We start from the raw sequence: 56,427 nt of genomic DNA, 5'->3' as shown, positions 1-56,427 counted from the left end.
CTTCACCGAGCTCAACGCCGCCTACTTCCGTGACGCCGACGGGGCCGCGTCATGACCTCGCAGCCCGCGGTGCAGGACGAGCTCAGCATCGTCCGGTGGGCCGACGCCGCGATCGGCACCGACGCCACCTCCCTGCACGTCCCGCACGGCGAGCGGCCCGTGGCCATGCACGGCGCCGACGCGACCGGCGTGGGACTGGTCGGCAACGGGACCATCGGAGCCGATGTGATCCGGCTGCCCGCCGGCAAGGGCTTCCCGCCGCACACCCATCCCGGCCACCACGTTCTGGTGGTCCTGGCCGGGAGGGGCACCATCACCTACAACGGCCGCGTCCATCCCACCGAGGCGGGGGAGATCTACATCGTCGAAGGGGCCGTCTCGCACGCGGTCGGGGCGATCACCGATCACGTGATCCTGGCCATCGGCGCTCCGCACATGCCGGTCGACTCCGAGGGCCGGATGGACGTCGTGGTCTACGAGGAGGTGCTCAGCCCGATCGGGAATCTGCACTGCCTGATCTGCGACGGCAAGTCCCGGCTGCCCTCCTATCTGCATGACGTCGGCTGTGCCCACTGCCCGTGCCACGCCTGCGCCGGAGCCGAGGGCACGCGCAGCGGCACCCCGCCGAAGGAGCGATGATGGCGACCTCGCGGTACCACACCGCCGTCTCACACCCGGGGCTGACCGACCTCAGGAACCGGATCGCACCCGCCCGCACGAGCGTCATCGGCCACGACATGTACCGCTCCGTCACGACCGAGGCGGCCGCGCGGGTCTTCATGGAGCACCACGTCTTCGCCGTGTGGGACTTCATGTCCCTGCTGACGTCGCTGCAACGCGAGCTGACGTGCGTCGAGGTGCCCTGGTTGCCCCAGGGGCCGGTGGCCAGCCGACGGCTGATCAACGAGATCACGCTGGTGGAGGAGAGCGACGAGCTGGGGGACGGCTACCTCAGCCACTTCGAGCTGTACCGCATGGCGATGGGTGACCTCGGTGCCGACACCGCCCCCGTCGACGCCTTCCTCGACGCCCTGCGCGACGGGCTGCCGGTGGTGAAGGCCCTGGAGACGGCGCGCGTGCCGCAGGCGTCGGCCGACTTCGTCACCAGCACCTGGACCGTGCTGGAGACCGCCCCGTTGCACTGCCGGGCCGCGGTCTTCGCCTTCGGCCGCGAGGACCTGATCCCGGAGATGTTCGAGCAGGTCGTCCGGATCGAGGACCCGCACGGCAGGCTGGCGCGCTTCAAGGACTACCTGGATCGCCACATCGAGGTCGACGCGGACGAGCACACGCCCATGGCGATGCACATGCTCGTCGACCTGTGCGGTGACGACGCCGGGAAGTGGGCCGACTGCGCCCGGTCCGTGCAGGTCACCCTGCACGCCCGGCACCGGCTGTGGACGGCCGTCCACAGCGCGATCACCTCCGATGCCGGGCGTACCTGATCCCCGATGTCCGGCGGGGCGTGCTCCGAGCACATGAAGGGGCACGCCCTCCGATCGGCTGAACCGGCACAGCGGCATCACTGACATCCCCACAGAGAGGGCATAGAGGCACCATGACAGACGCGGCGGTGCTGGTCTTGGGCATCACGGGCATGCCGAGCTGGGGCAGGACATGGTCCGGCGGATCAGCGAACAGGCCCGCCGGCGGACCCGGGTGATCGGCGCCGACAGACCGGCGCTGCTCGACGGAGCGCCGGAGGAGCATCTCGCCCTGTTCGACGAGGTGGTGCCGCTCGACGTGCAGGACGCCACGGCGTGCCGGGAGTGGGCGCTTGCCACCCGGCCCGATGTCGGCGCCGTCCTCACGATCCGGGAGACCTCCGTCCTGGCCGCCGCCGAGGTGACTCAGGCGCTGGGTCTGCCGGGCAACGCCCCGGAGGTGGTGGCCCGTGTCCGTACCAAGGACCTGTGCCGGCAGCGGCTGGGCGAGGCCGGGTTCCCGCAGCCGCACAGTGCCGTGTGCCGCGGCCTCGCCGACGCCGAACGGTTCCTGGAGGCCACCGGGCCGGGGCCCTGGATCGTCAAGCCGCGCGCGGGCCTGGGCAGCATCGGCGTCTCACGCATCGATCACCGCGGGGAGCTGGCCGCGGCCGTCGACGGGCTGTGGGGCGGGCTGTCCCCCAAGGCATCGCTGCCCCCCGCGAGCTCCTTCCTGATCGAGACCTACGTCACCGGCGAGGAGTACTCCGCCGAAGGCGTCGTGGTGGGCGGCGTCCCCCACGTCCTGGCCCTGACCCACAAGCAGATCACCGACGGCTTCCTCTCGACGAGCCAGCGGGTGCCCTCAGGGCTCGCGCCGGACGTGGCGGCGGACGCCGAGGACACCGTGGCGCGGGCGCTGAAAGCGCTCGGAGTCACCCACGGCATCTTCCACGTCGAGCTGTGGCTGACGCCGTCGGGGGTGGTGCTCGGCGAGTTCCACGTCCGGACGGCCGGCGACTACATCCACGCCCTGGTGGAACACACCCGGCCCGGCCTGGAGTTGTTCGGCGCCTGCGTCGACGACGCGCTCGGCCGTGCCCCCACACCGTTCCCCGACCCCGTCGGCTCGGCACGCGTCGAATTCCTCTTCGCTCCCGCGGGCACGCTGCGCGCCGTCCACGGCTGGGACGAACTGGCGGGCCACCCCGCCGTGCGGATCGCCGATCTGAACGTGGCCCCCGGTGACGTCGTCCCGGCGGTCAAGGACGCCTTCACCCGCTCGGCCGTCTTCGTCGTCGGCGCCGACAGCCCCGGCGACGCCGACGCGCTGGCCACCGGCCTCGCCTCCCGCGTCGTCTTCGACGCCCGCCCCGCCGAGCCCGGAGGGCCGATGGCCCGTGACCGGGAGGGAACATGGATCCGTCGCTGAGCAATCTGCTGTACGAGAGTCCGGAGCTGTACGAGGAGGTCTATCCGGACACCGAAACCGCCATTCCCGCCATGTGCGTGCGGTTGATCGGCGAACACGGCACCGTACCGGAACGCTCCCTGCTCGACATCGGCTGCGGTACGGGCCGCCATGCGGAGTACTTCACCCGGGCGGGCTTCGACTGCGTCGGCGTCGACTACCAGGACGCCATGGTCGCCTACGCCCGCAAGCGCCGTCCCGGACTCGACTTCCACACCGGCGACATGCGCGCACTCCGGCTCGGCCGGACGTTCGCCGCGATCACCTGCCTGGGCTGGGCGCTGTCCAACATCCACACCAACGATGACCTCGACCGGACCGTGGAGACCTTCGCCGCGCACTCCGTGCCGGGCACGCTGTTGATCCTGCACGTGCCCAATGCGATCGCCACACCGGACGGCCACGCCCTGCAGCAGCGTTTCACCATCGACACGCCGGGGCTCACCGCCACCGCGGACGCGCGGTACCGCCTCGACCGCCGCAACCAGCTCCTGGTCCGCACCCGTGAATGGCGCATCGGCGATCGACCGCCGCAGCGCGACCACGTCAGGTTCCGGCTGACGTTCCCCAAGGAGATCGAGCACTATCTCGGCGGTCACGGCTTCCGGGTCCTCGGCATGTACGACAACACCCGGGCCGCCGACAGCGACCTGACCGGCCCCGCGCTGTACGTGCTGGCACGCTTCGCGCCGGAGGCACCCGGGAGCGGGACCGGCCGGGCGGCGACCGCTACTCCACGTTGACGGTGACGGTCTTGGGCCGCTGATACTCGGTCAGGGCCAGCACGCTCAGGTCCGTTCCGTGCCCGGACTCCTTGCGGCCGCCGTGCGGCAGCTCGCCGGTCTGCTCCAGATGGCAGTTGACCCACACCTCGCCGGCGTCGAGCCGGGTGGCCAGCCGCAGTACGGCGGCGGTGTCACGGCCCCACACGCTGGCGGCCAGGGCGTGCGGCACACCGTTGGCCGCCCTGAGCAGCGCGTCGGTGTCGTCCAGGGCCTGCACCGTCAGCACCGGCCCGAAGACCTCCTCACGTACGGCCGGATCGTCGTCCGGCACGTCGGCCAGCACCATGCCCGGCCGCCAATAGCCGTCCTCCTCGCCCTCCCCGAGGCTCAACGGCGACACCTTCCGGACGCCGGCGTCGCTGGCCTCCAGGATGGCGTCGAGGCGCTTGACCTGGTCGGGGTTGTTGAGCGGGCCGAAGTCCGCGCCCGCCCGGCGGCCGGCCATGGCGGCCGCCAGCCCCGCCACGACCTCCTCGTACGACTCGCGCAGCGTCAGCACCCGGGCCGGGGCGGCGCAGCTCTGGCCCGCGTTGTACGTCGAGGCCCCGACCAGTCGCTCGTACGTGTACGCGGGCGCGTCCGGCAGCACCACCGCCGCCGCGTTGCCGCCGAGCTCCAGACTCACCCGGCGCAGCCCCGCGCGGGCGACGACGTCCAGGCCCGCGGCCCGGCTGCCGGTGAAGGCGATGCCGTCCACGCCGCGGCTCATGACGAGCGACCGGCCGGTGGCCCGGCCGCCGGGCAGCGCGGCGAGGACGTCCGGTCCCAGCGCCTCGCGGGCGTGCGCCGCCACGAGCAGGGCGCTGTCCGGGGTCGTCTCCGCCGGTTTCAGAATGACGGTGTTGCCCGCCGCGAGAGCGGGGGCGAACCGCCACACCGCCATCATCAGCGGGTAGTTCCACGGCACGATCGCGGCGACGACTCCCAGGGGCTCCCAGCGCACCCAGCTCTCCCGGCCGGGCAGCCGGTGCCCGCTCGCGGGTGTGAGATCCGCCCGTACGGCGCCCGCGTAGAACCGGACGAGATCGATGCACTGCTCGATCTCGCCGGTGAGCTCGGCGGCCGGCTTTCCGGTGCCGGCCTGCTCCGCGCGGAGGTAGTCCTGTGCGTGGTCCTCCATGAGAGAGGCGAGCCTGAGCAGTCGGCGCGACCGTTCGGCGGTCGTCAGCCCGGCCCAGCCGGGCAGCGCCGCGCGGGCGGCCGCGACCGCGGCGGCGACGCGGCCCGTCCCACTGACGGGGGCGGGGTCCCTGGGGCGGCCGGTCCTGGGGTCGGTGAGAGGTAAGCAGGCGTCCGATGCGGTGTCCGCTGAAGTCTCCGGCATGCGGCTGCCCTACCCCCGCGGGACCGGCCGCACGCCCGCGGCGGCCCGGTGCTCAGCCGGTTTCGGACGTGACCCGGAAGGTCACGCGGGCGGCCAGGTCGGCGGTGAGTTCGTCGACGCGGTCGGGGCCGTCGTCGGCGCGCGTGACGAAGACGGCGGAGCGTGTGTAGGAGTCCTTGGCCTGCCCGATGACGTCGCCGGGGGCCACCTGGAGGTGGGCCGCCTGGACGGCGGGGTGCGCGGCCAGTTCGTCCCACCCGTCGACGGCGCGCAGCGTGCCCGGCGGGGCGAGCAGGAACTCGGCGCGCGCGGAGCCCGCCGGTGCGGGGACCGGAGCCGGGGGACGTCCGAGCAGGTCGTCGATCAGCGTGCCGTACAGCTCCAGTCCGGGGCGGGTGTGCTCGACCAGCGCGTGGATGAAGTCCCCGCCACCGCGGTCGTGGAGCTCGCCCAGGACGATGCCGTCCCGCGTCACCCAGAATTCGGCGTGAAAGATGCCATGGGTGAGGCCGACCGCGGTCAGTGCCCGGCTGACGGCGTCGGCGGCCTCGCCCGACGTCTTCTCGTCCAGCCCGGAGGGCACCCGCTGTCCCAGTTCGACGAAGTCGTCGGTGACGGTCTTGCGCGTCAGTGCCAGCACCTGGGGCACGCCGCCGACCACGACGCCTTCGGCGGAGTACTCGTCACCGCTGACGTAGGTCTCCACCAGGAAGTACGGGGAGAGCGGCAGGTCGCCCATTGCGGGTGGCGGAGCGCCGAACCTCGCCAGCGCGTCCGGCAGCCGGCCGGGCTCGTCGATGCGGGACACGCCGATGCTGGCGAGTCCGTCACGGGGCTTGACGACCCAGGGCCCCGGCGGGGTGCGGCGGATGAAGTCCTCGGCCTCGGCGGCGCTGCGGCACAGGGCGGTGGCGGGTTGCGGAAGGCCCGCCTCGCGCAGACGCCGGCGGCACTCGTCCTTGTTCCGGATGCGGACCACCGCCTCGGGGGCGTTGCCCGCCAGCCCCAGTTCCCGGGCGATGACCGCGGTGGGCAGCACGGACAGCTCCCGGATGGTCAGCACCGCGTCGACGGAGGGCCGGACCGTGCGGGCCCAGGCACGGCATGCCTCGGGGTCGTGGACGTCCAGGGCCAGGGTCTCGTCCATCAGGGCGATCTCCTCGGGCGGCGCGCCCCGTACGTTCCGTTCCGTGTCGGCCCCCAGCAGCCGCAGCCCCCGGCGCCGGGCCTGGGCGCAGACCCTGCGGATCTGGTCCCGGCCCCACGGTGTCATCGCGGTACTCCCCATCACCAGCAGCGTCGGCTTCGCCATCTCCCCACTCCTCTGCGTAGGAACCTCTCGCGCGCGGCTCCACGAGTATGGAGGTCCTCCGCGGCGGGCGGGAGAACGTCTTCCCGCCGCTACGACGGCGGCGCAGGCTCGTCCGGCGGGCTCTCGGCCCGGGCCAGCGGGCGCACAGCCGGGCCCTGGAGCACGGCCCCGTCCAGGCCGAACCGCGAGCCGTGGCAGGGGCACTCCCAGGTGCGTTCGGCGTCGTTGAAGTGCACCACGCAGCCGAGGTGGGTGCACCGGGCGGAGAGGCTGTGCACGGCCCCGGACGGGTCGCGGTGGACCGCGCGGAGCCGCCCGCCCACGCGCACCACGGCGCCGGAGTCGGGGCGATCTCGCGGACCGAGCCGACGCGCGGCGCGGTCACTCGGTCCCCGACCAGGTGCCGTACGGCCCGGGCCTGGAGTGCCAGGGCGGGACCGGCCTCCACGGAGGGCTTCAGCCGCCGCGGGTCGTACAGCCGGGCCCAGCGCGTCCCCTCCCCCGTGATCAGGGACGTGATGAGCCGTCCGGCGAGCGCGCCGGTGGCCATGCCCCAGCCGCCGAAGCCGGTCGCGACGTAGACGTGGGCGGCGCCGGGGTGGAGCGGTCCGATCAGCGGCAGCCGGTCGGTGGAGGCGATGTCCTGGGCGGCCCAGCGGTGGGTGATCTCCGCGTCGGGGAAGTACTGCCGCAGCCACGCGGCGAGGCGCTGGTACCGGGCCTGCACCCCGCCCGCGCCGGGGGTGAACTTCTCCCCGGTGACGATGAGCAGCCGCCGTCCGTCGTCCAGCGGGGCGGTGCGTACGGAGCGCGTGCCCTGCTCGGGGGTGATGTACATGCCGTGCGGCGCGGCCGACGCGGGGACGGCCGCGGCGACGACCAGTTCACGGAACGGTTCCAGTCGCAGGAACATCAGGGCCCGGTCGAACACCGGGTAGTGGGTGGCCACGACGACGTCCGCGGCGGTGACGGTCGCCCCGTCCTCGGTGGTGAGGACGGGCGGGCGGCCCGGTCGCAGGCCGGTGACCCGCGCGTGCTCGAAGATCTGCCCGCCCCTGCCCCGCAGGTCGTCCGCGAGCGCGAGCAGGAAGCGGCGCGGATGGAACTGGGCCTGGTCGGCGACGCGCACGGCGGCGGCCACCGGGAAGGGCAGCTCGGTGTCGGTGACCAGCGAGGCGGGCAGCCCCGCCGCCAGCGCGGCCTCGGTCTCCTGCCGCACCGACTCCCGCCGGTCGTCCGAGGTGACGAAGGTGTAGGCCGGGGCGGGCTCCAGATCGCAGTCGATGCGCAGCTCGTCGGCGACCCGGCCGATGTGGTCCAGGGCGTCCTGCTGCGAGGCCGCGTACAGACCCGCCGCCCGGGGCCCGTGGGTCGCGCGCAGCCGCGCATAGCTCAGGGTGTGCAGCGCGGAGATCTTCGCCGTCGTGCAGCCGGTCGTCCCGGCGCCGATCCGGTCCGCTTCCAGCAGGGCGACAGACCGCCCGGCGCGGGCCAGCTCCCAGGCGGTGCACACTCCGGCGATGCCGCCTCCGACGACCGCCGCGTCGACGCGCAGGGCGGCCGGCGGCCGCGGGTAGGCGGGCCCGGGGGCCGTCTCCATCCAGTACGAGCGCGGGGCTCCGGGCATCGTCACCGCGGCTCGCCCCGCTCCTGCCCGGCGCTCACGGGTACCCGTACCGGGGCCCGCACGGGTCAGCCCTCACCGACGCCGAGGGCGGCCGGCAGGACCAGTACCAGGGTGGTGGCGGCGAAGAGGCCGTGCCCGGCGACGGCCGCCAGGGGGCGGCGATGTCCATGGGAACCTCCTGGGGCCCGGCCGCGGGCCGCCCGCAAGGTCACCGGCGGCCCGAGGACCGGATGGGCCGACACCTCCATGGTCCGCCGACAAGCGCTCGACCGCCCTCCGAGCGCCCGGCCGACCACCGCCCCCGCGACCGGCTAGCTCGCGTCGGCGAGCGCCAGGGTGTGCAGGCGCTCCGGCGGCCCGGGGCGGGCGTAGTACCAGCCCTGGGCCGTGTCGCAGCCCAGCATCCGCAGGTGCTCGGCCTGCACCCCGGTCTCGACGCCCTCCACCGTCACGGCCAGGTCCAGGGTGTGGGCGAGCGAGACGATGCCTTCGACGATCTTGACGTCGACGGGGTCGGCGGGTGCGCGCTGCATGCCCCGGGTGAAGGAGCGGTCCAGCTTGAGCGTGCTGACCGGCAGCCGGCGCAGGTAGGCCAGGTTGGAGTAGCCGGTGCCGAAGTCGTCCAGGGCGATGTCGACGCCCAGTTCGGACAGCTGGCGCAGCGGCCGCAGCGCGTCCTCGTCCGCGCCGATCAGGTCGGACTCGGTGACCTCCAGGCACAGCGCGGTGGGGCACAGCCCGGCGTCCTTCAAGACCGCCACGGTGTCGGCGACCAGGGACTTGTGGGCCAGCTGCAACGGAGAGAGGTTGACGTTGACCCGCAGCTGGTCGCCGCCGCAGAGGCGGCCGGTGTTCTCCCGCCAGGCGCGGGCCTGCCGGGCGGCCTCTTCCAGGACCCAGCGGCCCAGCGGCACGATCAGTCCGGTGTTCTCGGCGAGCGGGATGAACTGGTCGGGCCCCAGGACACCGTGGACGGGGTGGAGCCAGCGCACCAGCGCCTCGGCGCCGCGTACGCTGCCGTCGGCGAGCCGGACCAGGGGCTGGTACTCGATGAAGAACTCGCCGTTCTCCAGCGCGGACGGCAGCCGGTTGGTGAGGCTGTGCCGGGCGATGACGCGGGCGTTGGAGTCGGCGTCGGCGAGCACGGAGCGGTTGCCGCCCGCCGCCTTGGCCCGGTACATGGTGATGTCGGCGCTGCGCATGACCTCCGCGGTGCCGATCTCGCCCGCGCGTCCTTCGACGACGCCGATGCTGGCCCGTACCAGCAGTTCGCGGCCGGCGACGGTGACGGGCTCGGCGAGCGCGGTGAGCATCCGGTGGGCGAGGGCGGCGGCCTCGGTGGCCGCGCCGGGTCCCGCGATGAGGGCCGCGAACTCGTCGCCGCCGGCCCGCGCCACCATCTCGGCGGGGGAGGTCGCGCACGCCGCCAGCCGTTCGGCGACGGCGATCAGGAGCTGGTCGCCGACGGCGTGGCCGAGGCTGTCGTTGACGGTCTTGAAGTCGTCCAGGTCCAGGTAGCAGACTCCGAACCGCTCGGTCTCGGCGCCCTCGGCCAGCGCCTGGTCGAGGCGTTCGAGGAACAGGGTGCGGTTGGGCAGCCCGGTGAGCTCGTCGTGGGTGGCCTCGTACCGCAGCCGCTCCTCCAGCAGCCGCTGCTCGGTGATGTCCTCCATCAGCGCGAGCTGGTACTGCGGCTGCCCCGTGGAGTCGCGCAGCAGCGAGACCGTCAGGTTGGTCCACAGCACGCTGCCGTCGGGGTGCGGGTGCGGCTTGACGATGCGGAAGAAGTCGCGCTTGCCGGAGACGAGCTCGTGGTAGAGGTCCAGGACGCCGGGCGCGTCCTCGGGGTGCACCCAGTCCAGGACGTTGCGGCTGGTCCGGAAGTACTCCCGGCCGCCGAACATCTGGGCCACCGCGTCGTTGACGACCAGCACCCGGCCGTCGAGGTCGGCGATCCCGACGCCGATGGCCGCCCCTTCGAACACCGCCTGGAACCTGGCCTCGCTGGCGTGCAGCGCCACCTCCGCCTCGCTGGCGGCGGCGAGCGCGGCCTGGGAGATGGCCTCCTGCTCGCTGCGGGTGCGCTCACGCAGTTCGCGGACGAATCCGGCGGCCAGGGCGTGCTGGAGCCGGGTGCAGCGGGCGCGGGCCTCCTCCGGCGGCAGCGGCAGGTCCGGGGCGCAGTACGGCACGAGGCAGGTGTCGATCGTGCCGAGGATCTGCGGCAGCGCGTCCGGGTCGGTGACGTGCGCGTCCACCAGTGCGGCGCCGACCTCGTAGGCGGCCTGGGTGTCGAAGGACGGGGCGCGCAGCGCCGCCTGGAGCCGACGGGCGAGTGGGAGCAGGAACTCCTCGAACTCCTCCCGCGTCGTCGAGGTCGCGGTGGCGGGGAAGACGGCGCGGTTCCAGACGGCCGCGAACCGCCGCAGCGGTCCGTCGTCGGCAGTCTGTCTTCCGTCTCTGCCGGCTGTGCCCGAGGTCATATCTTCCGTCCTACGCCTGCGAATCCGCTGGAGACCACCGGATCCCTGCCCGAGCCGTCACCGCCCGCGTCCCCGGGGAAGTGGAGCACGGCGGCGTCCGCGAGGGCAACCGGCTGGTCCGGATCAATCGGCCGCGCCGCCTTGTTCTCCATCAGTCAGCATCTCCCACTCGTCGAGCACTCGGTCCGGCTCCTGTCTCGCCGGTGCTCAGCCGAGGTTACTGATCGTCCGTTCGATGGGAAGAAGCAAACGGAAATCAACGGTCCGCATTCGGCCAGGAGTTACGAAACGACACCCCGTGATGACGTTACGTACCGCGTTTCCGCCGCTCGATCAGCAGACTCCGACGGAGGCCAGCGCCCGCTTCTGCGGCCGGTTCAGCCACGCCGGAAAATACAGATAGCAAACTCCTCCGGTACCGGAGACGACCTTGCCGGTGTCGTTGTAGCGCTTGGTGCGCAGCCAGATGTTTTCGAACTGGCGGCGTTGGTAAACGCGCCGCACCGCCGCGTCGGAGGGGCTTGCGGGGTCGTTGGCGATCACGTCGCCGTCCGCGGTGAAGCCGATCACCGTCATCAGATGGCCCGCGGTGCCGTAACCCGCCCCGTCGAGCTCCGACTTGACGAAGGACTGCGAGGTGATCAGCGGGATGCCCGCGGCGATCAGCCGCTCGGCGGCGCTCAGGCTCTCCAGCCGGGTGACCACGCCGCGCAGTTCGCGGTACGTGGCCGCGTAGGCAGCGTTGAAGGGCCAGTTCCCGCAGCCCTCGTACTGGTAGTCGTAGGTGAAGCGGGCGGCGTGGCAGACCTGCGGGTCGGCGTAATCGGGATTGACCCAGGCCAGGTCCTCGGCGGTGGGCCCGCGGCCCCAGTACTCGATGATCATCTGGGAGCTGGTGGGACTGCACCACGCCTCGCCCCCGTTGTCGTACTCCGGGTACTGCCCGATGTGGACGTTCTGCGAGTAGCACGGCACCACCAGCTCCCGGCCGCCGGGGAGCCCGGGGACGGAAGGCGGCACCTCGAAGCGGTCGGGGACGTCGGAGGCCATGACGCCCAGCCGCCACACCACCGGGGTGAGGCCGCTGCCCGGCCTGCGGTAGAGGGTGAGCCGCACCTGGTAGCAGGCGATCCGCAGGCCCTGGGCGGGGTCGTCGACGGAGAGGGTGTCGGTCCACACCGAACTCCTGCCGTCCGTCTGGCCGTCGACGGAGGTGCGGCGGATGTCGCCGTCGCCCGACGCCCAGCGGCCCAGGACGTACCAGGGGGACGCCGCGCCGTCGGTGTAGGTGGCCTGGAGTTCGATCTGCAGCCAGGTGCCCGCGGGGGTGCGGGCGTTCCAGGAGACGACGGCCTCGGTGGCGGGCACGGCGGGCCGCACGACCGGGGAGGTCCAGGTCGCGTAGTGCCAGGCGGCGGCGGTCCCGGTGTGCGGGTCGGTGTACTCGGCGGTGCCCGCCGGGTGGGACAGCGCCACGCCGGGGCACGCGCCGGCGATCACCCGCACGCCCTGGGCGGTGCCGCCGCACCAGTCGCCGTAGCCGCTCCAGGCGTGGTGGTCGACGCAACCGGTGGTCGTCGTGCGGCCGGCCTGCAGCGCGGCGGCCGTGCCGGCCGCGGTCAGGCCCGTCGCCGTGCCGAGGGCGGCGGCGATGACGGTGCGCCGTGGGGTGGGCCTGCTTCCGGTTCCGGTCATGACGGGGTCCCCCAGTCTCGGGCCAGTGGGCGGGTGCGCGGCAGTGCACAACTATCGCCGTTGTGAGCGGTCACAGGCCAGTGATTCCCCTCGCGGCGCGTCTCCAATATTGGTAGGGACCACTGGCGGCTCCGGCCCGCTGACCTAGGGTGGAGCCGATGGAAACGCTCTCCTCGCTCGCCCGGCACCTGAGGGCCGCACCCCCGTCCTGCGGGCCGGTCCGGCTGGTGGCCGTCGACGGGCACGCGGGGTCGGGCAAGTCCACCTTCGCCGCCCACCTGGCCGCCGAGCTCGGCGGCGCGCCGGTGGTGCACACGGACGACCTGGCCACCCACGACGAGCTGTTCGCCTGGACGGACCGGCTGCGCGTGCAGATCCTCCAGCCGCTGGCGCGCGGCACGACCGCCCGGTACGCGCCCTACGACTGGGTGGCCGGGCGCTTCGCCGACCGGCGGCGCGCACTGCCGCCCGCGCCCGTGGTGCTGATCGAGGGCGTGGGCAGCGGCCGCCGCGCGGTGCGCCCGTACCTGGCCCGGCTGCTGTGGATGGACGTCCCCGACCGGGCCGCCTGGTCCCAGGGGCAGCTGCGCGACGGTCCCGGGCTGTCCGTGTTCTGGGACGACTGGCGGCCGGCGGAGCGCGCCCACTTCGCCTCCGACCCCTCGCGTCCGTTCGCCGACACGCTGGTACGGCGGGGGCCGGAGGGGTACGCGCTGCTGCCGGGGCCCGCGGCGGCCACCGGTCTGCCCCCGGCGTGACTGTCCGTAGTGGTCGACCGTCCGCTGCGCCGGAGACTTGCCCAAGGTGCTACGAGTGCCCCAACTCGGCTTGACCTGGGGGCCATACAGGTCTTACGTTCTCAATGTGCGGCTCGTACGAGTCGCCCAGCAACGCGAAGCCCCCGGTTGTTCCCCCGTGACCGGGGGCTTCGTCCTGTCCGCCATATGCGATTCGTGCATTTCTGCCCTCCTTTCTCCCTTCACCCTGGGTCACCATCAGCGCAGAGCCGCCCCCCGGCGCCCGCGGACCGCTCCCCGCCGCCACCCGGCATGAACGGCGTACCGCACCCTCGGCCCGTGCCGCCTGCGCAGGTACGATGCGAATCGGTGCAGCCGAACAGGTCCTTTTCCGGCGGAGGCACTGGCACACTGGCCAACCCCCGGCCACGGCACGGCGGTTGGGCAGGAAGGCAGCCAGGCACTCGCCCGGCGGCTCACCACGGGGCACGGTTTGTGGGGGACGGGATGGACTTCGGCACGCAGAGCTCACCCGCCCCGGCCGACCTCGCCTGGCTGCGCGGCGTCGACGCCTACACCATGGGCGCGTACGCCCAGGCCGAGGACGAGTTCCGGACCGCGGTGCGGCACGACCCGGGGATGGCCGACGCGTGGCTGGGGCTGCACGCGCTGCGCGCCGACACCGCCACCGCGCTGCTGCGCATGTACCGCCACCGGGACCGGTTCGGCGAGCAGCGCACCCGCCACCGGCGCCCGCTCAACTCCTGGTACTGGCTGGGCTGGTGGGTGCAGCCGGTGCTGGAGAGCGGCCGCGACCTGCTGCTCGCGCACGCCTCGCACTGGCTCGACGGCCGCCACGTACCGGAACTGGACCGGGCCCTGGCGGGCTGCCCGCCGGTGGAGGCCGATCCGCAGGCCCGCTTCCTGCACGCCTGCCGCGCCTATCTGGTCAAGGACTGGGAACAGCTGGTCCGGCACACCGAGCCGCTGCTGGACGATCCGCTGCTGGGCATCGAGGCGGGGCTCTTCGGCGGCATGGCGCGGGTCCGGCTGGAGATGTTCAGCCAGGCGGAACCGCTGCTGGCCGCGGCGCTGATGCGCTGCCGCAGCGAGCAGCCGCAGCGCAAGGAGCTGCGCTATTGGCTGGCGCGGGCCCACGAGGGCACCGGGCGCACGGCCGCCGCCCTCCCCCTGTACCGCGCGGTGCACCGGATCGACGCGGCGTTCATGGACACCGCGGCCCGGCTGGCGGCCATCGCGGAAGGCGACGGCCTGGACGAGACGGCGGATCTGGCGGCCGTCCCGTCCGCCACCGGCGTCGGCCAGGACGCCTCCGACGCCCGGGAGAGCACCGGCCCCCCGCTCACCGACCCCGACCCGCCGCCGATGCCGCCGGACACCGGCGACGGGCGCGAGTCGCGGCCCTTCGACGGCCCGGCCCTGCTCGGCCCCACCGGCGCCGGCGGCGGCACCGGCGGCCGGCGCAAGAAGGCCGCCGACCCCGCCGAGCCCGGCCCCTCCGACCCCGAACTGCTGCGCGCGGCGCTCCAGCAGCTGGAGCGCATGGTCGGCCTGGAGCCGGTGAAACGGCAGGTGCGGGCGCTGTCCGCGCAGTTGAACATGGCGCGGCTGCGCGCCGGGCAGGGCCTGCCGGTCCAGCCCCCCAAGCGCCACTTCGTCTTCTCCGGCCCCTCCGGCACCGGCAAGACCACGGTCGCCCGCATCCTCGGCCGCGTGTTCTACGCCCTCGGGCTGCTCGGCGGCGACCATCTGGTGGAGGCGGGCCGGGCCGATCTGGTCGGCGAGTACCTGGGCCAGACGGCGGTCAAGGCGAACGAGCTGATCGACTCCGCGCTGGGCGGGGTGCTCTTCGTGGACGAGGCGTACAGCCTGTCCAACTCCGGCTACAGCAAGGGCGACGCGTACGGGGACGAGGCCCTTCAGGTCCTCCTCAAGCGGGCCGAGGACAACCGCGACCGCCTGGTGGTCATCCTCGCCGGCTACCCGGAGGGCATGGACCGCCTCCTGGCCGCCAACCCCGGGCTCGGCTCCCGGTTCACCACCCGGGTGGACTTCCCCAGCTACCGCCCGCTGGAGCTGACCTCCATCGGCGAGGTGCTCGCCGCCGAGAACGGCGACCGGTGGGACGAGGAGGCCGTGGAGGAGCTGCGCAGCATCAGCGGGCACGTGGTCGACCAGGGCTGGATAGACGAGCTCGGCAACGGCCGCTTCCTGCGCACGCTGTACGAGAAGAGCTGCGCCTACCGCGATCTGCGGCTGTCGGGCTGGAACGGCGTGCCCGGCCGCGACGACCTCGCGACGCTGCGACTGCCGGACCTGATGCAGGCCTACGGAGAGGTCCTCTCGGGCCGCGGCCCCATGGACCGCGGCCCACAGGACCCGCCGTTCGCGTGAGCCCCGCCGCCTGCGGCACCCGGTTTGGCCGTTCGTGTGACAACTCGGCACACGAGAACGCGCGTCGTCCCCTCAGGATTTCGAGAAAGTCCAGACATAGGGATCACTGTCGCTGGCGGCTGCCCAGTGGACTTCCAGTGTCTTCGCGTTCTCGGGGACCAAGTACGTCTCGCAGATGACGTGGCTCTGGCCCTGCTTCCAGTTCTCGATATCGTCATCGTCCTCACAACCGGGCGCGTCGTCCTTGCCCCGATCAGGTCCGATCCGCGGGTGCCGTCGGCGTGGATCTCGACCTCTTCACCGACGCTCGGGTAACCCTCGACAACAGCGCCGCCCTTGTGCGTGTACTTCACATGAGCCACCACCGGGACAAGGCCCTTCGCCTTCGCCGGGTCGCTGACCAGCTTCTTGGTGTCCGCCTCGGAGCCGACGTCGACCTTTTCCGCGAGGACGGAATACGTCACCTTCCCGTCGTCTTCCCTGACCACACTCGTGGCACTCTCACCGAGATCCATCCGCCCGCTACCGGCCGGGCTCGCGGCGGGGCTCTTGGACCCGCCTCCGTCCTGGGGCTCGCCGGCAGTGCTCGGGGCGCTGCTGCCGGCACTTCCCTTACTGTCCGAGTCCTTATCAGAGTCGTTACAGGCGGCCAATGCGACCGCCAGGACGACGGGCACTGCTGCGCGCAGCCACGGCATCTTCCGGTTCGCCACGTACTTCTCCTGGGCTTTCTTCGGAAAAGCCGCACGACGCATACGTCCCGGTGCGGCTTCTTTCTGTATGCGATCGTGACGGAGCGCGAATCGATGCGGAAGGGATTACTGATGCGTCTCGGCGCGTGATTGATGCCTTACCCGCATGGACTCCGGAGCCGTCCGCGAGGTGTGGGAGAGGAAGGACAAGCCGAAGGCCCGGACAACGGCACCGCCGTCATCCGGGCCCCTACGCAGGCGCCGCAGGCGTTACGCGACCGGCACCGCCTCGTGGCTGTCCTCGGTCGCGGCGGCGACACGCGGCCGCACCGGGACCCGGTGCGCCGGATCGCGGACCTCGCCCACCAGCATCTCCAGCACGTCCTCCAGCGCCACCAGCCCCAGCACCTTCCCCGACGCGTCCGTGACGGCCGCCAGGTGGGACGCGGCCCGGCGCATCACGGTCAGGGCGTCGTCCAGGGGCAGTTCGGCGCGCAGCGTCTCGATCGGGCGCCAGACGTGCTGCGGCACGGCGCGCTCCGGGTCCTCCAGGTCCAGGACGTCCTTCACGTGCAGATAGCCCATGAAGCCGCCGCCCGGCCCGCGTATCGGGAAGCGCGAGTAGCCGGTGCGCACCGTCAGCTCCTCGATCCGGCGGGGGGTCACGGACGGATCGACGGTGACCAGGCCCGACGGGTCCAGCAGGACCTCCGTGACCGGTCGGCTGCCCAGCTCCAGGGCGTCCGCGAGCCGCTCGTGCTCGCCCGGGTCGAGCAGCCCGGCCTGCCAGGAGTCGGCCACCAGGTGGGTGAGCTGCTCGCTGGTGAAGACCGCCTCCACCTCGTCCTTGGGCTCGACCCGGAACAGCCGCAGCACCCAGCGCGCGCAGGCGCCGAGCCCGACGGTCACCGGGCGGCAGAGCCGGGCGAAGGCGACCAGGCCGGGCGCGAGCCACAGGGCGGTCTTCTCCGGGGCCGCCATGGCCAGGTTCTTCGGCAGCATCTCGCCGATGACCAGGTGCAGGCAGACCACGGCGGCGAGCGCGATGGCGTAGCCGAGGGGGTGGATCAGCTGGTCGGGGAGGTGCATCGAGTGGAACAGCGGCTCCAGGAGACGGGCGACGGTGGGTTCGGCGACCGCGCCCAGGGTCAGCGAGCAGACGGTGATGCCGAACTGGGCCGCCGCCATCATCTGCGGGAGGCTCTCCAGGCCGGTCATGACCGTACGGGCCCTGGCCGAGCCCTCGGCGGCCAGCGGCTCGATCTGGCTGCGGCGTACGGAGACCAGGGCGAACTCGGCGCCGACGAAGAAGCCGTTGGCCAGCACCAGGGCCACGGCGAACAGCAGTTGCAGTGCGGTCATCGTCATCGGTCCGCTCCCGCCGGTACCGGTGCGGCGGCGGTACGGACGATCCGCACCCGCTCCGCGCGATGGTGGCCGACCTGGCGGACGGACAGCTTCCAGCCGGGCAGCTCGGCGGTGTCGCCGGGCACCGGGATCCGGGCCAGCAGGTCGGCGACCAGTCCGGCGACGGTCTCGTACGGGCCGTCGGGGACGTCGAGGCCGATGTCCCGCAGGGTGTCCACCCGGCAGCTGCCGTCGGCGTCCCAGGCGGCCCGGCCGTCCTCGAGGGGCAGCGCGGTGAGGTCGGGGCTGTGGGCGGCCTCGTCGTCGTGCTCGTCGCGGACCTCGCCGACGAGTTCCTCGACGATGTCCTCCAGGGTGACCACGCCCGCCGTGCCTCCGTACTCGTCGACGATGACGGCTATGGGCTGCTCGCTGCGCAGCTGCTCCAGCAGCGGCTGGACCGGCAGCGTCTCGGGGATCAGCAGCGGGGGCCGGGCGACGCGCCCGACCGGGGTGCGCAGCCGCTCGGCCGCGGGCACCGCGAGCGCGTCCTTCAGATGCACCATGCCGACCACCTCGTCCAGCCGCTCGCGGTAGACGGGGAACCGGGACAGGCCGGTGGCGCGGGTGAGGTTGAGCACGTCCTGGGCGGTCGCGGTGGACTGCAGGGCGCTGACCCGTACCCGCGGGGTCATCACGTGCTGGGCGGTCAGTTCGCCGAGCGACAGGGTGCGGACGAACAGGTCCGCGGTGTCCTGCTCGATGGCGCCGGCCTGGGCCGAGTGGCGGGCGAGGGAGACCAGTTCACCGGGGGTGCGGGCGGAGGCCAGCTCCTCGGTCGGCTCCACGCCCAGCGCCCGCACCAGCCGGTTGGCGACGGTGTTGAGCAGGGCGATCAGCGGCCGGAAGAAGCGGGAGAACGCGTGCTGCGGGCCGGCCACGAACCGGGCGACCTGCATCGGCCGGGAGACGGCCCAGTTCTTCGGCACGAGCTCGCCGATCACCATCTGGACGGCGGAGGCCACCAGCATGCCCACGACCACGGCGACGCCGGGGACCACGCCGTGCGGCAGTCCGGTGGCGGTCAGCGGAGCCGTCAGCAGATGGCCGAGCGCGGGCTCGGCGAGCATGCCGACGATCAAGGAGGTGATCGTGATGCCCAGTTGGGTGCCGGAGAGCTGGAAGGACAGCTCGCGCAGGGCGCGGGAGACGGTGCGGGCCCGGCGGTCGCCCTCGGCGGCGGCCCGCTCGGCGTCCGCACGCTCCACGGTGACCAGGCCGAACTCGGCGGCGACGAAGAAGCCGTTGGCCAGGATGAGCAGGAGTGCCGCCATGAGCAGCAGCAGGGAGTTCGTGGCGCTCATGCCGCCGCCTTGCGTCTGGGACGAGCGGCGGCGCAGGTACTACAGGACGATCCGTCCATCGCTGGAGGGAGTCACTCCTCGGGTGGCAGGGGCCCGGGTGAGGGGCGGGGCGCGTGGCGCGCCCTGGGGGACAGGGTAATCACGACGATCAGTCGCGCGAAGAGGTGCCGTACTCCTCGGCGAGCGCGCGCAGCGCCCTGGCGTCGCGGATCGCGCGCTCTTTGGCGATGCCGGGCTGGATGCCCATGGCGGGCAGGCTGGTGCCGTCGGCCAGGTCCAGATAGACCCAGGGGTCGCCGGAGCGCAGGTTGACGCGGAGCACCTCCGGCCAGGTCAGCCGGCGCCGGGTGGTCAGGTTGACGACCGTGACGCCGCCGTCGTCGGCGACCACCTTGGGCCTGCTGAACAGCGCCGTGACACCGAAGAACAGCGCTCCGGTGAGGACGAACGTGAGCTTCTCCCCCGTGCCGAGCCGGGTCAGCAGCAGGGCGATCGCGGTGAGGACGGCGAACAGCGCGGCGCCGACGGTCAGCAGGACGGCCCGGGTACGGGTCGGCCGGAAGGTGACCGGCAGGTCGGGCAGCGGCACGGGGGCGGACACGGCGCGTGGGCTCTCGATCGGTGGCAGTGAAGGGCGAGGTGGGTCGGTCAGAGGCGGCAGGCGTGGATGCCGGTGGTGAGGATCGCGCGGGCGCCGAGCTCGTACAGCTCGTCCATGATCCGCTGGGCCTCCTTGGCGGGCACCATGGAGCGGACCGCGACCCAGCCTTCGTGGTGCAGCGGGGAGACGGTCGGCGACTCCAGGCCCGGGGTGAGCGCGACGGCGGCCTCCACCTGCTCGACCCGGATGTCGTAGTCCATCATCACGTAGCGGCGGGCGACCAGGACGCCCTGCATGCGGCGGAGGAACTGCTGCACCTTGGGGTCGTCGGCGGGGGCGCCGGTGCGCCGGATGACGACGGCCTCGGACTTGAGGATCGGCTCGCCGATGATCTCCAGACCGGCGTTGCGCAGGGTGGTGCCGGTCTCCACGACGTCCGCGATGATCTCGGCGACTCCGAGCTGGATGGCGGTCTCGACGGCGCCGTCGAGCCGGACCACGGACGCGTCCACGCCGTTGTCGGCGAGGTGCTTGGCGACCAGTCCGGAGAAGGAGGTGGCGACCGTCATGCCGCCGAAGTCGTGGACGTCCTTGGCGGTGCCGGGGCGGGTGGCGTAGCGGAAGGTGGACCCGGCGAAGCCGAGCTGCATGATCTCCTCGGCCTGGGAGCCGGAGTCCAGCAGCAGGTCGCGGCCGGTGATGCCGATGTCGAGCCGGCCGGAGCCGACGTACACGGCGATGTCCCGCGGCCGCAGGAAGAAGAACTCCACGTCGTTGTCGGAGTCGACCAGGACGAGTTCCCTGCGGTCCTTGCGCTGCCGGTAGCCCGCCTCATGGAGCATCTCCGACGCAGGCTCGGACAGGGAACCCTTGTTGGGGACGGCGATGCGCAGCATGGCGGCGTTTTCCTTCGTACGTCGGGAGGTTGGGCGGGTCCGGCGGGGCCGGTCAGAGGTGGGCGTAGACGTCGTCCAGGGAGATGCCCCGGGCCACCATCATCACCTGAAGGTGGTACAGCAGCTGGGAGATCTCCTCCGCCGTGCGGTCGGCGCCCTCGTGCTCGGCGGCCATCCACACCTCGGCGGCCTCCTCGACGACCTTCTTGCCGATCGCGTGCACGCCCTTGCCCACGAGCTCGGCGGTGCGGGAGGTGCTGGGGTCGCCGGTGGCGGCCTTGTGCTGGAGCTCGGTGAAGAGCTCCTCGAATGTCTTGTTGGCCATGGTCCCCCTAGCCTACTTGCGTCCCGGGGCGGGTCAGCGCCAGGGCTCGGACACCGAACGGAGGATGGTGGCGGTGGCGACGGCGGCGGTGACCGCTTCGTGGCCCTTGTCCTCGGTCGAGCCCTCAAGGCCCGCCCGGTCCAGCGCCTGCTCCTCGGTGTCGCAGGTCAGGACGCCGAACCCGACGGGTACGCCGGTGTCGATGCTGACCTGGGTCAGGCCCTGGGTGACGCCCTGGCAGACGTAGTCGAAGTGCGGGGTGCCGCCGCGGATGACCACGCCGAGCGCGACGATGGCATCGTAGCCGCGGCCGGCCAGCACCTTGGCGACCACGGGCAGCTCGAAGCTGCCGGGGACGCGCAGCAGCGTCGGCTCGTCGATGCCCAGCTCGTGCAGGGCGCGCAGCGCGCCGTCCACGAGTCCGTCCATCACCTTCTCGTGCCACTGCGCGGCCACCACGGCCACGCGCAGGTCGCCGCAGTTCTTCACGGTCAGTTCGGGGGCGCCCTTGCCGCTCATGTCTCTCCTGGATCGCTCGGTCGTTCGGTTGGTTCAGCGGGTGCCGCAGGCGGGGACCGGGGCGGTGTGCCCGGACTCCAGCCAGGGCAGGTCATGGCCCATTCGGTCCCGCTTCGTCTGCAGATAGCGCAGATTGTGCTCCCCGGCCTGGACCGGCATCGGCTCCCGGCCGGTGACCCGCAGTCCGTGCCGGACCAGGGCGGCGGTCTTGTCGGGGTTGTTGGTCATCAGCCGGACGGACCGTACGCCGAGGTCGGTCAGGATCTGCGCGCCGGCGGCGTAGTCGCGGGCGTCGGCGGGCAGGCCGAGCTCCAGGTTGGCGTCCAGCGTGTCGCGGCCGAGCTCCTGGAGCTCGTAGGCGCGCAGCTTGGACAGCAGCCCGATGCCGCGGCCCTCGTGTCCGCGCAGGTAGAGCACCACGCCGCGGCCCTCGGTGCTGATCCGGTCCAGGGCGCTGTGCAGCTGGGGGCCGCAGTCGCAGCGCAGGGAGCCGAAGATGTCCCCGGTCAGGCACTCGGAGTGGACCCGCACCAGGACGTCCTCGCCGTCGCCGAGTTCGCCCTGGACCAGGGCGATGTGCTCGACGCCGTCGACGGTGGAGCGGTAGCCGTAGGCGCGGAAGTCGCCGAAGCGGGTGGGCAGCCGGGTCTCGGCCTCGCGCCGCACGGTCGGCTCGGCGGACCGGCGGTAGGCGATCAGGTCCTCGATCGAGATGATCGCCAGGCCGTGCTTGCGGGCGAACGGGACCAGCTGCGGCAGGCGCAGCATGGCGCCGTCCTCGCCGGCGATCTCCACGATCGCGGCGGCCGGGCGCAGGCCCGCCAGCCGGGCCAGGTCGACTCCGGCCTCGGTGTGGCCGTTGCGGACCAGGACGCCGCCGGGGCGGGCGCGCAGCGGGAAGACGTGGCCGGGGCGCGCGAAGTCGCCGGGGACGCTCGCCGGGTCGGCCAGCAGCCGGAGCGTGGTGGCCCGGTCGGCGGCGGAGATGCCGGTGCTCACCCCGTGTTCGGCGGTGGCGTCGACGGAGACGGTGAAGGCCGTGCGCATGGACTCGCTGTTGTGCTGCACCATCTGCGGCAGCTCCAGCCGGTCGACGTCGGGGCCTTCGAGCGTGGCGCAGATCAGCCCGCGGCACTCGCTCATCATGAAGGCGACGATCTCGGGGGTGGCCTTCTCGGCGGCCACGATCAGGTCGCCCTCGTTCTCCCGGTCCTCGTCGTCCACGACGACCACCGGACGTCCCGCGGCGATCTCGGCGATGGCCCGCTCGACGGGGTCCAGGGCCAGGTCGTCGGTCCAGTTCGGCAGCGTGTCCAGCACGGTCATGCCTGGCCTCCTTCACGGGCTGCGGCGTGGCTGTTGTCCTGCGTGTCGCGCCCCATGAGCCGCTCCACGTACTTGGCGACGACGTCGACCTCGAGGTTGACCGGGTCGCCGACCTGCTTGATGCCGAGGGTGGTGAGGGCGAGCGTGGTCGGGATGAGGCTGACGGTGAAGAAGTCGTCGGCCGCGTCGACGACGGTCAGGCTGATGCCGTCGACGGTGATGGAGCCCTTCTCCACGACGTACCGGGCGACGGCGGGCGGCAGCGAGATCCTGACGATCTCCCAGTGCTCGGCGGGGGTGCGCTCGAGGATGGCGCCGGTGCCGTCGACGTGCCCCTGGACGAGGTGGCCGCCGAGCCGCCCGCCGAGTTCCATCGGCCGCTCCAGGTTGACGCGCGAGCCGGGGGTGAGGGCGCCGAGGCTGGAGCGCTTGAGGGTCTCGGCCATGACGTCGGCCGTGAACTCGCCGTCCGCGGTGTCCACGACGGTCAGGCAGACGCCGTTGACCGCTATGGAGTCGCCGTGTTTGGCGTCCTGGGTGACCAGCTCGCCGCGCAGCCGGAAGCGGGAGGCGTCGCCCAGCTCCTCGATGGCGACGACCTCACCCAGTTCTTCAACGATGCCCGTGAACACGTCAGTTCTCCTCGGAGTCGGTCGGAAGGGCGGACGGTACGGCGGTGATCCGCAGGTCCGGGCCGAGCCGGACGGTGTCGGTCACCTCGAGCCGCAACGCCTGCGTGATGGTGGTGATTCCGGCGTCGGCGAGCGCGGCGGGGCCGTCGCCGAGGAGCACCGGGGCGAGATAGCTGACGATCTTGTCGACGGCTCCGGCGGCCAGGAAGGCGCCGGCGAGGGTCGGTCCGCCCTCCAGCAGGACGGAGCGGACGTCGCGTTCGTACAGCGCGCGCAGCAGCGCGGCGATGTCCAGACCGCGGCCGTCGGCCGCGCGCGGCAGCCGCAGCACCTCGGCGCCGGTCCCGGCCAGATGGGCGGTGTCGGCGTCCTGCGCGACGGCGATGACGGTGGGCGCGGCGTCGTCCAGCACCCGGGCGCCGGGCGCGACGGCGGTGCCGCCGGAGTCCAGCACGACCCGCAGCGGCTGGGTGACCTCGTCGTCGGCGTCGCGGTGGCGGACCGCCAGGTGCGGGTCGTCGGCGCGGGCCGTCCCCGAGCCGACGAGGACGGCGTCGGCCCCCGCGCGCAGCCGGTGCACGTCTGCGCGGGACTCGGGCGAGGTGATCCAGCGGCTGGTGCCGTCGGCGGCGGCGCTGCGGCCGTCCAGGGTGGCGGCGTACTTCCACAGGACGAAGGGGCGGTGGCGTAGGACCGAGGTCAGCCACGCCTCGTTGCCGGCGGCCGCCTCGTCCGCGAGCACCCCGCCTTCGACGTCGATGCCGGCGGCCAGGAGAGCCGCGGCGCCGCCGGTGGCGGTGGGGTTCGGGTCGGCGACGGCGTAGACGACGCGGGTGACGCCGGCGGCGATGAGGGCCTGGGAGCAGGGTCCGGTGCGGCCGGTGTGGTTGCAGGGTTCGAGGGTGACGACGGCGGTGCCGCCGCGGGCCCGGTCGCCGGCCTCGCGCAGGGCCTCGACCTCGGCGTGCGGGCCGCCCGCGCGGCGGTGCCAGCCCTCGCCCGCGTGGTCGCCGTGGGCGTCGAGGATGACGCAGCCGACGACGGGGTTGGGGCTGGTGTGGCCGAGGCCGTGGGCGGCGAGCTCGATGGCGCGGCGCATGGCGCGGGTTTCGGCTGCGGTGGCCACCGGGTCCTCCTGCCTCTTCGGGCACGGACTCCGGGGCTGTCGGTACGACAGAGAAGCGGGAACGCCACACCGCGCGTACGCCGGGGACCGGACAGGGCACGCCCCGAACAGGGACGGACCGCCGGCCGGCGGCGCACCGGTGCTTCGCCCGCCGCGCACTGCCTCCCATCCGGACTTTCACCGTCGGTCCAGGAGTTTCACCTGGTCAACCGGCCGCTGGCTGCGGACGGGTCGCGGACTGTAACCGCCGGTTCGGATTTTCACCGACCCCGGAGTGCGCTGACGTCACTGGTACGCCCCCCAGTGTGCCATGCGCCGCAACCGGGCTGGAGGCCGGTTCCGTGTGGCTTGTCTCACCCGGTGTCCGGGGAATGGACGGCGTCGGCTCCCGCGGCGTCGGATGCCGGGAGCCGCCGCCGGAGCCGTCAGCGGGCGCCGCCGCCGAAGAGGTCGTCCTGGGCGGCGTCCATCGCGGTGAGGACCGCGCCGCGCAGCACCCCGCCGCCGCCCGCCGCCCCGGCCCGTACCTCGGTACGCAGCGGCGACATCCGCGCGAGATGGCGCTCGACCTGGCGGGCGAGCGCCGCGCCGCCGGCGCGGCCGACCTCGCCGCCCAGGACCACGCAGCCGGGGTCGAGCACGGCGCAGACGGCGGCCGCGCCGATCGCGATCCGGGCCGCGAGTGCGTCCAGAAACGGTTCGCCGCGCTCGCCCGCCTGGACGGCCGCCCGGGTCGCCGCCTCCGCGCCGTCCGCCGCGCCCTGGGCCGCTTCCTCCGCGAAACCGTGCTCGCGGGCCAGTCGGGTCACGGCCTCGGCCGATGCCAGGTCGTGGAAGCCGCCCGCGCAGTCGGTCGCCGACGGCAGCTCTCCGGTGCCGGGGACCGGCAGGAAGCCGATCTCGCCGGTGCCGCCGGACGCCCCGCGCCGCAGCGCTCCGTCGAGGACGACGGCCGCGCCGATGCCGTGCCCGAGCCAGAGCAGCACGAAGGTGTCGCGGTCGCGGGCGGCGCCGGTGCGCTGCTCGGCGACCGCGGCGAGGTTGACCTCGTTCTCCAGCAGTACCGGCACCGCGAGTCGCCGGTGCAGGGCCGTGGCCAGCCGCCGATGCCAGGGCGGCAGGTGCCAGGAGGGGAGCCCGGTAGCGGGGTTCAGCTCTCCGGTGGCCGGATCGACCAGGCCCGGTGCGCCGACGGCGACGGTGTGCAGCGGCGCGGCACCCGCCTCCTGGACCGTACGCGCCATCAGGTCGACGGCGGCGCCCACCGTGTGCGCGGGGTCGGCGTCCGGGTCGACGGGCAGCGTCGCCTCGGCCAGTACCTCGCCGAGCAGGTCCGTGACACACACGGCGACGCTGTGCGTACGGGCGTCGACCCCGGCGAGATGGGTTCGGTCGGCGACGATCCCGTACAGCCGGGCGTTGGGGCCGCGGCGCTCCGCGCCCGACTCGCCGACGACGGTGATCAGCCCGGCGTCCTGCAACCGGTCCACCAGGTCGGCGACGGTGGGCCGGGACAGCCCGGTCAGCGCCTTGAGCTGACTGGCGGTCAGCGCCCCGTGCTCCTGGAGGAGTCGGAGGGCGAGCCGGTCGTTGATGACCCGTGCCGTGCTCGGGGAGGCGGTACGGCCCACCGGGGCTGTGCGCGTCGACGTCATGACCGAATCCTTCCATCAGATCGCACACCCGGCCGCCTATTCATCAGGCAGGGTTCCTGATAGTTTCTCTCCGCGTCGTCCGCGACGCGATCCAAGGGGAGTTTCGGGAAGGGGTGGGCAGCAGCATGGGCAGCAGTGGGACAGCAGGCGGGCCGCACATATCCGAGGTGCGGCGGGCACGGTTGGCCGTCGCCGCGGTGTTCGCCGTGCACGGCGCCGTCTCCGGAAGTTTCGCCACCCGTATCCCGTGGCTCCAGGAGCGGCTGGACCTCAGCGCCGGACAGCTCGGCGTCGCGCTCGCCTTCCCGGCGATCGGCGCGTCCGTCGCGATGCCGCTGGCCGGGCGGATCAGCCACCGGTTCGGAGCGCGTGCCGCGCTGCGCGGGCTGATGGTGCTGTGGTGCGCCTCGCTCGCGCTGCCCGCCGCCGCGTCCGGGCCGGTCACGCTGTGCGGAGCGCTGTTCGTGTACGGCGCGACCTCGGGGATGTCGGACGTCGCGATGAACGCCCTCGGGGTGGAGGTCGAGCAGCGCCTCGGCCGGTCCGTCATGTCGGGGCTGCACGGGATGTGGAGCGCCGGACTCCTCGCCGGTTCCGCCGCGGGCGCGGTCGCCGTGCACGCCGAGGCCGACGGCCTGCTGCATCTGGGCGTCGCGGCCGCGGTGCTCGTGGCGCTCGGGGCCGTGGTCTGCCGGTGGGTGCTGGACGTGCGCGGCGCCCCCGATGAGCACCCGCCGCCCCGCTTCGCGCTCCCGCCGCGCTCGGCGCTGGTCATCGGCGCGGTCGGGTTCTGCGCGGTCTTCGCGGAGGGCGCGAGCCTGGACTGGTCCGCGGTCTATCTGCGCGACGCGCTGGGCTCTTCCCCCGGCCTCGCGGCGGCCTGCACCACCGCCTTCGCCTGCACGATGGCCGCGGCCCGGCTGGCGGGCGACGCGGTCGTCGAACGGTTCGGCCCGGCGCGTACGGTCCGCGCGGGCGGAGCGCTCGCCACGGTCGGCGGGGTGCTGGTGGTGGCGGCGCCGGGCGTCGCGGTCGCCATCGCGGGCTTCGGCCTGATCGGCCTGGGCGTCGCCGTCGTCGTCCCGCTCGCCTTCGCGGCGGCGGGCCGCAGCGGCCCGGCCCCGAGCCAGTCGATCGCGGGTGTCGCCACGATCACGTACACCTCGGGCCTGATCGCCCCGGCCGCGATGGGCTCGGTCGCCGACCTGACCTCGTTGACGGTGTCGTTCGGCCTGGTCACGGCGTTGGCACTGGGCCTGGTGGCGGGCGCGGGCGTCCTGGCGGGCAGCGCGCCGTCCGCGCCGGGGCGGGGCGCGGCCGCGGCGGCGCGGCCGGACGGCGAGCCCGCGCGGCGAGAGCACACCGGGTAGCCGCCGCGGCGCCCCGGACGGGCCGTATCCCTCTGCGGTCTCCTCCCCGCCCCTCCGTCCCCGATGTTTCGGCAGACACCGAAACATCGCGGGCGCATGATGGTCGGATGACGCACCGCGAGCCGCACACAGGACCGGAACTGGCCCGGCTGGCAGGGCTGCTGGCCGACGAGACGCGGGCGCGGTTCTGCCTGGCCCTGCTGGACGGGCGGGCGTGGACCGCCGGTGAGCTCGCGCGGCACGCCGGGGTCGCCGCGTCCACGGCGAGCGAACATCTCAGCCGTCTCGTCGAGGGCGGTCTGCTGACGCAGGAACGGCAGGGCCGCCACCGCTACGTACGGCTGGCCGGTCCGCGGGTCGCGCAGCTCATCGAGGACCTGTCCGCGCATGCCGCGCCGTCCCCGCCGCCCCGCACGCTGCGGGCGTCCGGCGCGAGCGAGGCCATGGCCCGTGCCCGTACCTGCTACGACCATCTGGCCGGGCGGCTCGGCACCGCGATCACCACCGCCATGCTGGACCGCGGACTGCTCCAGCAGGCCACGGGGTTCGCGCTGACGGACACGGGGATGGCCTGGTATCGGGACCTGGGCATGGACCTGGCCACCGCGCCGCGCGGCCGCAGGCCGCTGGCCCGCGACTGCCTGGACTGGACGGAACGCCGACCGCACCTGGCGGGGGTGGCCGGGGCCGCGCTCTGCCGCCACGCGCTGGACGCCGGCTGGTGCGTCCGGATCGGCAGCCAGCGGGCGCTGCGGGTGACCGAGGAGGGGCGGCGGGCCCTGCACGACCTGCTGGGCATCACGTACGGGGCCGCAGGACCATCGCGGACGACGCCGGAAGGACCGCTGTTTTCGGCCACCAACATTGCTCCGATCCCCCTCACCTGGAAGAAGTGGAGCAGTCGTGACTCCTCCCCCGGATAGATCCGGCGGGCTTCTCCTCGCCGTCGCGGTTCTCGCCGTCCACGTGCCCGCACTGCGGGCACGTGCGCGAGGTGTTGCGGGGGTCCACGGGTATCAGCGGGCGGGGCCCTGTCACTCACCCGACCGCCCGCCGTACCGGAGGTTGCTCAGCGCCTGCACCGCGAGGGGGGAGAGCGCGATCACCGTTTCACGCCCCTCGACCAGGCGCGCCAGTATCCAGCCTTTCGCACGCAACGAGGCGACCTCGGCGGCTACGTTCCGGTCGGCATCACGGGACAGTTCGTGCACTGTCGGCGCGTTGCCGCCCTCCAGATGCTCCACGATCAAGAAGAGCACGGATTGCTCCTCCGCAGTGATGCGGAAGTCCATGTTCTGAAAATACGTCTCCGCAGCTCAGACCGCTCGGTGGTCTGCCCTCACCCGTTACTGCTGCGCAGGCCGGGCAGCCATGAGCCCACCTCAGCCATGAGCGGGATCTTGATAGGCCGCCCGTGAGCTTCCACCATCGAGATCCCGCCCTTCCTCTCGAGCGTCAGGCGGGCTCGCTGGTGGACCGCTCGTACTCGCTGGTGCCGCCGTCGAGGAGCGGCGTGTTGGGCCGACCAGCGGTCCGCGAGAGCCAACGCAAGGCGTGGTATCCGGTGAGCACGATGAGCGTCCCGAGCGCGATGCCGTTGAGTTCGAAGTCGTCCGTGAACTTCAAGGAGACGCCGCCGATGCCGATGATGATGCCGGCGGCTGCGGGGACGAGGTTGAGCGGCACGGTGAAGTCCACCTTGTTGCGCACCCAGATCTGCGCCCCGAGGAGGCCGATCATCCCGTACAAGATGACGGTGATGCCCCCGAGCACGCCCCCGGGGATGGCAGCGACGACGGCGCCGAACTTGGGGCAGAGACCGAAGAGCAGAGCGAAGGCCGCTGCGGCGGAGTACGCCGCCGTCGAGTAGACGCGGGTCGCGGCCATGACCCCGATGTTCTCCGCGTACGTCGTGGTCGCCGGGCCGCCGACCGCAGTCGAGAGCACGGATGCCGTGCCGTCCGCGACGATGGCCATCCCCATCTTGTCGTCCAGCGGGTCGCCGGTCATCTCGCCGACCGCCTTGACGTGGCCTGCGTTCTCAGCCACCAGCGCCACCAAGACGGGCAACGCGACCAGGATTGCCGAGACCGAGAAGTTGGGGGTGTGGAACTGCGGAATGCCAATCCAGTCAGCCTTCTCGACTCCGGAGAAGTCGATGCGCCAGTGATCGGTGGACTTGCCCGAGCCATCGACCGAATGGATCTTGCCCGCCGTGAGATCGAGGATCCAGGAGAGGCCGTAGCCGAAGACCAGGCCGAGGAAGATCGCTATGCGTGACCAGAAGCCTCGCAGGACCACAAGAGCGAGGCCGGTGAAGAGCATGGTGGCCAGAGCGGTCCACTGGTCCTGGGGCCAATACGTCGAAGCCGCGACCGGGGCGAGGTTGAAGCCGATCAGCATGACGACGGCGCCCGTGACCACTGGCGGGAGCACGGCGTGGATCACGCGGGCCCCGAGAACGTGGATGGCGATGCCGCACCCCGCCAGGCACGCGCCCACGACGAGCATGGCGCCCGTCAGAGTGCCGGCGTCTCCGCCCTGGCCCGCGATCACCGCCGATACGCCCACGAAGGAGAGTGAGGAGCCGAGGTAGCTGGGGACACGTCCACGTGTCATCACGAGGAACAGAACAGTCGCGACGCCGGAAGCCATCAGGGCAAGGCCGGGGTCCAGGCCCATGAGTACCGGGGCGACAAAACATGCCCCGATCATCGAGACGACGTGCTGAGCGCCGAGTCCTATCGTGCGGCCCCAGGTCAGGCGCTCCCCCGGTTTGACCACCTCTCCCGGCTCCAGGTGCTTGCCGTCCCCATGCAGCTTCCACCCGAAGCTCGCCATGATCACACTCCACGCTCGCGACGCTCTGCACGTCACAGAGCCGGTGTGATTAATAGTCGAAGCACTTCCGTTCGGACAAACTGGTGATCGCCAGCGTCGCGATCATGGAACCGGCCGATACAGGAGCCTTCCCCGCCACCCGGTCCGCACGCGCCCGTTAGCCCGTTCCGGGGAAGCGGCGGCAGGCGGCGGGCCGGGGCGGCGTCCCGCTGGGACGCTGACTGCCATGACTTCGGCCGAGGAGATCCTTCCGCAGCCCGAGCGGGCCCTCCCCCGCACCGTGGACCGTGTGGTGGCGCGGATGCGCGAGATCGGCGCCGCGCTGCCGCCACGGGACGGGGTGGCGGTCTTCAACCAGGTGTACCTGTCCGTCACCGAGGAGGTCGGCCGCCGCCTGACCACCGGGTACTTCCAGGACCCGGGGCTGGCGGAGGAGCTGGACGTGCGGTTCGCGGGGCGCTATCTGGCCGCGGTGGACGCCGCCGCGGCCGGGCGGCGGCCGCCCGCCTGCTGGCGGCCGCTGTTCACCGCGCGCGCCCATCCGGCGGTGCGGCCGCTGCAGTTCGCGCTGGCCGGGATCAACGCGCACATCGGGCACGACCTGGCGCTGGCCCTGGTCGACACGTGCCGGGCGCGGGAGGCCGAACCGGCCGCGCTGGAAGGCGACTTCGACCGGGTCGGGGATCTGCTGACGCTGCTGGAGGAGCGGATCCGGGAGGAGCTGATGCCGGGCCCGGACCTGCTGGACGTGGCGGATCCGCTCACTCACCTGGTGGGCTCCTGGAGCCTGGAGCGGGCGCGGGACGCCGCGTGGGCCGCGTTCCGCGGCCTGTGGGGGCTGCGCGGGCTCCCCGACCTGGCCGAGGAGTTCGCCGAGCGGCTCGACGCCAGTGTCGGCCTGATCGGCCGCTTCCTGCTGACGCCGCTGGACTGAGGGCCCCGGCGCGCCGCCGTGTCCGCCAAGGCCGCGTGTGGGATCGGGCCGCTGCCCCGCTCTTGGGGGGTGCAGGGGCAGCGGCCCGGGTCTCGAAACGCCCTAAGACATCTAGTCCTCTGGCAGCTCGACCGGCGCGATCGCGTCGTACACGTCGCCCGGACCGGGGTTGGTGGCGTCCGAGGCACCGCCGAAGTGGTGCATGACGCCCCACACCGCGTTCAGCGCCGTCTGGATGGCGCCCTCCGCCCAGCCCGCCGTCCAGGAGATGTCGTCCCCGGCGAGGAAGATGCCGCGCTTGTCGTCGGGCAGCCGGTCCTGCATGAAGTGGGTGAACAGGCGCCGCTGGTAGCGGTAGTGGCCGGGCAGGTTCGCCTTGAAGGCGCCCATGAAGTACGGCTCGTTCTCCCACGACACCGTGACCGGGTTGCCGATGATGTGCTTGCGGATGTCGACCTTCGGATAGATCTCGCCCAGCGACTTGAGCATGACCTCCATCCGCTCGCCCGCCGACAGCGGCAGCCACTTGAGGCTGTCGTCGCACCAGGTGTACGACAGGCAGATGACGGCGGGCCGGTCCGGGCCGTCGTCCAGCAGGTACGTACCGCGGGTCATCCGGTCGGTGAGCGTCATCGACATGACGTCGCGGCCGGTGGGCTCCCCCTTGTCGTCGACGGCCTTGTCGAGCCAGAACGGCCGGTCGACCGGCACGAACAGCTTCGAGCTCTCCATGTAGTGGGTGCGCTCGATCGCCGTCCAGTGGTCGATGGGGAACAGCGAGTCGTCGCACTCGATCTTGGAGAGCAGCATCCAGGACTGGGCGGTGAAGATCGCCGCCTGGTACGTGCGGATGTCGCCGGAGGCGTCGGTGACGGTGATGCGGTTGCCGGCGGTGCGGTGCAGCCGGGTGACGGCGGGCCGGGGCTCGCCGCCGACGTGCAGCGTGGCCAGCGAGGTGCCCTGCGGCCAGTGGACGATCTTGCCGGGCGCGCGCTCCCACAGCCGCAGCGGCAGTTGCTGGCTGCCGCCGACGATGCCGCGGTGGTGGTCGTCGGCCTCGGTGTAGACGACGCGCAGGATCTCCAGGATGGAGTTGGGGAAGTCCGTGTCCCAGCCGCCGGTGCCGAAGCCGACCTGGCCGAAGATCTCCCGGTGCCGGAAGGACCTGAACGCCTCGGAGTCGCAGAGGTAGCCGTAGAAGGTCTGGTTGTCCAGCTTCTCCACCAGCTTCGCCCAGATCTCGCGGATGCGCGGCACGTCGCGCTCCCGCATGGCGCGGTTCATGTCGGAGAAGTCCGCGCCCTCCTCCAGGCAGGCGTTCCAGGCGTCCATCACGTCGCGGTACACCTGCGGCAGGTCGTCGATGGTCTCGGCGTAGTGCGACTCGCCCTTGAGGTCGACGACGGTGGACGGGGTGTCCGGGGCCAGCGGGTTGGGGAACGGCCTGGTCTCCAGGCCCACCAGGTCGATGTAGTACTGGAGGGCGGTGGAGCTGGGCGGGAACCGCATCGCGCCCATCTCGGCGGTCAGCGACGGATCGCAGCCCTCGAAGCCGACGGTGCGCAGCCGGCCGCCGATCCGGTCGGCCTCGTAGACGACGGGCTTGAGCCCCATCTTCATCAGTTCGTACGCGGCGACGATGCCGGACAGGCCGCCGCCGATGACGGCGACCTCGGTGCCGTGCTCGGTCGCGGGGACCTGGCCGAGCCCGGCGGGGTGCGCCAGGTAGTCGTCGTAGGCGTAGGGGAAGTCCGGGCCGAACATGGTGATGGGCGGCAGGCCGGCGGTGGGCTCGTCCTGCTCGTCGTGGACGGCGGTGGGCACCGTGGACGTCATGGGGTACGGACTCCTTGCGCGGGGACGAGGGCAGGGCAGGGGGAAGGCGGGGGCGAGGGCAGGGGGTGGCCCGGCGGGCGGGCGGCGCCCGCGCGGGTGAAGGGGTGTCGGTCCGGGGGCGCCGTGGGGGGCGGCGCCGCGCGGGTCAGCTCAGGGAGCCGTACAGGCCGGGGCGGCGGTCGTGCAGATACGGGTTCTCGGTGCGGGACGCGGTCAGCAGCTCGGGGTCGACGTCGCCGATGACCAGTTCCTCACCGCGGCCGGCGCGGGCCCGGGTGGCGCCGTCGGGGCCCGCCAGGCAGCTCAGCCCGACGAACTCGAAGCTGCGCTCGCGGCCGGTGCGGTTGACGTACGCGATGTACATCTGGTTCTCGAAGGCGCGCACCGGCACGACCGATTCGGCGACGAACTGGAAGGGGTGCATCTGGGCGGTGGGCACCAGCAGCAGGTCGGTGCCGGCGAGCGCGTGGGCGCGGACGTTCTCCGGGAACTCCACGTCGTAGCAGATCATGATCCCGATCCGCAGGCCGTCGAACTCCGCCTGGGCGACCGGGGTGTCGCCGGGGGTGAAGTACTTGTGCTCGAACGGGCCGTAGAGGTGGGTCTTGCGGTAGTTGGCCAGGCGCTTGCCGTCCGGGCCGATCAGCTGCGCGGCGTTGAAGACGTCCTCGCCGTCGCGCTCCGGGTAGCCGTACAGCACGCCGACGCCGCGGCGGGTGGCGATCTCCGCGACGGCCTCGGCGGACGGCCCGTCGGCGGGCTCGGCGAGCCGGTGCACACCGTCGCCGATGGCGTAGCCGGTGAGGAACATCTCGGAGGTGACGAGCAGCCGGGCGCCCGCGGCCGCCGCCCGGTCGGCCGCCTCGTCCAGCACCTTGAGGCCGGCGGCGACGTCGCCGGGGTGACCGGAGCTCTGGAGGAGAGCGGTGCGCAGAGACGGCATGAAGACCTCGGGCGGTGCGTGAAGGCCTGGCAGGGACGCTACGACGGTACGGTCCCGGCAGGAGCGGGGACAAGGCGCGACCGTTGCGGGCCCGCCGTCGTTTCGTTTCGTGATCAGGCCATAGGGCGGTGATTCATTGCGCGGAGCGGGCGAAAGTGTCGCGGACCACATCCCTGACCAGCGCGCGGAGCCAGCGGTGGCCGCCGTCCGCGTCGTGCCGCGGGTGCCACGCCATGGCCACGGGCAGCGGCGGCAGGGGCAGCGGAACCTCGAAGGTGCGCAGGCCCAGGGCGGCCACGGCGGCGGCGTCGAGGCGCTCGCCGGCCAGTCCGACGGCGTCGCCGCGAGGCAGCAGGAACAGGGCGGCGGCCATGGTGGGCGCGGAGCCGATCACGCGGCGGCGCAGCCCGCGGTCGGCGAGGGCGTCGTCGACGGGGCCGGAGAGCCGACCGCGCCGGGAGACCACGAGATGGTCGGCGGCGGCGAAGCGGTGCGCGGTGACGGGCCCGTCCAGGAGCGGGTGGCCGGGCCGGACGACGCCGACCATCCGGTCCTCGCCGAGCGGCTCGACGCGGATCTCCGGCTCGTTGCGGTCGATGACGCCGATCTCCAGGTCGATGCTGCCGTCCCGGAGCGGGGGCACGGAGTCGGCGCCCTCGGCGAGGAAGCGCAGGGTCACCCCGGGGGCGGTGCGGGCGGCCCGGTCCAGCAGCCCGGCGCCGAACGCCACGACGTTGCTGTCGTGGGCGGAGAGGGTGAAGGCGCGGGTCAGGGTGGCGGGGTCGGCGGGCGCCGAGGCGGCGAACAGGGCGCGCGCGTCGTCCAGCACCCGGCTGACGTCGGCGCGCAGGGCGAGCGCGCGCGGCGTGGGGACCATGTGGCGGCCGGCGCGCACCAGCACCGGGTCGCCGAGGGCGCGGCGGATCCGGCCCAGGGTGCGGCTCATCGCGGGGCCGGAGAGGCCCAGCCGGGCGGCGGCGCCGGTGACGCTCTCCTCGGCGAGCAGCGCGTCCAGGGCGATGAGCAGATTCAGGTCGGCGCGAAGGGGCCGCGGTCCGCTGTCATCGGGGTCTTTGCGCATCACGCAAGTATCGCCGAGTGTCTTTGCGCGTGAAGGCAAGTCGGCGTGAAGGCAAGTCGGCGCGGGGGCCGCGGACCCTACCCCGGCGCGCCCGACGAGAACCGGCGCAGGAGCGGCGACAGCACCAGCACCGACTTCGTGCGCTCCACGAACGCCTCGCCCGCGATCCGCTCCAGCACCCGCTCGAAGTGCCGCATGTCGGAGGCGAAGACCTGCACCAGCGCGTCCGCCTCCCCGGTGACGGTCGACGCGGACACCACTTCCGGGTAGCGCGACAGTCCGCGCCGGATGTCGTCGGGCGAGGTGTTGTGGCGGCAGTAGATCTCGATGAAGCCCTCGGTCTCCCAGCCGAGCGCCGCCGGGTCGACGCGTACGGTGAAGCCGGTGATGGCGCCCTCCGCCCGCAGCCGGTCCACGCGCCGCTTCACGGCGGGCGCGGACAGGCCGACCTCGGCGCCGATGTCGGCGTAGGAGCGCCGGGCGTCCTCGGCGAGGGCGTGGACGATGCGTTCGTCGAGATCATTCAGTCGCACTGCGCGTGGATCACTTCTCTGCTGCGGTGAGGTCGGTGCCGGCCGGGTCCGCGGTGGCCAGTCGGGAACGGCGCATACCGTAACCGAAATAGAGAGCGAGTCCCGCCACCATCCACAGGCCGAAGTACTTCCAGGTGATCAGGTCCAGGCGGGTCATCATGTACACGCACAGCCCGAAGCCGATGGCCGGGAAGAGCGGCGACAGCGGCACCCGGAAGCTGCGCGTCAGGTCGGGCCGGGTCCGGCGCAGCACCACGACGCCGACGTTGACCAGCGCGAACGCGAAGAGCGTGCCGATGCTGGTGGCGTTGACGAGTTCACCCAGCGGGACCACGGCGGCGAGGACGCCGCAGAAGAGGGAGACGATGAGGGTGTTGGCGCGCGGCACACCGGTGCGCGGGTGGACCTTGGAGAACACCCGCGGTACGAGCCCGTCGCGGGACATCGCGAACAGGATCCGGGTCTGGCCGTAGAGCACGGTCAGCACGACGGAGGCGATGGCGATGACGGCGCCGGCGGCGAGCAGCACCGCCCAGAAGCTCTGTCCGGTGACGTGCTCCATGATCCCGGCGAGTGCGGCCTCGGAGCCGGTGAACTCCCGCCACGGCAGGGCGCCCACGGCGACGGCGGCCACCAGGCAGTAGACGACGGTGACGATGAGCAGGGAGAGCATGATGGCGCGCGGCAGGTCCCGCTGCGGGTTCTTCGCCTCCTCACCGGCGGTGGAGGCCGCGTCGAAGCCGATGTACGAGAAGAACAGGCTCGAACCGGCGGCGCTGACTCCCGCCATGCCCAGCGGCATGAACGGCTGGTAGTTCCCGGCCCTGATGCCGGTGACGGCGACGGCGCAGAACAGCAGCAGCGCGCCGATCTTCACCACGACCATGATCGTGTTGGCGCGGGCGCTCTCCTTGGCCCCGCCGAGCAGGAAGGCCATGCAGAGCAGGACCACCAGCAGCGCGGGCAGGTTGAACGTGCCGCCGTCTCCCGGCGGGTTGGCGAGGGCTGCGGGGATGGTCCAGCCGATCGTGCCGTCGAGGAAGGTGTTGAGGTACTCGCCCCAGCCGACGGCGACCGCCGCCACCGAGACGCCGTACTCCAGGATCAGGCACCAGCCGCAGATCCAGGCGATCAGCTCGCCGAGGGTGGCGTAGGCGTAGGAGTACGAGGAGCCGGAGACCGGGACGCTGCCCGCCAGCTCCGCGTACGACAGCGCGGAGAACAGGGCCGTCAGCCCGGCGAGGACGAAGGAGAGCACGACCGCGGGACCGGCTTCGGGTACGGCCTCGCCGAGCACGACGAAGATGCCGGTGCCCAGGGTCGCGCCTATGCTGATCATGGTCAGCTGCCACATGCCCAGGGAGCGCCGGAGCGTTCCACCCTCGCCCTTGCCGCCCTCGGTGACCAGCCGTTCGACGGGCTTGCGCCGTGTCAGGCGGGTGCCGAGCCGCTGGGGCGCGGCGGTCCGCTCGTCGACGGCCGGGGCTGCGCCGTGGTCCAACACGTAGGTGGCTCCTTCATCGCTTGGTCGACGCAAGACCCTACGAGCTGGGTAGCGGCGCACGTAATGCATCATTGTTGCGCATATACGCATAAATATTGCGCCCAGAGGTCACGCACGAGGAATCGTTGCAGACATCACACACGCACGACGCGGCGACTGTTTTCACTCGAATGCAGCGATACGCCACCATTTTGGCCGTCGTTGGTGTGACGTGACGACGAGAGAGAGCCCCTGGAACGCGGTCCTTCAGCCCCCCGACACCGGCGTCGGAAGAGGGCGTACGACGACGGGACCGGGCGTGCGACGATGACCTATCCCCCTCCGGGACCGCCCGGCTTCGGGCCCTACCCCGCAGGTCACGGCCCTGTTCCCGGCGACCGGTTCGACCTCGCCGCCGACTACGACGTGCACAACATGCCGCTCCCCGACCCCGAGACGCTCGACAGCCGCTGGGATCTCGAAGGGGATCTCGCCCGGCTGCTCCAGGCGTCCGCCGAGGAGCCGGGACCGGCCGCCGAGCCGATGACGCCGAGCACCCCGGGCCCGGTTCCGCACGCCCGAGGGCGGGGCCGGCGCCGCCGGGTCCGCATCCGGTTGCCGTCGCTGCCCTGGTTCCAGCTGATCAGTCTGATCTTCGCCGCGATCACGGCGGTCATCGTCGCCATGCTGAGCGTGCTCGGCGGAATGATCTCCTACGGTCCGCTGCGCTTCCTGGCCAGCCCCAGCACCACCGACTCGCTGGCCGACTGGTGGCCGCTGCTGGTCTACGGGCCGTGGCTGGTCGCGTCCCTGTCGGTGCTGCGGGCGGCGCTGCACCAGCACGGCGCCGGGCACTCCTGGGCGGTGGTCGTCCTCTTCTCGGCCATCGCGGTGTTCCTGTGCGTGGCGCACGCGCCCAAGACGCTGCCGGGGATCGCCGTCGCCGCGCTGCCCCCGGTCTCCGCGCTGGTCGCCTTCCACCAGCTCGTCCGGCAGATCACCCTCACCAGCCCGCCGCGCCACGCGCTGCCGCGCCAGCGGCGGCCGCAGCCACGCGGCTGACGCCGGACGGGCCTGCCATCGGGCAGCCCGTCCGGCGGCGGTGAGGATGACGTCGGCTCAGCTCCAGCTGGCGTGCAGCGGCTTGCCCTCCGCGTAGCCGGCGGCGCTCTGCACACCGACGACGGCACGCTCGTGGAACTCCTCCAGCGAGGCGGCACCGGCATACGTGCACGAGCTGCGCACGCCCGCGATGATCGAGTCGATCAGGTCCTCCACGCCCGGCCGCGTCGGGTCCAGGAACATCCTCGAGGTGGAGATGCCCTCCTCGAACAGCGCCTTGCGGGCCCGGTCGTACGCCGACTCCTCGGCCGTGCGGTTGCGCACGGCGCGCGCCGATGCCATGCCGAAGCTCTCCTTGTACGGACGGCCGTCGGCGGTGTGTTGGAGGTCGCCCGGCGACTCGTAGGTGCCCGCGAACCACGAGCCGATCATGACGTTCGACGCGCCGGCGGCCAGCGCCATGGCGACGTCGCGCGGGTGCCGGACGCCGCCGTCCGCCCACACGTGCTTGCCGAACTTGGCGGCCTCGGCGGCGCATTCGAGCACCGCGGAGAACTGCGGGCGGCCGACGCCGGTCATCATCCGGGTGGTGCACATGGCGCCCGGTCCGACCCCGACCTTGATGATGTCGGCACCGGCCTCGATCAGGTCCCGTACGCCCTCGGCCGCGACGATGTTGCCCGCGACGATCGGCACCTTCGGGTCGAGCGCGCGCACCGCCTTGAGCGCGCTGATCATCGACTCCTGGTGGCCGTGCGCGGTGTCCACCACCAGGGTGTCCACGCCGGCGTCGAGCAGCACCTTGGCGCGTCCGGCGACATCGCCGTTGACGCCGACGGCGGCGGCGATGCGCAGCTTGCCCGCGGCGTCGACGGCCGGGGTGTAGAGCGTGGCGCGCAGGGCGCCCTTGCGGGTCAGGATGCCCACGAGCCGGCCGTCCGCGTCCACGGCGGGCGCGAACTTGCGGTGCGCGGAGTCCAGCCGGTGGAACGCCTCGCGCGGGTCGATGTCCGCGTCGAGCACCAGCAGCTCCGTGGACATGACCTCGGTGAGCTGGGTGAAGCGGTCCACGCCGGTCAGGTCCGACTCGGTCACGACGCCGACGGGGCGGCCGTCCTCGACCACGACGCCCGCGCCGTGCGCCCGCTTGGGCAGTAGCGCCAGCGCGTCGGCGACGGTGGAGTGCGGCTCCAGCACGATCGGGGTGTCGAGCACCAGGTGGCGGCTCTTGACCCACGAGACCACGTCGGTGACGACGTCGAGCGGGATGTCCTGGGGGATGACGACGAGACCGCCGCGGCGGGCGACCGTCTCGGCCATGCGGCGCCCGGCGATCGCGGTCATGTTGGCCACGACGAGGGGGATGGTGGTCCCGGTCCCGTCGGGAGCGGCGAGATCCACTCCCTGCCGCGAGCCCACGGCGGAGCGGCTCGGCACCATGAACACATCGTCGTACGTCAGGTCGTACGGCGGCTTCGCGTCGTTCAGAAATCGCATGCTAACTCTCTCACCTGCGGTATTGCTGGGGCAGCGGGCGGGGAGTCAGCTCAGAACCGGCATCGGATCGGGCTGCGGCTCCTAGACCTATCATCCATGATTTTCCATCCCTTGACGGTCCAGGAGCCGCATTCTGTGCCTTCTACCAGGAGGCGGGGGCGCGCTCCCGTAGATTCGACCAAGCGTGCGGACGCGGTGGTCAGGCGGCCCCGTCCGGGTCCGCCCGGTCCAGCGCGGGGCGCGGTCCGGGGCCCGTCTCCAGCAGCAGGAAGTCGGCCGCGGCGGTGTCCGTGACCAGGCTCGTGACCAGTCCGGAGCGGAGTACCGCGCCGATCGCGGCGGCCTTGCGGCGGCCGCCGGCGATGGCGACGACCTCCGGGATACGGCGCAGCCGGTCGGCCTCGACCGTGATGCACCGCTCCCCCAGGTCCCGGCCGATCCGGCGGCCCTCGGTGTCGAAGAGGTGGGCCGACATCTCGGCGGCGGCGCCCAGCGAGGCGTAGTGCGCGCGCTCCTCCTCGCTCAGCATGTCGTAGACCGTCGAGATCCCCGCCTCCCACGAGCCGATGGAGACGGCCGCGACGGTGACCTTGTCGAAGTACTCGAACGCGCGGGCGATGCCCGTCTGGCCGCGCAGCGCGGCGGCCGTGGCGGGGTCGGGCAGCAGCATCGGGGCGTAGATCGGGTGGGCCTCGCCGCCGGAGACCGCGGCGGCACGGCGGACCGCCTCCACCGAGCCGCGCTCGGCGGTGCCCGCGTCGTACACCCCGGTGAGCTGGACGACGGTGCACGGCGGCAGCCGGTGCAGGGCGGCCGCCATGTGGATGGTGGAGCGGCCCCAGGCCAGGCCCAGGACGTCGCCCTCGTTCACCAGCTCGCCGAGCAGGTCGGCCGCGACCTCGCCGAGGTTCTCCGGGTCCGGGGCGTCGTCCGCGGCGTCGGCCGGGGACTCCACCACCACCGCGTGCCGCAGGCCGTAGCGGGCGCGGAGCGCGTCGGAGCGGTCCGCGTCCAGCTCCGCCGGCACCCGGATCTCGATACGCACCAGATCGCGCTCCAGCGCGGTCTCCAGGACGCGCGCGACCTTGAAGCGGCTGACGCCGAACTCCTCGGCGATCTGGATCTTGGACTTGCCCTCAAGGTAGAAGCGGCGCGCCATGGCGGCCGCCTGCACCAGTTCGGCGGGTCCCATCCGCGTGGCTGAACGGCCGCCCGTCGACACCGCGGTCTCCTCACTGTTCACGTTCTGGACTCACCGTCATCCTGTCAGAAACGGGAGTCTTTGATCTGCCCTTCACCCTTCCGTTCACCGAGCGGTGACTCAATGGCCGCATGCCCAGGCGGCGGAGGCCGTCGCCGTCTCGGCCTGGGCGCGCAGGGCCCGCACCGCCGCGGCCGGGTCCTGCGCCCCGTACACCGCGGACCCGGCGACGAAGACGTCGGCACCGGCCTCGGCGCACCGCTCGATGGTCTCGGCGGACACCCCGCCGTCGACCTGGAGCCACATCTCCAGGCCGTGCTTGTTGATCAACTCACGCGTACGGCGGATCTTCGGCAGCATGATGTCGAGGAACGCCTGGCCTCCGAAACCGGGCTCGACGGTCATCACCAGCAGCATGTCCAGCTCGGGCAGCAGGTCCTCGTAGGGCTCGATGGGGGTGGCGGGCTTGAGCGCCATCGAGGCCCGCGCGCCCTTGGCCCGGATCTCCCGCGCCAGCCGTACGGGGGCGGCCGCGGCCTCCGCGTGGAAGGTGACCGAGCCCGCCCCGGCCTCGACGTATCCCGGTGCCCAGCGGTCCGGCTCCTCGATCATCAGGTGCAGGTCGAGCGGGGTGCCGGTGGCCCGGCTCAGCGACTCCACGATGGGCATGCCGAGCGTGAGGTTCGGGACGAAGTGGTTGTCCATCACGTCGACGTGCAGCCAGTCGGCGCCCTCGACGGCTGCGGCTTCCTCCGCCAGGCGCGAGAAATCGGCTGAGAGGATACTGGGATTGATCTGAACGGCCATGGCGCCAAGCCTGCCACGGCCGTCGGCCGCGTGTGGCGGCGGGAGTGCCGTCGGCCCGCAGCAGCGGCCTCCACGGTCTCGGGGATCCACCGTGGGCGCGCGGGATCGCCCGATGACGCGCGCCCGCCGGCGCGAGAGGGTGACCATGGCGGAGGACGGATCGGAGCCCGGGTCCGGTAAGGCCGGGCCGGGGAAGCCCGGACCGGCGGAGGGGATACCGGCGAAGGCCGGATCGCGCGGCGTGGCCCGGCTGGTCTGCGGCCGCCGCACGAAGTGGCTGACCGTGCTGCTCTGGCTGGTCGTGATCGCGGCGCTGTCACCGCTGTCCGCCAAGCTCATGGACGCCCAGGACAACGACGCCGAGTCCTGGCTTCCGGGCAGCGCCGAGTCCACGCGCGTGCTGGAGCTGTCCAAGGACTTCCGGGCCCGGTCCATCCCGGCCGTGGTGATCTACGCGCGCGAGGGCGGGCTCACCGCCGCGGACCGGGCGCGGATCGCCGAGGACGCCGCCGAGCTGCGGGCGCTGCGCGCCCATGGCACCCGGGGCGAGGAGACCCGCGGCCCGGTCCTCGACCGCGCGGGGTCGCCGCGCGCCGCGCAGATCTGGGTGCCGGTCACCATGGACGAGCGGGGCTGGGAGCGCATCGACGACGCCGTCGAGTCGATGCGCGACATCACCGGCCGCGGCGGGGGCGGGCTGTCGGTGCACATCACCGGACCGGGCGGCACCTCCGCCGACTTCGCCACCGCCTTCGAGGGCATCGACTCCACACTGCTGATCGCGGCGCTGACGGTGGTGATCGTGGCGCTGCTGATCACCTATCGCAGCCCCACGCTGCTGCTGGTGCCCCTGGTGGCCGTCTACGGGGCGCTGCTGGCCGCCCAGGCGATCATCTACCTGCTGGCCGAGCACGGCGGGCTGACCGTCAACGCGCAGAGCGCCGGCATCCTCACGGTCCTCGTCTTCGGGGCGGGCACCGACTACGCGCTGCTGCTGGTCGCCCGCTACCGGGAGGAGCTGCGCCGCCACCACGACCGCCACGAGGCGATGGCGCTGGCCCTGCACCGCGCGGGCCCGGCGGTCCTCGCCAGCGGATCGACGGTGGTCATCAGCATGCTCGTGCTGCTGATCGCCGAGATGAACTCGACCAGCGGCCTCGGCCCGGTGGCCGGGATCGGCGTGGCCGTCGCGCTGCTGGCCTTGCTGACGCTCTTCCCCGCCCTGCTGGTGATCTTCGGCCGGTGGATCTTCTGGCCGGCCATCCCGCACGAGGGCTCGCCGGAGCCGACCGAGCGGGGCGTATGGGCCCGGACGGGTCGGCGGATCGCCGGGCGGCCGCGCGCCGTGTGGCTGGTGACGGCCGTCGTCCTGGCCGGGCTGTCGTTGGGCATCCTCGGGCTGCGCGCCGCGGGGATCAGCAACGCCGACGCGTTCACCGAGACCCAGGACTCGATCACCGGGCAGGAGGTATCGGCCCGCTACTTCCCGGCGGGCGCCGGCGACCCCCTGGTGGTGCTCGCCGACGCCGACCGGGCGGCGGCCGTGGCGCGGACGGTGAACACCACGCCGGGGGTCGTGGAGGGCTCGGTGATCCGGCCACCGGCCACCGCGCCGGAGCGGGACGGCCGGGTGCTGTTCGAGGCGACGCTGACGGACCCCGCCGACAGCTCGGACGCCAAGAACACCGTCGAACGGGTACGGGACGCGGTGCACGGCATCCCGGGCGCCGACGCGATGGTGGGCGGGGGCACGGCGGCGATCCTCGACGCCGACACCGCCTCGACCCGCGACAACCAGGTCGTCATGCCCCTGGTGCTGCTGGTGGTGCTGCTGATCCTCGCGGTGCTGCTGCGGGCGCTGGTGGCGCCGCTGGTGCTGATCGCCACGGTGGTGCTGTCGTACGCCTCCGCGCTGGGCATCAGCGCCCTCGCCTTCCGCTACGGCTTCGACTTCGAGGGGGAGGAGACCGCCTTCCCGCTGTTCGCGTTCGTCTTCCTGGTCGCGCTGGGCATCGACTACAACATCTTCCTGTCCACGCGGGTCCGCGAGGAGGCCCTGAGGCAGGGGACGCGCCCCGGCACGGTCACCGCCCTCGCCGCCACCGGAGCCGTCATCACCTCGGCCGGACTGGTCCTGGCCGGCACGTTCGCGGCGCTGGGCACGCTGCCCATCACCGGCTTCGCCGAGATCGGGTTCGCGGTGGCCGTCGGCGTGCTGCTGGACACCTTCGTCGTACGGTCGGTGCTGGTCACCGCGCTGTTCCTGGACATCGGACCACGCATGTGGTGGCCGCACCGGCTGGCCCGCGAGGACGGCACGCGGGAGCGGCGGGAGTAGGCGGTACGGGGCGGCGCGGCCCGGTGACGCGGTGGCTCCCCGTCTCTCTGATCGGGGGCCGGGCCGATCAGACCGGCGGTCAGGCGCCGCCGCCAGAGGCGGCGGCCATCCGTACGGACGGTCAGCCTGTACGACGCAGCAGCGCCAGGTACATCGCGTCCGTGCCGTGCAGATGCGGCCACAGCTGGACGTCCGGGCCGTCGCCGAGCGCGGGGACGCCGGGCATCAGCGGCCGGGCGTCGATCCACTCCGCCGCGGCGGCCGCTCCACCGCGTCCCTTGAGCACGTCCTCCACCACCACCCGCGTCTCCGCGAGATGCGGCGAGCAGGTGGCGTACCCGACCACGCCGCCCACCCGCACGGCGTTCAGCGCCTCCCGCAGCAGCCCGCGCTGGAGCGGGGCGAAGCCGTCCAGGTCCTCCGGCCGCCGCCGCCAGCGGGCCTCCGGCCGCCGCCGCAGCGCGCCCAGGCCGGAGCACGGCACGTCGACCAGCACCCGGTCGAAGGAGCCGGGCCGCCACGCGGGCCGGGTCCCGTCCGCGGCGATCACCTGGTACGGGCCGGGGTTGCCGGCCAGCGCGCGGGCGACGAGCCGGGCCCGGTGCGGCTGCTTCTCGGAGGCGACCAGTGCCGCGCCGCGCTCGGCGGCCAGCGCCGCGAGCAGGGCGGCCTTGCCGCCAGGCCCGGCGCAGCCGTCCAGCCAGCGGGCGTCGGGGCCGTCCACCGGCGCGTTCGCCAGCGCGATCGCCACCAGCTGACTGCCCTCGTCCTGCACCCCGACCCGCCCTTCGCGCACCGCGTCCAGCGCGCCGGGCTCGCCGCCCTCGGCGAGCCGTACGGCGTACGGCGACCAGCGCCCCGGCTCGCCGCGCTCGCCGAGCGCCTCCAGCAGCTCCGCCGCGTCCGCCCGCCCGGGGCGCGCGACCAGGGTCACCTCCGGCCGTTCGTTGTCGGCTTCGAGCAGGTCCTCGATCCCGGCGCGGCCGCCGCCCAGCGCGTCCCACAGCGCGGAGACGATCCAGCGGGGATGGGAGTGCACGACCCCCAGATGGTCCTCGGGATCGTCGTCGTAGTCCGGCGCGACCCGCTCCAGCCAGCCGTCGAGGTCATCGGCGGCGATCTTCCGCAGCACCGCGTTGACGAACTTGGCCCGCCCGTCGCCCAGCACCACCCGCGCCAGCTCCACGGTGGCGCTCACGGCGGCGTGCGAGGGGATCCGCGTCCCCAGCAGCTGGTGCGCGCCCAGGCCCAGCACGTCGAGCACCGGCGGATCGACCTCGCGCAGCGGCCGGTCCACGCACGCGGCGATGATCGCGTCGTACGTGCCCTGGCGGCGCAGCGTGCCGTAGACCAGCTCGGTGGCCAGCGCCGCGTCCCGCGCGTCGAAGCCGCCTTCTCCCCGTTCCTCCCTGGCCTTGCGGAGCAGCGGCGGCAGGACGAGGTTCGCGTACGCGTCGCGCTCGTCGACGGCCCGCAGCGCGTCGAAGGCGAGGATGCGGACGGGATCCTTCTTGGGCCTGCGGTAGGGCTTGCTGGGGCGGTGGCGCGGCGGCGGCTGACTCACGAAAAGGTGCTCCGGATCGAGATGAAGAGGTACCGCTCCAGCGTACGTCGCGCGGCTCCTTCCCCTCCCCGCCCCTTCCCGCTGCATCCGATGTGCGGCTGCCGCCGCGTGGCGGGGGTCCGGGGCGGAGCCCCGCCACGCGGCGGCAGCCGCGCATCGCGACGGCCGCGGCCGCGCGCCGGGGGGCGGCGGCGTCAGCCGCCCACGCGCTCGCCCGCGGCGATCCGCACCCCGCGCGCCCAATCCGCCGCGCGCATCGGCTTCTTGCCCTGCGGCTGCACCCACAGCAGCTCCACCGCGTGGCTGCCGGTCCCCACATACACCGCGTTCTTCGTCGTGGCGATCTCCCCGGCACCCAGATCCGAACGGTCCGTCACCAGCGCCACCGACATGACCTTCAGCCGCTCCCCGCGGAACAGCGTCCAGGCGCCCGGCGCGGGCGCGCAGCCCCGTACCACGCGGTCCACGCGCAGCGCGGGCGCGGTCCAGTCGATCTCCGCGTCCGCCACGGTGAGCTTCGGCGCCAGCGAGACGCCCTCCGCGGGCTGCGGTACGGCCTCCAGCGTGCCGTCCTCGATGCCGTCCATCGTCGCGGCGAGCAGCCCGGCACCGGCGAACGCCAGCCGGGTGAGCAGGTCCCCGCTGGTGTCGGTGGGCCGGACCGCCTCGGTGAGCACGCCGTACACCGGCCCGGAGTCCAGGCCCTCCTCGATGAGGAACGTGGAGGCGCCGGTCATCTCGTCGCCCGCGAGCACCGCGTGCTGGACGGGCGCCGCGCCCCGCCACGCGGGCAGCAGCGAGAAGTGCAGGTTCACCCAGCCGCGGGCCGGGATCTCCAGCGCGGCCTTGGGCAGCAGCGCGCCGTAGGCGACGACCGGGCAGCAGTCAGGGGCGATCTCCCGCAGCCTGGCCAGGAAGTCCTCGTCGCGCGGTCGCACCGGCTTGAGCACCTCGATACCGGCCTCCTCCGCGCGCTCGGCGACCGGGCTGGCCACCAGGCGACGGCCGCGCCCGGCGGGGGCGTCGGGGCGCGTGACCACGGCCACGACCTCGTGCCGGTCCGACGCGAGCAGGGCGTCCAGGGCGGGTACGGCGACTTCGGGGGTACCGGCGAAGACGAGCCTCATAGGTGGCGAACTACCTCTCACGCGCAGCGGAACGACGCATCAGTCTATGGGGCGATGTGCCCGGCGCCCGGATTCCGGGGGCGTACGCGCGTGACCCCGCACGCCCCGGACCGTGACCAAGAAGCCGGGTGCCGCGTTGGTCAAGTGAGATTGACCGAATCGGGCCGCTGCAGCGGCCCGATCGTTTTCCCTTTTCTTCCAACGCCGGTTCGAGAGGCTTGTTCATGGCCGACCACGCAACCCACGACGCCCAGGCACGGGCCAGCCTGCACCTCCTGGTCCGGGACATCGAGCGGGTCCGCCGACAGGTGGACGCACTGCGCACGCTCACCGCCCAGCTCGGCAATGTCTACCGCCCGCGGCGTACCGGCCCGTCCACGGGCTTCGTCGTCTACGGACGCGCGCCCGCGCCGACCGTGCGCCTGGCCCAGGAGCTGCGGGACAGCGTCGAGACACTCGTGACGGCGGCGGTGGACTTCGACCGTTCGCTGGGCTTCTCCTGGGACGCCGTGGGTTCGGCGCTCGGGGTCACCAAGCAGGCCGTGCACCGCCGTTACGGGGCGCGCCGGGCCTCGGCACAGAGCTCCGCGGAGGGCGGCGAACCGGGCGCCGGGCGGGCCGTCACCGCCACCACCACGGCGCCGATCGTTCCGTCGGTGCCCGCCGCGCGCTCGCTGCCGACCGTCCCGGGCCAGCCCACGCCTGCCATGCGCGAGGATTCCCGCACCAGCGCCTTCCCGGCTCCCCGCAACGGCTGACGCCTCGCACGTTCCGCCCGCGCCGAGCCGCCCGCGCGTCGCGTGGCGCGCGGCAACGGCCCGCACCCGGCAGCGGCGTGCCAGGCGGCCCGTCAGCCGAGGTCCAGCGGATCGATCCGTACCCGTACGGGCGCGCCCTCACGGCGGATCAGCCGGGCCGCCTGAGCGTTCTTCAGCGCGGCCGCGAGGGCGGCGCCGTTCCCGGGGCGTACGCGCAGCAGCACGCGCTCCCATGTCTCCCCCGGCCCGGGGCGCCCTCGCCCGGGAGCACCGGGCCCCCCGGCGGCCCCGGGGACTCCGGGGGCCGGGACCGGCACCGGGCCCAGGACCTCGACGCCCTCCGGCAGCTCCGCCGTATCCAGCAGGTCCGCGACGGCCTCCGGCGGTCCGGCGAGGGACGCCATCCGGGAGACGGGCGGAAAGCCCAGCTGGGCGCGGTCGGCCAGCTCCCGGGCGGCGTGTCCGGCCGGGTCCCAGCGCACCAGCGCCTGCACCGGTCGCAGCGTCGGCTCGGCCATGATCACCACCGTGCCGCCCTCGCCCTGCGGGCGGACCAGTGACGCGGCGTCCAGCCAGCGGCGCAGCGCGTCCTCTCCCGCGCGTAGGTCGGGGCGGCCGAGCAGGGCCCAGCCGTCGAGCAGCAGCGCGGCGGCGTATCCGCGCTCGGCGACCGGTTCGGCGCCGGGGGTGCTGACGACGAGGGCGGGCTGGTCGGGCACGGTGTCCAGGATGTGGTCGCGGCCGGAGGTGCGGACCGGCACGCTGGGGAACGCCCGGCCGAGCTCCTCCGCGGTGCGCCGGGCGCCCACGACCTGGGCTCGCAGCCGGTTTCCGCCGCACGCGGCGCAGTGCCAGTGCTCCTCGCCGCGCCCGCACCAGCCGCAGCGCAGGGTGTCGGCGTCGACGGCCTCCAGCGGCCCGGCGCAGTGGGCACAGCGCGCGGGTTCGCGGCAGCGGTCGCAGGCCAGCCTGGGGACGTACCCGCGGCGCGGCACCTGGACGAGGACTGGGCCGCGGAGCGTCGCCTCGCGCAGCGTCTGCCAGGCGACGGTGGGCAGCCGGGCCGCGCGGGCGTGCGGGTCGCGGGCCTGTTCGCTCTCGGAGACCGTGCGGATCACCGGCGCGGCCGTCCGGATCTGCTCGCGGTCGGCTTCCAGCGGGAGCGCCCACCCGTTCTCCAGCAGCTGCGCGGCCTCCACGGTGCGGCTGAGGTCGCCCGCGAGGAAACCGGCCCGTTCGTGCACGGCGCGCAGCAGGAGCACGTCCCGGGCGTGCGGCTGAGGGGCGTTGGTGTCGCTGTGGCTGGAGTTGCCGTCGTCCCAGATGGCGACCAGGCCGAGGTCCCGTACGGGGGCGAACATCGCGGCGCGGGTGCCGACCACGGCCCGTACGGAGCCGCGGCTGATGGCGAGCCAGCGCCGGTAGCGCTCCTCGGGACCGGCCCCGGCGACGAGCAGGGTGTGCCGCTCGCCGCCGAGCAGTTCGGTCAGCGCCGCGTCGACCCGGGCGGCAGACCGCCCGTCGGGCAGCACCGCCAGCGCGCCGCGCCCGGCGGACAGGGTCGCGGCGATCGCGGTGGCCAGTTCCCGGGGCCAGTGCGGACCGGGGAGCGCGGTCCATACGGCGCGCGGCGCACCGCCCCGGGCGAGGGCGTCGAGGAATCCGGGACCGGCGGGATAGCGCGTCCAGGTGCCGGGGTCGGGGTGCGGCGGCGGGGGCAACGGGGCGGGCGAGGACGCGGCCTCGGCCTTGGCGTTCCGGGGCGGTATGGCCAGTTGCAGCACGTCGGCGAGGGATCCGGCGTACCGGTCGGCGACGGCCCGGCACAGGCCGAGCAGCGCGGGGGTGAGGACGGGTTCGGGCGACAGCACCTGGGCGATGGCGGCCAGCGGCCCCTGGTAGTCGGACTCGGCGATCCGCTCGACGATGTACCCGTCGAGCAGCCCGCCGCCTTCCCGGCGTCCGTCACGCACGTTCCCGGCACCGGCCCCGAACCGCACCCGGATCCGTACCCCGGGCTGGGCCTGCTCGTCCATCTCGGCGGGCACCGCGTAGTCCCAGAGCTTGTCCAGGTGGACCGGGCCCTTGTCCACGAGCACCCGCGCCACCGGCAGCCGGGCGGCGAGCGCGGCCCCTCGCCAGGTTCGCGGCCTGGCCTTGGGCGGCTTGGCCTTCCGCACGGTCTCGCGGATGAGCGCGAGCTGCTCGCCCCCGTCCGGCGCCCGCGCCGGGGGCTCCTCCCGCTCGTTGTCCCTGCTCACAGCACCAGTCCTACCAGACGGCACCGACAGCGGGGCCCGGGTCGGGTGCGCATACGCGAGGAGGCGCCCCCCCCTGGCTCGGGGGCGCCTCCTCGCGCGGTGGTGCGGTGACCGCTTACAGGCCGGCGGCCTTGCGCAGCGCCTCGACGCGGTCCGTGCGCTCCCAGGTGAAGTCCGGAAGCTCGCGGCCGAAGTGGCCGTACGCCGCGGTCTGGGCATAGATCGGGCGGAGCAGGTCGAGGTCGCGGATGATCGCGGCCGGGCGGAGGTCGAAGACCTCGGAGATGGCCTGCTCGATCTTCTCCGCGTCGACCGTGGCGGTGCCGAAGGTCTCCACGAAGAGGCCGACGGGCTCGGCCTTGCCGATCGCGTAGGCGACCTGGACCTCGCAGCGGGAGGCGAGGCCCGCGGCGACGACGTTCTTGGCGACCCAGCGCATCGCGTACGCGGCGGAGCGGTCGACCTTGGACGGGTCCTTGCCGGAGAAGGCGCCGCCGCCGTGGCGGGACATGCCGCCGTAGGTGTCGATGATGATCTTGCGGCCGGTCAGGCCCGCGTCGCCCATCGGGCCGCCGATCTCGAAGCGGCCGGTCGGGTTCACCAGGAGGCGGTAGCCCTCGGTCTCCAGCTTGATGCCGTCCTCGACCAGCTCCTTGAGCACGTGCTCGACGACGAACTCGCGGATGTCCGGGGCCAGCAGCGAGTCCAGGTCGATGTCGGACGCGTGCTGGGAGGAGACCACGACGGTGTCGAGGCGGACGGCCTTGTTGCCGTCGTACTCGATGGTGACCTGGGTCTTGCCGTCGGGGCGGAGGTAGGGGATGGTCCCGTTCTTGCGGACCTCCGACAGGCGGCGGGAGAGCCGGTGCGCCAGGTTGATCGGGAGCGGCATCAGCTCGGGCGTCTCGTCGCACGCGTAGCCGAACATCAGGCCCTGGTCGCCGGCGCCCTGGCGGTCCAGCTCGTCGTCGTCGCCCTCGACGCGGTTCTCGTACGCCGTGTCGACACCCTGCGCGATGTCCGGGGACTGAGACCCGATGGACACCGACACGCCACAGGAAGCGCCGTCGAAGCCCTTCTTCGACGAGTCGTAGCCGATCTCGAGGATCTTGTTGCGCACCAGTGTGGCGATCGGCGCGTACGCCTTGGTCGTCACCTCACCGGCCACGTGCACCAGGCCGGTGGTGATGAGCGTCTCGACGGCGACCCGGGAGGTCGGGTCCTCCTTCAGGAGGGCGTCGAGAATGGTGTCGCTGATCTGGTCAGCGATCTTGTCAGGGTGGCCCTCGGTCACAGACTCCGAGGTGAACAGGCGGCGGGACACATCGCTCCCTGGGGTTGCAGCGGCTGCTGGCTGATCATGGGTGGAGCCGCCCGGGGGCTGCGCCCGGTGCGGTTCCTGTGGGCCAGTTTATCCGTCGTACTGGCCGAGTCGGGCATCCCGTCTCGAAGGACGAACAGGCCCTGACCGGGAACATACCTCTCCGCGCGGGGAAACACAGCCTCGGACGTAGGCAAGAACCTGCCATACGGGGGTGTGGCGAGGCCGGACACCGCGTGGAGCGGCGCTGGAGATCGTGGCGCGGATCACCGGCGTGTCCGGGCCGCCCCGGCGTCCCGTCGGCGGGACGAGGCGGGCGCGGGCCGGACCGTGGGCGCGGCGCGGACCGCCGTCGGCGCGGCTCGGGCCGGGCCCGGGACGCGGCTCGGGCGGCCGGGCCCGTGACGCGGCGCGGACCGGGCCCCGGGGCACCGGCCGGGGCTAGGCCAGACGGGCGCTGACCAGGTCCCACACGGTGTCCGCGAGGGCCTCCTTCGGCCCGTACGGCACGGGCGTCTCGGTGCCGTCGGCGGCCAGCACGACCGCCTCGTTCTCCTCGGCGCCGAAGGTCTTGCGCTCCCCCACCTCGTTGACCACCAGCAGGTCGCAGCCCTTGCGGGCCAGCTTGGCCCGCCCGTTGGCGAGCACGTCGTCGGTCTCCGCGGCGAAGCCCACGACGATCTGACCGGGGCGGGCGCGCTCGGCGGAGATCTCCGCGAGGATGTCCGCATTGCGGACCAACGCGATGGGTTCGGGGTCCTGGCCGTCCTGCTTCTTGATCTTTCCGGCGGCGTGGACGGCGGGCCGGAAGTCGGCGACGGCGGCGGCCATCACCACCACGTCCGCGTCGGCGGCGGCCTTGAGCACCGCCTCGTGCAGCTGCGCGGCCGTCCCCACCCGGATGACGTCGGCGCCCGCCGGGTCCGGCAGCTCGCTGTTGGCGGAGAGCAGGGTCACGCGGGCGCCGCGCGCGACGGCGGCGCGGGCGAGCGCGTAGCCCTGCTTGCCGGAGGAGCGGTTGCCCAGGAAGCGGACCGGGTCCAGCGGCTCGCGGGTGCCGCCCGCGCTGACGACCACGTGCCGCCCGGCCAGGTCCGGTACGACGCCCTCGGCGCCGCGGGCGAGGACCCGGCGGCACACCTCGAAGATCTCCGCCGGGTCGGGCAGCCGCCCCTTGCCGGTGTCGGCGCCGGTGAGCCGGCCGACGGCGGGCTCGATGACGACCGCGCCGCGGCGGCGCAGCGTGGCCACGTTCTCCTGGGTGGCCGGGTGCTCCCACATCTCGGTGTGCATGGCGGGCGCGAAGACCACCGGGCAGCGCGCGGTGAGCAGGGTGTTGGTGAGCAGGTCGTCGGCGAGGCCGTGGGCGGCCTTGGCCAGCAGGTCGGCGGTGGCGGGCGCGACGACCACGAGGTCGGCGGCCTGGCCGATCCGGACGTGCGGGACCTCGTGGACGGTCTCCCACACCTCGGTGGACGCCGGGTTGCCGGACAGCGCGGCCCACGTCGGCTCGCCGACGAACTCCAGCGCCGAGGCGGTCGGGACGACCCGTACCTCGTGTCCGGACTCGGTGAGGCGGCGCAGCAGCTCACACGCCTTGTACGCGGCGATGCCGCCGCTGACCCCCAGGACGACCTTCGGCTTGTCCATCGCTCGTTCTCCCACGCCGTCGTGTGTACTCGTGCTCCCGCACATCCATGACACACCACGGGCCCGGCAGCTGTGCTGCCGGGCCCGTGATGAAGATAACCACCGATTACTGAGCCGGGCTCTCCACGGCCTCGGAGGTCAGCAGACCGGCGTTGATCTCGCGCAGCGAGATGGACAGCGGCTTCTCGTGGACGTGGGTGTCCACAAGCGGACCGACGTACTCCAGCAGGCCCTCGCCGAGCTGCGAGTAGTACGCGTTGATCTGGCGCGCCCGCTTGGCGGCGTAGATCACGAGGCTGTACTTCGAGTCCGTCGCTTCAAGCAGCTCATCAATCGGCGGGTTGATGATGCCCTCGGGCGCGGTGATGGAAGAGGACACTCTCTGCCTTCGCCTTCCGAATGGGGAGTAAAGATCATGCAATTCCCATCAAGGCTAGCAGCTCGGCTGCTACGTCCTCGACGGAGGTGTTGACCAGAGTCTCATCGAACTCCGGCTCCGCGGCCAGTTCGATCTTCGCGGCCGCCAACCGCCGCTCGATGACGTCGGGCGACTCGGTCCCCCGGCCGGTGAGCCGGCGGACCAGCTCCTCCCAGCTGGGCGGGGCGAGGAAGACCAGCTGCGCCTCCGGCATGGACGCGCGGACCTGCCGGGCGCCCTGCAGGTCGATCTCCAGCAGGACCGGCTCGCCCTTCTCCAGCCGCTGCTGGACCGCCTCCCGCGGGGTGCCGTAGCGGTTGCCCGCGAACTCGGCCCACTCCAGCAGCTCGCCGTTGGCGATGAGCTTGTCGAAGACCTCGTCGTCGACGAAGTGGTACTGGACGCCGTCCCGCTCGCCGGGTCGCGGCTTGCGGGTGGTGGCGGAGACCGAGAGCCAGACCTCGGGGTGTGCCTTGCGCAGATGCGCGACGACCGTGCTCTTGCCGACCCCGGAGGGGCCGGAGAGCACGGTCAGCCGCGGGCGTCTGGCCGGAGGGACGGGGGTGGCCGTCCCCCGGGAGACCGTAGTACTCATGCAGCGATTATCCAGGTTCCCGGGAGTGCCTGGTAACGCTCCCGGGAGGACCGGGACCCGTCAGGCGGCGCCGCCGCCGAACTCACGCTCCAGCGAGGCGATCTGGTTGGAGCCCAGACCGCGCACGCGACGGCTCTCGGAGATGCCGAGCCGCTCCATGATCTGCTTGGCGCGGACCTTGCCGACGCCCGGCAGCGACTCGAGCAGAGCGCTCACCTTCATCTTGCCGATGACATCGTTCTCCTGGCCCTGCTTGATGACCTCGTGCAGAGAGGCGCCGGAGTGCTTGAGCCGATTCTTGACCTCGGCGCGCTCCCGGCGAGCCGCGGCGGCCTTTTCGAGCGCGGCTGCGCGCTGTTCAGGGGTAAGGGGCGGAAGAGCCACGCCTACGTCACCTCGGATGTCGAACTGTCGGATATGGACCGGTGAGGAACCTAGTCGCCCCTCACCTGGGGAGCAACGCGCAACGCGCTTGCACGACCGCTCGTCACGGAGACTAGCGGCAGACGCCGCTCCAGTCAGCGAGAACAGACGAAAAGTCCAGGTCAGACTCGATCGACCTGGACTTTCCGCGGACTTTCCGGGGCAAAACGGCCGGGTTGCCCGGCCCGTGCGACAGGGTCAGCCGACCGCCGCGCGCACATCGTCGGCGAATCGCTCCGCCGCTTCGATCAGCGCGGGCGCATCGGGGCCGTACCGCAGCACCCCGCGGCTGACGCTCGGCACGACGTCCCGGACCGCGGCACCGAAGACCGCGGGCAGATCGGCGGGGGTCGCGCCCTGCGCCCCGATGCCGGGGGCGAGCAGCGGTCCGTTGATCGCCAGGTCGTAGCGGGACAGCTCGCCCAGCGTGGCGCCGACGACCGCCCCGTACGAACCGAGGGGGGCGGCGTCGGCGTTCTCCGCCCGCAGGTGGTCCAGCATGGTGGCGGCGACGGACGCGCCGTCGGCCCGTACCGCGTGCTGTACCTCGGCGCCCTCCGGGTTGGAGGTCAGGGCGAGGACGAAGACGCCCGCGCCGCTCTCCCGCGCCAGGTCCAGCGCCGGGCGCAGCGAGCCGAAGCCCAGGTACGGGCTGACCGTGACGGCGTCGGAGAACAGCGGGCTCGCCGGGTCGAGGTAGGTCGCGGCGTACGCGGCCATGGTGGAGCCGATGTCGCCGCGCTTGGCGTCCATGAGCACCAGTGCTCCGGCGTCGCGGGCGTCGGCGACGGCGCGCTCCAGGACGGCGATGCCGCGGGAGCCGAAGCGCTCGAAGAACGCGGACTGCGGCTTGAGGACCGCGACCCGCCCGGCCAGCGCCTCGACGACGGTGTGGGTGAAGCGCTCCAGGCCCGCGATGTCGTCGTTCAGCCCCCAGTCGGTCAGCAGGGAGGCATGCGGGTCGATGCCGACGCACAGCGGCCCGCGGGTGTCCATGGCGGCGCGCAGCCGCGCGCCGAAGGGCTGCCGGGACTCCTGGGAGGTCATGCGGTCTCCTTGCGGGTGTCGGCGCCGACCGCCTCGGCGAGGGTCGCGTACGGGCTGGCGGCCAGCCGGGCGGCCAGCCCCTTGTGGATCTTGCGGCACCAGAACGGGCCCTCGTAGATGAAGCCGCTGTACCCCTGCACCAGCGTGGCGCCCGCGAGGATCCGCTCCCAGGCGTCGTCGGCGGTCTCGATGCCGCCGACCCCGATCAGCGTGATGCGGTCGCCGACCCGGGCGTACAGCCGGCGCAGCACCTCCAGGGAGCGGGGCTTCAGCGGGGCGCCCGACAGGCCGCCGGTCTCGGCGATGATCGCCGGGTCGGCGGTGAGGCCCAGGCCGTCGCGGGCGATGGTGGTGTTGGTGGCGATGATGCCGTCCAGGCCCAGTTCGACCGCGAGGTCGGCGACGGCGTCGACGTCCTCGTCGGCGAGGTCCGGGGCGATCTTGACCAGCAGCGGGACCCGGCGTTCCGGCACGCTGCGGTCGGCGGCCTCGCGGACGGCGGTCAGCAGCGGGCGCAGCGCCTCGGTGGCCTGGAGGTTGCGCAGGCCCGGGGTGTTCGGCGAGGAGACGTTGACGACCAGGTAGTCGGCGTGGCGGGCCAGCCGCTCGGTGGAGGCCACGTAGTCGGCGACGGCCTCCTCCTCCGGGACGACCTTGGTCTTGCCGATGTTGACGCCGAGCGTGGTCTTGAAGACCGGGTTACGGGCCGCCAGGCGCTCGGCGACGGCGGCGGAGCCGTCGTTGTTGAAACCCATGCGGTTGATCAGCGCCCGGTCCGGTACGAGCCGGAAGAGGCGCTTCTTGGGGTTGCCGGGCTGCGGCTCGGCGGTGACGGTGCCGATCTCGACATGGTCGAAGCCGAGCATCGCCAGGCCGTCGACGCCGGTCGCGTTCTTGTCGAAGCCGGCGGCCAGCCCGAACGGGCCGTGCATCCGCAGGCCCAGGGCCTCCGTGCGCAGGGCCTTGTGGCGGGGGCGAGCACGGCGGCCACGAAGGTCCGCAGGACGGGGACGCGGGCGGCCAGCCGGATCCAGGCGAACGCCAGGTGGTGGGCCTGCTCGGCGTCCATGCGCCGGAAGAGGAGCCGGAAGAAGAGCGGGTACATGCGGAAGCTTTCTGCGCGCGGGAACGGGGGGCTCATGAGGAGGGGGGCACCGGACGGTGCCCCCCTCGCTCACCTCACTCCTCGCGGGCGGCGATCAGGTGCTCCGCGTGCTCCTGGAGCGACCGGACGCCGACCTCGCCTCTGCTCAGCGCCTCGATGCCCTGGACGGCGGCGGCGAGCGCCTGGACCGTGGTCAGGCAGGGCACCGCGCGGGCGACGGCGGCCGTACGGATGTCGTAGCCGTCGAGGCGGCCGCCGGTGCCGTACGGGGTGTTGACGATCAGGTCGACCTGGCCGTCGTGGATGAGCTGGACGATGGTCTTCTCACCGTTCGGCCCCTCGCCCTCGCTCTGCTTGCGCACGATGGTGGCGTTGATGCCGTTGCGCCTGAGCACCTCGGCGGTGCCGGAGGTGGCCATCAGCTCGAAGCCGTGCGCGACCAGCTCGCGCGCGGGGAAGATCAGCGCGCGCTTGTC

At 73.0% G+C, this 56,427-nt stretch carries 47 protein-coding genes, 3 pseudogenes and 1 riboswitch (1 of these 51 only partly in view); of the genes and pseudogenes, 12 read left to right on the top strand and 38 right to left on the bottom strand.

What is annotated here, in order from left to right; genetic code table 11:
- Positions 1–51 precede the first annotated feature (51 nt).
- The 4 genes from Q3Y56_RS29640 to Q3Y56_RS29625 all read left to right on the top strand — a co-directional run bounded on the left by Q3Y56_RS29640 (position 52) and on the right by Q3Y56_RS29625 (position 3,638).
- Complete coding sequence (locus Q3Y56_RS29640) at positions 52–639, top strand: cupin domain-containing protein (protein WP_304464842.1); 588 nt, start codon at positions 52–54, stop codon at positions 637–639.
- Entirely contained in the window at positions 639–1,445 is an 807-nt protein-coding gene (locus Q3Y56_RS29635) for a DUF3050 domain-containing protein (protein ID WP_304464841.1), read from the top strand. The genes Q3Y56_RS29640 and Q3Y56_RS29635 overlap by 1 nt, the downstream gene beginning before the upstream one ends.
- 172 nt (positions 1,446–1,617) lie before the next feature.
- The gene (locus Q3Y56_RS29630; RefSeq protein WP_304464840.1) at positions 1,618–2,856 is read left to right on the top strand and encodes an ATP-grasp domain-containing protein; all 1,239 of its coding nucleotides are present in this window, start codon (positions 1,618–1,620) and stop codon (positions 2,854–2,856) included.
- A complete protein-coding gene (locus Q3Y56_RS29625; RefSeq protein ID WP_304464839.1) occupies positions 2,841–3,638 on the top strand; it encodes a trans-aconitate 2-methyltransferase in 798 nt (265 codons plus the stop codon). Before Q3Y56_RS29630 ends, Q3Y56_RS29625 begins: the two co-directional genes overlap by 16 nt.
- On the opposite strand, the gene Q3Y56_RS29620 is transcribed toward Q3Y56_RS29625, so the two are convergent.
- The 6 genes and pseudogenes from Q3Y56_RS29620 to Q3Y56_RS29595 all read right to left on the bottom strand — a co-directional run bounded on the left by Q3Y56_RS29620 (position 3,625) and on the right by Q3Y56_RS29595 (position 12,121).
- A complete protein-coding gene (locus Q3Y56_RS29620; protein ID WP_304464838.1) occupies positions 3,625–5,004 on the bottom strand; it encodes an aldehyde dehydrogenase family protein in 1,380 nt (459 codons plus the stop codon). The genes Q3Y56_RS29625 and Q3Y56_RS29620 overlap by 14 nt on opposite strands.
- Before the next feature lie 52 nt (positions 5,005–5,056).
- Positions 5,057–6,151, bottom strand: coding sequence for an ATP-grasp domain-containing protein (locus Q3Y56_RS29615; RefSeq protein WP_304465857.1), 1,095 nt, complete (start codon positions 6,149–6,151; stop codon positions 5,057–5,059).
- A 254-nt stretch (positions 6,152–6,405) separates the two neighbouring features.
- Positions 6,406–7,943, bottom strand: a pseudogene (locus Q3Y56_RS29610) (FAD-dependent oxidoreductase).
- A 65-nt stretch (positions 7,944–8,008) separates the two neighbouring features.
- On the bottom strand, positions 8,009–8,185 hold the full coding sequence (locus Q3Y56_RS29605; RefSeq protein ID WP_304464837.1) for a hypothetical protein: 177 nt from the start codon (positions 8,183–8,185) through the stop codon (positions 8,009–8,011).
- Positions 8,186–8,254: 69 nt separating this feature from the next.
- Entirely contained in the window at positions 8,255–10,426 is a 2,172-nt protein-coding gene (locus tag Q3Y56_RS29600; protein ID WP_304464836.1) for a bifunctional diguanylate cyclase/phosphodiesterase, read from the bottom strand.
- A gap of 333 nt (positions 10,427–10,759) precedes the next feature.
- A complete protein-coding gene (locus Q3Y56_RS29595) occupies positions 10,760–12,121 on the bottom strand; it encodes a peptidase C39 family protein (protein ID WP_304464835.1) in 1,362 nt (453 codons plus the stop codon).
- Positions 12,122–12,279: 158 nt separating this feature from the next.
- On the opposite strand from Q3Y56_RS29595, the gene Q3Y56_RS29590 reads away from it, so the two are divergent.
- Entirely contained in the window at positions 12,280–12,879 is a 600-nt protein-coding gene (locus tag Q3Y56_RS29590) for a uridine kinase (RefSeq protein WP_304464834.1), read from the top strand.
- A gap of 486 nt (positions 12,880–13,365) precedes the next feature.
- Positions 13,366–15,273 carry an AAA family ATPase gene (locus tag Q3Y56_RS29585; RefSeq protein WP_304464833.1) on the top strand — a complete coding sequence of 636 codons (1,908 nt, stop codon included), beginning with the start codon at positions 13,366–13,368 and terminating at the stop codon, positions 15,271–15,273.
- 962 nt (positions 15,274–16,235) lie between these two features.
- Here the strand turns inward: Q3Y56_RS29585 and Q3Y56_RS29580 are convergent.
- From Q3Y56_RS29580 to Q3Y56_RS29535, 10 genes are all read right to left on the bottom strand, one after another.
- Positions 16,236–17,327 carry a hemolysin family protein gene (locus tag Q3Y56_RS29580; RefSeq protein ID WP_304465856.1) on the bottom strand — a complete coding sequence of 364 codons (1,092 nt, stop codon included), beginning with the start codon at positions 17,325–17,327 and terminating at the stop codon, positions 16,236–16,238.
- Positions 17,328–17,329: 2 nt separating this feature from the next.
- A complete protein-coding gene (locus Q3Y56_RS29575; RefSeq protein ID WP_304464832.1) occupies positions 17,330–18,676 on the bottom strand; it encodes a hemolysin family protein in 1,347 nt (448 codons plus the stop codon).
- A gap of 148 nt (positions 18,677–18,824) precedes the next feature.
- Positions 18,825–19,277 (bottom strand): PH domain-containing protein, encoded by a 453-nt coding sequence (locus tag Q3Y56_RS29570; RefSeq protein ID WP_304464831.1) that lies wholly within the window; start codon positions 19,275–19,277, stop codon positions 18,825–18,827.
- 47 nt (positions 19,278–19,324) lie between these two features.
- Positions 19,325–20,173, bottom strand: a complete 849-nt coding sequence (gene hisG / locus Q3Y56_RS29565; RefSeq protein ID WP_304464830.1) for an ATP phosphoribosyltransferase — start codon at positions 20,171–20,173, stop codon at positions 19,325–19,327.
- Between the two features lie 52 nt (positions 20,174–20,225).
- Positions 20,226–20,498, bottom strand: coding sequence for a phosphoribosyl-ATP diphosphatase (locus Q3Y56_RS29560; RefSeq protein WP_304464829.1), 273 nt, complete (start codon positions 20,496–20,498; stop codon positions 20,226–20,228).
- 33 nt (positions 20,499–20,531) lie between these two features.
- A complete protein-coding gene (ribH, locus tag Q3Y56_RS29555) occupies positions 20,532–21,017 on the bottom strand; it encodes a 6,7-dimethyl-8-ribityllumazine synthase (protein ID WP_304464828.1) in 486 nt (161 codons plus the stop codon).
- Positions 21,018–21,050: 33 nt separating this feature from the next.
- Positions 21,051–22,343, bottom strand: a complete 1,293-nt coding sequence (locus Q3Y56_RS29550; RefSeq protein ID WP_304464827.1) for a bifunctional 3,4-dihydroxy-2-butanone-4-phosphate synthase/GTP cyclohydrolase II — start codon at positions 22,341–22,343, stop codon at positions 21,051–21,053.
- Positions 22,340–22,975: a riboflavin synthase gene (locus tag Q3Y56_RS29545; RefSeq protein WP_304464826.1), complete on the bottom strand. Its 636-nt coding sequence runs from the start codon at positions 22,973–22,975 to the stop codon at positions 22,340–22,342. The genes Q3Y56_RS29550 and Q3Y56_RS29545 overlap by 4 nt, the downstream gene beginning before the upstream one ends.
- 1 nt (position 22,976) lies before the next feature.
- Positions 22,977–24,101 carry a bifunctional diaminohydroxyphosphoribosylaminopyrimidine deaminase/5-amino-6-(5-phosphoribosylamino)uracil reductase RibD gene (gene ribD, locus Q3Y56_RS29540; RefSeq protein WP_304464825.1) on the bottom strand — a complete coding sequence of 375 codons (1,125 nt, stop codon included), beginning with the start codon at positions 24,099–24,101 and terminating at the stop codon, positions 22,977–22,979.
- Between the two features lie 151 nt (positions 24,102–24,252).
- A riboswitch (FMN riboswitch) is annotated at positions 24,253–24,383 on the bottom strand.
- Positions 24,384–24,526: 143 nt separating this feature from the next.
- Entirely contained in the window at positions 24,527–25,756 is a 1,230-nt protein-coding gene (locus Q3Y56_RS29535) for an ROK family transcriptional regulator (RefSeq protein ID WP_304464824.1), read from the bottom strand.
- A 125-nt stretch (positions 25,757–25,881) separates the two neighbouring features.
- Between Q3Y56_RS29535 and Q3Y56_RS29530 the strand changes: the two genes are divergently transcribed.
- The gene (locus tag Q3Y56_RS29530) at positions 25,882–27,126 is read left to right on the top strand and encodes an MFS transporter (RefSeq protein WP_304464823.1); all 1,245 of its coding nucleotides are present in this window, start codon (positions 25,882–25,884) and stop codon (positions 27,124–27,126) included.
- Positions 27,127–27,233: 107 nt separating this feature from the next.
- Positions 27,234–28,049, top strand: a complete 816-nt coding sequence (locus tag Q3Y56_RS29525) for a helix-turn-helix transcriptional regulator (protein WP_304464822.1) — start codon at positions 27,234–27,236, stop codon at positions 28,047–28,049.
- A gap of 13 nt (positions 28,050–28,062) precedes the next feature.
- Here Q3Y56_RS29525 and Q3Y56_RS29520 read toward each other — a convergent pair.
- From Q3Y56_RS29520 to Q3Y56_RS29510, 3 genes and pseudogenes are all read right to left on the bottom strand, one after another.
- A pseudogene (locus Q3Y56_RS29520) lies at positions 28,063–28,152 on the bottom strand (zinc ribbon domain-containing protein); the annotation flags it as partial.
- Between the two features lie 8 nt (positions 28,153–28,160).
- Positions 28,161–28,418 carry a hypothetical protein gene (locus tag Q3Y56_RS29515; protein WP_304464821.1) on the bottom strand — a complete coding sequence of 86 codons (258 nt, stop codon included), beginning with the start codon at positions 28,416–28,418 and terminating at the stop codon, positions 28,161–28,163.
- 163 nt (positions 28,419–28,581) lie between these two features.
- Complete coding sequence (locus tag Q3Y56_RS29510) at positions 28,582–29,967, bottom strand: uracil-xanthine permease family protein (RefSeq protein ID WP_304464820.1); 1,386 nt, start codon at positions 29,965–29,967, stop codon at positions 28,582–28,584.
- Between the two features lie 226 nt (positions 29,968–30,193).
- Between Q3Y56_RS29510 and Q3Y56_RS29505 the strand changes: the two genes are divergently transcribed.
- Positions 30,194–30,901 carry a DUF5995 family protein gene (locus Q3Y56_RS29505; protein WP_304464819.1) on the top strand — a complete coding sequence of 236 codons (708 nt, stop codon included), beginning with the start codon at positions 30,194–30,196 and terminating at the stop codon, positions 30,899–30,901.
- 111 nt (positions 30,902–31,012) lie between these two features.
- Here Q3Y56_RS29505 and Q3Y56_RS29500 read toward each other — a convergent pair whose 3' ends face one another.
- From Q3Y56_RS29500 to Q3Y56_RS29480, 5 genes are all read right to left on the bottom strand, one after another.
- Positions 31,013–32,737, bottom strand: coding sequence for an NAD(P)/FAD-dependent oxidoreductase (locus tag Q3Y56_RS29500; protein WP_304464818.1), 1,725 nt, complete (start codon positions 32,735–32,737; stop codon positions 31,013–31,015).
- Between the two features lie 145 nt (positions 32,738–32,882).
- Positions 32,883–33,680, bottom strand: a complete 798-nt coding sequence (locus tag Q3Y56_RS29495; protein WP_304464817.1) for a carbon-nitrogen hydrolase family protein — start codon at positions 33,678–33,680, stop codon at positions 32,883–32,885.
- A 133-nt stretch (positions 33,681–33,813) separates the two neighbouring features.
- A complete protein-coding gene (locus tag Q3Y56_RS29490; RefSeq protein ID WP_304464816.1) occupies positions 33,814–34,761 on the bottom strand; it encodes a LysR family transcriptional regulator in 948 nt (315 codons plus the stop codon).
- A 77-nt stretch (positions 34,762–34,838) separates the two neighbouring features.
- On the bottom strand, positions 34,839–35,294 hold the full coding sequence (locus Q3Y56_RS29485; RefSeq protein WP_304464815.1) for an Lrp/AsnC family transcriptional regulator: 456 nt from the start codon (positions 35,292–35,294) through the stop codon (positions 34,839–34,841).
- A 10-nt stretch (positions 35,295–35,304) separates the two neighbouring features.
- Positions 35,305–36,798 carry an amino acid permease gene (locus Q3Y56_RS29480; protein WP_304464814.1) on the bottom strand — a complete coding sequence of 498 codons (1,494 nt, stop codon included), beginning with the start codon at positions 36,796–36,798 and terminating at the stop codon, positions 35,305–35,307.
- A gap of 306 nt (positions 36,799–37,104) precedes the next feature.
- Here Q3Y56_RS29480 and Q3Y56_RS29475 point away from each other — a divergent pair, with 306 nt between their 5' ends.
- Positions 37,105–37,839, top strand: coding sequence for a DUF2637 domain-containing protein (locus tag Q3Y56_RS29475; protein ID WP_304464813.1), 735 nt, complete (start codon positions 37,105–37,107; stop codon positions 37,837–37,839).
- A 57-nt stretch (positions 37,840–37,896) separates the two neighbouring features.
- Here Q3Y56_RS29475 and Q3Y56_RS29470 read toward each other — a convergent pair whose 3' ends face one another.
- The 3 genes from Q3Y56_RS29470 to rpe all read right to left on the bottom strand — a co-directional run bounded on the left by Q3Y56_RS29470 (position 37,897) and on the right by rpe (position 41,344).
- Entirely contained in the window at positions 37,897–39,336 is a 1,440-nt protein-coding gene (locus Q3Y56_RS29470) for a GuaB1 family IMP dehydrogenase-related protein (RefSeq protein ID WP_304464812.1), read from the bottom strand.
- A 199-nt stretch (positions 39,337–39,535) separates the two neighbouring features.
- Complete coding sequence (locus Q3Y56_RS29465; protein WP_304465855.1) at positions 39,536–40,528, bottom strand: sugar-binding transcriptional regulator; 993 nt, start codon at positions 40,526–40,528, stop codon at positions 39,536–39,538.
- A gap of 129 nt (positions 40,529–40,657) precedes the next feature.
- A complete protein-coding gene (gene rpe, locus Q3Y56_RS29460) occupies positions 40,658–41,344 on the bottom strand; it encodes a ribulose-phosphate 3-epimerase (protein WP_304464811.1) in 687 nt (228 codons plus the stop codon).
- A 112-nt stretch (positions 41,345–41,456) separates the two neighbouring features.
- Between rpe and Q3Y56_RS29455 the strand changes: the two genes are divergently transcribed.
- A complete protein-coding gene (locus tag Q3Y56_RS29455) occupies positions 41,457–43,682 on the top strand; it encodes an MMPL family transporter (protein ID WP_304464810.1) in 2,226 nt (741 codons plus the stop codon).
- A gap of 121 nt (positions 43,683–43,803) precedes the next feature.
- Here Q3Y56_RS29455 and Q3Y56_RS29450 read toward each other — a convergent pair whose 3' ends face one another.
- Entirely contained in the window at positions 43,804–45,246 is a 1,443-nt protein-coding gene (locus Q3Y56_RS29450; protein ID WP_304464809.1) for an RsmB/NOP family class I SAM-dependent RNA methyltransferase, read from the bottom strand.
- A 194-nt stretch (positions 45,247–45,440) separates the two neighbouring features.
- Positions 45,441–46,373 (bottom strand): methionyl-tRNA formyltransferase, encoded by a 933-nt coding sequence (fmt, locus tag Q3Y56_RS29445; protein WP_304464808.1) that lies wholly within the window; start codon positions 46,371–46,373, stop codon positions 45,441–45,443.
- 224 nt (positions 46,374–46,597) lie between these two features.
- On the opposite strand from fmt, the gene Q3Y56_RS29440 reads away from it, so the two are divergent.
- The gene (locus tag Q3Y56_RS29440) at positions 46,598–47,131 is read left to right on the top strand and encodes a hypothetical protein (protein WP_304464807.1); all 534 of its coding nucleotides are present in this window, start codon (positions 46,598–46,600) and stop codon (positions 47,129–47,131) included.
- A 92-nt stretch (positions 47,132–47,223) separates the two neighbouring features.
- Here Q3Y56_RS29440 and Q3Y56_RS29435 read toward each other — a convergent pair whose 3' ends face one another.
- From Q3Y56_RS29435 to carB, 9 genes and pseudogenes are all read right to left on the bottom strand, one after another.
- Positions 47,224–49,392 carry a primosomal protein N' gene (locus Q3Y56_RS29435; protein WP_304464806.1) on the bottom strand — a complete coding sequence of 723 codons (2,169 nt, stop codon included), beginning with the start codon at positions 49,390–49,392 and terminating at the stop codon, positions 47,224–47,226.
- A gap of 115 nt (positions 49,393–49,507) precedes the next feature.
- A complete protein-coding gene (gene metK / locus Q3Y56_RS29430; RefSeq protein WP_304464805.1) occupies positions 49,508–50,716 on the bottom strand; it encodes a methionine adenosyltransferase in 1,209 nt (402 codons plus the stop codon).
- 438 nt (positions 50,717–51,154) lie between these two features.
- Positions 51,155–52,363: a bifunctional phosphopantothenoylcysteine decarboxylase/phosphopantothenate--cysteine ligase CoaBC gene (gene coaBC, locus Q3Y56_RS29425; protein ID WP_304464804.1), complete on the bottom strand. Its 1,209-nt coding sequence runs from the start codon at positions 52,361–52,363 to the stop codon at positions 51,155–51,157.
- 106 nt (positions 52,364–52,469) lie between these two features.
- A complete protein-coding gene (rpoZ, locus tag Q3Y56_RS29420) occupies positions 52,470–52,742 on the bottom strand; it encodes a DNA-directed RNA polymerase subunit omega (protein ID WP_304464803.1) in 273 nt (90 codons plus the stop codon).
- Positions 52,743–52,776: 34 nt separating this feature from the next.
- The gene (gmk, locus tag Q3Y56_RS29415) at positions 52,777–53,376 is read right to left on the bottom strand and encodes a guanylate kinase (RefSeq protein ID WP_304464802.1); all 600 of its coding nucleotides are present in this window, start codon (positions 53,374–53,376) and stop codon (positions 52,777–52,779) included.
- A 60-nt stretch (positions 53,377–53,436) separates the two neighbouring features.
- On the bottom strand, positions 53,437–53,760 hold the full coding sequence (locus Q3Y56_RS29410; protein ID WP_005319887.1) for an integration host factor: 324 nt from the start codon (positions 53,758–53,760) through the stop codon (positions 53,437–53,439).
- Between the two features lie 237 nt (positions 53,761–53,997).
- Entirely contained in the window at positions 53,998–54,846 is an 849-nt protein-coding gene (pyrF, locus tag Q3Y56_RS29405; protein ID WP_304464801.1) for an orotidine-5'-phosphate decarboxylase, read from the bottom strand.
- Positions 54,843–55,951 (bottom strand): annotated as a pseudogene (locus Q3Y56_RS29400) (quinone-dependent dihydroorotate dehydrogenase). The gene pyrF and the pseudogene Q3Y56_RS29400 overlap by 4 nt, the downstream one beginning before the upstream one ends.
- Positions 55,952–56,025: 74 nt before the next feature.
- Positions 56,026–56,427: the 3' end of a carbamoyl-phosphate synthase large subunit gene (gene carB, locus Q3Y56_RS29395; protein ID WP_304464800.1), read on the bottom strand. 2,910 nt of this gene lie beyond the right edge of the window; the window shows 402 of its 3,312 coding nt (coding positions 2,911–3,312); its start codon lies beyond the right edge, outside the window; the stop codon is at positions 56,026–56,028.

Source organism: Streptomyces sp. XD-27, from assembly GCF_030553055.1.
Taxonomy (GTDB): domain Bacteria; phylum Actinomycetota; class Actinomycetes; order Streptomycetales; family Streptomycetaceae; genus Streptomyces.
Note: the sequence above shows the minus strand (reverse complement) of the source record. Positions and strands in the feature narration are given on the sequence as shown.

What these genes read in the sequence shown, in the direction of transcription:
- Q3Y56_RS29510 (WP_304464820.1), bottom strand. Translation starts at nt 29,967, where the DNA reads ATGGCGAGCTTCGGGTGGAAGCTGCATGGGGACGGCAAGCACCTGGAG.
- Q3Y56_RS29580 (WP_304465856.1), bottom strand. Translation starts at nt 17,327, where the DNA reads ATGACCGCACTGCAACTGCTGTTCGCCGTGGCCCTGGTGCTGGCCAAC.
- Q3Y56_RS29640 (WP_304464842.1), top strand. Translation starts at nt 52, where the DNA reads ATGACCTCGCAGCCCGCGGTGCAGGACGAGCTCAGCATCGTCCGGTGG.
- coaBC (WP_304464804.1), bottom strand. Translation starts at nt 52,363, where the DNA reads ATGGACAAGCCGAAGGTCGTCCTGGGGGTCAGCGGCGGCATCGCCGCG.
- Q3Y56_RS29535 (WP_304464824.1), bottom strand. Translation starts at nt 25,756, where the DNA reads ATGACGTCGACGCGCACAGCCCCGGTGGGCCGTACCGCCTCCCCGAGC.
- Q3Y56_RS29585 (WP_304464833.1), top strand. Translation starts at nt 13,366, where the DNA reads ATGGACTTCGGCACGCAGAGCTCACCCGCCCCGGCCGACCTCGCCTGG.
- hisG (WP_304464830.1), bottom strand. Translation starts at nt 20,173, where the DNA reads ATGCTGCGCATCGCCGTCCCCAACAAGGGTTCCCTGTCCGAGCCTGCG.
- Q3Y56_RS29470 (WP_304464812.1), bottom strand. Translation starts at nt 39,336, where the DNA reads ATGCGATTTCTGAACGACGCGAAGCCGCCGTACGACCTGACGTACGAC.
- Q3Y56_RS29505 (WP_304464819.1), top strand. Translation starts at nt 30,194, where the DNA reads ATGACTTCGGCCGAGGAGATCCTTCCGCAGCCCGAGCGGGCCCTCCCC.
- Q3Y56_RS29490 (WP_304464816.1), bottom strand. Translation starts at nt 34,761, where the DNA reads ATGCGCAAAGACCCCGATGACAGCGGACCGCGGCCCCTTCGCGCCGAC.
- Q3Y56_RS29625 (WP_304464839.1), top strand. Translation starts at nt 2,841, where the DNA reads ATGGATCCGTCGCTGAGCAATCTGCTGTACGAGAGTCCGGAGCTGTAC.
- gmk (WP_304464802.1), bottom strand. Translation starts at nt 53,376, where the DNA reads ATGAGTACTACGGTCTCCCGGGGGACGGCCACCCCCGTCCCTCCGGCC.
- fmt (WP_304464808.1), bottom strand. Translation starts at nt 46,373, where the DNA reads ATGAGGCTCGTCTTCGCCGGTACCCCCGAAGTCGCCGTACCCGCCCTG.
- Q3Y56_RS29595 (WP_304464835.1), bottom strand. Translation starts at nt 12,121, where the DNA reads ATGACCGGAACCGGAAGCAGGCCCACCCCACGGCGCACCGTCATCGCC.
- Q3Y56_RS29455 (WP_304464810.1), top strand. Translation starts at nt 41,457, where the DNA reads ATGACGCGCGCCCGCCGGCGCGAGAGGGTGACCATGGCGGAGGACGGA.
- Q3Y56_RS29630 (WP_304464840.1), top strand. Translation starts at nt 1,618, where the DNA reads ATGGTCCGGCGGATCAGCGAACAGGCCCGCCGGCGGACCCGGGTGATC.
- Q3Y56_RS29635 (WP_304464841.1), top strand. Translation starts at nt 639, where the DNA reads ATGGCGACCTCGCGGTACCACACCGCCGTCTCACACCCGGGGCTGACC.
- Q3Y56_RS29475 (WP_304464813.1), top strand. Translation starts at nt 37,105, where the DNA reads ATGACCTATCCCCCTCCGGGACCGCCCGGCTTCGGGCCCTACCCCGCA.
- Q3Y56_RS29525 (WP_304464822.1), top strand. Translation starts at nt 27,234, where the DNA reads ATGACGCACCGCGAGCCGCACACAGGACCGGAACTGGCCCGGCTGGCA.
- Q3Y56_RS29615 (WP_304465857.1), bottom strand. Translation starts at nt 6,151, where the DNA reads ATGGACGAGACCCTGGCCCTGGACGTCCACGACCCCGAGGCATGCCGT.
- Q3Y56_RS29590 (WP_304464834.1), top strand. Translation starts at nt 12,280, where the DNA reads ATGGAAACGCTCTCCTCGCTCGCCCGGCACCTGAGGGCCGCACCCCCG.
- Q3Y56_RS29465 (WP_304465855.1), bottom strand. Translation starts at nt 40,528, where the DNA reads ATGGGACCCGCCGAACTGGTGCAGGCGGCCGCCATGGCGCGCCGCTTC.
- ribH (WP_304464828.1), bottom strand. Translation starts at nt 21,017, where the DNA reads ATGAGCGGCAAGGGCGCCCCCGAACTGACCGTGAAGAACTGCGGCGAC.
- Q3Y56_RS29530 (WP_304464823.1), top strand. Translation starts at nt 25,882, where the DNA reads ATGGGCAGCAGTGGGACAGCAGGCGGGCCGCACATATCCGAGGTGCGG.
- Q3Y56_RS29600 (WP_304464836.1), bottom strand. Translation starts at nt 10,426, where the DNA reads ATGACCTCGGGCACAGCCGGCAGAGACGGAAGACAGACTGCCGACGAC.
- rpe (WP_304464811.1), bottom strand. Translation starts at nt 41,344, where the DNA reads ATGGCCGTTCAGATCAATCCCAGTATCCTCTCAGCCGATTTCTCGCGC.
- Q3Y56_RS29560 (WP_304464829.1), bottom strand. Translation starts at nt 20,498, where the DNA reads ATGGCCAACAAGACATTCGAGGAGCTCTTCACCGAGCTCCAGCACAAG.
- Q3Y56_RS29620 (WP_304464838.1), bottom strand. Translation starts at nt 5,004, where the DNA reads ATGCCGGAGACTTCAGCGGACACCGCATCGGACGCCTGCTTACCTCTC.
- Q3Y56_RS29515 (WP_304464821.1), bottom strand. Translation starts at nt 28,418, where the DNA reads ATGGACTTCCGCATCACTGCGGAGGAGCAATCCGTGCTCTTCTTGATC.
- Q3Y56_RS29575 (WP_304464832.1), bottom strand. Translation starts at nt 18,676, where the DNA reads ATGAGCGCCACGAACTCCCTGCTGCTGCTCATGGCGGCACTCCTGCTC.
- Q3Y56_RS29550 (WP_304464827.1), bottom strand. Translation starts at nt 22,343, where the DNA reads ATGACCGTGCTGGACACGCTGCCGAACTGGACCGACGACCTGGCCCTG.
- Q3Y56_RS29440 (WP_304464807.1), top strand. Translation starts at nt 46,598, where the DNA reads ATGGCCGACCACGCAACCCACGACGCCCAGGCACGGGCCAGCCTGCAC.
- Q3Y56_RS29495 (WP_304464817.1), bottom strand. Translation starts at nt 33,680, where the DNA reads ATGCCGTCTCTGCGCACCGCTCTCCTCCAGAGCTCCGGTCACCCCGGC.
- pyrF (WP_304464801.1), bottom strand. Translation starts at nt 54,846, where the DNA reads ATGACCTCCCAGGAGTCCCGGCAGCCCTTCGGCGCGCGGCTGCGCGCC.
- Q3Y56_RS29500 (WP_304464818.1), bottom strand. Translation starts at nt 32,737, where the DNA reads ATGACGTCCACGGTGCCCACCGCCGTCCACGACGAGCAGGACGAGCCC.